Annotated in this window: 49 protein-coding genes, 1 tRNA gene and 5 pseudogenes (2 of these 55 running past the window's edge); 24 read left to right on the top strand and 31 right to left on the bottom strand. The window is 57.6% G+C overall.

Going from position 1 to position 57,671, the window contains the following annotated elements; genetic code table 11:
- A protein-coding gene (locus GOW98_RS10915) for a LysR family transcriptional regulator (protein WP_170331986.1) crosses the window boundary here: on the top strand, positions 1–186 show its 3' end. Its footprint begins 720 nt before the window's first position; only the last 186 of its 906 coding nucleotides appear in the window; its start codon lies beyond the left edge, outside the window; it ends in the stop codon at positions 184–186.
- Positions 187–282: 96 nt separating this feature from the next.
- Positions 283–1,068, top strand: coding sequence for an inositol monophosphatase family protein (locus GOW98_RS10910; protein ID WP_170325875.1), 786 nt, complete (start codon positions 283–285; stop codon positions 1,066–1,068).
- A gap of 55 nt (positions 1,069–1,123) precedes the next feature.
- Here the strand turns inward: GOW98_RS10910 and GOW98_RS10905 are convergent.
- The 4 genes and pseudogenes from GOW98_RS10905 to GOW98_RS10895 all read right to left on the bottom strand — a co-directional run.
- A pseudogene (locus tag GOW98_RS10905) lies at positions 1,124–1,876 on the bottom strand (ornithine cyclodeaminase family protein); the annotation flags it as partial.
- A pseudogene (locus GOW98_RS25735) lies at positions 1,875–2,027 on the bottom strand (DSD1 family PLP-dependent enzyme); the annotation flags it as partial. The pseudogenes GOW98_RS25735 and GOW98_RS10905, both read right to left, overlap by 2 nt.
- Entirely contained in the window at positions 1,991–2,953 is a 963-nt protein-coding gene (locus GOW98_RS10900; RefSeq protein WP_170331984.1) for a pyridoxal-phosphate dependent enzyme, read from the bottom strand. The pseudogene GOW98_RS25735 and the gene GOW98_RS10900, both read right to left, overlap by 37 nt.
- Before the next feature lie 23 nt (positions 2,954–2,976).
- Positions 2,977–3,940: pseudogene (locus GOW98_RS10895) on the bottom strand (pyridoxal-phosphate-dependent aminotransferase family protein).
- A gap of 177 nt (positions 3,941–4,117) precedes the next feature.
- Between GOW98_RS10895 and GOW98_RS26270 the strand changes: the two are divergent.
- The gene (locus GOW98_RS26270) at positions 4,118–4,474 is read left to right on the top strand and encodes a helix-turn-helix domain-containing protein (RefSeq protein ID WP_367646832.1); all 357 of its coding nucleotides are present in this window, start codon (positions 4,118–4,120) and stop codon (positions 4,472–4,474) included.
- A pseudogene (locus tag GOW98_RS26470) lies at positions 4,374–4,951 on the top strand (IclR family transcriptional regulator). The gene GOW98_RS26270 and the pseudogene GOW98_RS26470 overlap by 101 nt, the downstream one beginning before the upstream one ends.
- Positions 4,952–4,954: 3 nt before the next feature.
- Here GOW98_RS26470 and GOW98_RS10885 read toward each other — a convergent pair.
- Together GOW98_RS10885 and putA are read right to left on the bottom strand one after the other, a co-directional pair.
- Positions 4,955–5,698, bottom strand: a complete 744-nt coding sequence (locus tag GOW98_RS10885; RefSeq protein WP_170331852.1) for a rhomboid family intramembrane serine protease — start codon at positions 5,696–5,698, stop codon at positions 4,955–4,957.
- 42 nt (positions 5,699–5,740) lie between these two features.
- On the bottom strand, positions 5,741–9,142 hold the full coding sequence (putA, locus tag GOW98_RS10880; protein WP_170331850.1) for a bifunctional proline dehydrogenase/L-glutamate gamma-semialdehyde dehydrogenase PutA: 3,402 nt from the start codon (positions 9,140–9,142) through the stop codon (positions 5,741–5,743).
- A gap of 108 nt (positions 9,143–9,250) precedes the next feature.
- On the opposite strand from putA, the gene GOW98_RS10875 reads away from it, so the two are divergent.
- Together GOW98_RS10875 and GOW98_RS10870 are read left to right on the top strand one after the other, a co-directional pair.
- Complete coding sequence (locus GOW98_RS10875; RefSeq protein WP_170331849.1) at positions 9,251–9,733, top strand: Lrp/AsnC family transcriptional regulator; 483 nt, start codon at positions 9,251–9,253, stop codon at positions 9,731–9,733.
- 30 nt (positions 9,734–9,763) lie between these two features.
- Complete coding sequence (locus tag GOW98_RS10870; RefSeq protein ID WP_170331847.1) at positions 9,764–10,327, top strand: tetratricopeptide repeat protein; 564 nt, start codon at positions 9,764–9,766, stop codon at positions 10,325–10,327.
- Positions 10,328–10,373: 46 nt separating this feature from the next.
- Here the strand turns inward: GOW98_RS10870 and GOW98_RS10865 are convergent, their stop codons facing one another.
- The 7 genes from GOW98_RS10865 to GOW98_RS10835 all read right to left on the bottom strand — a co-directional run bounded on the left by GOW98_RS10865 (position 10,374) and on the right by GOW98_RS10835 (position 18,491).
- On the bottom strand, positions 10,374–12,263 hold the full coding sequence (locus tag GOW98_RS10865) for a PhoX family protein (protein ID WP_170331844.1): 1,890 nt from the start codon (positions 12,261–12,263) through the stop codon (positions 10,374–10,376).
- Positions 12,264–12,475: 212 nt separating this feature from the next.
- Positions 12,476–13,468: an ABC transporter ATP-binding protein gene (locus GOW98_RS10860; protein WP_170331842.1), complete on the bottom strand. Its 993-nt coding sequence runs from the start codon at positions 13,466–13,468 to the stop codon at positions 12,476–12,478.
- The gene (locus GOW98_RS10855) at positions 13,465–14,499 is read right to left on the bottom strand and encodes a Gfo/Idh/MocA family protein (RefSeq protein WP_170331840.1); all 1,035 of its coding nucleotides are present in this window, start codon (positions 14,497–14,499) and stop codon (positions 13,465–13,467) included. Before GOW98_RS10855 ends, GOW98_RS10860 begins: the two co-directional genes overlap by 4 nt.
- Entirely contained in the window at positions 14,496–15,335 is an 840-nt protein-coding gene (locus GOW98_RS10850) for a carbohydrate ABC transporter permease (protein ID WP_170331838.1), read from the bottom strand. Before GOW98_RS10850 ends, GOW98_RS10855 begins: the two co-directional genes overlap by 4 nt.
- 10 nt (positions 15,336–15,345) lie before the next feature.
- Positions 15,346–16,260 (bottom strand): carbohydrate ABC transporter permease, encoded by a 915-nt coding sequence (locus tag GOW98_RS10845; RefSeq protein WP_170331836.1) that lies wholly within the window; start codon positions 16,258–16,260, stop codon positions 15,346–15,348.
- A gap of 65 nt (positions 16,261–16,325) precedes the next feature.
- Complete coding sequence (locus tag GOW98_RS10840; protein ID WP_170331833.1) at positions 16,326–17,579, bottom strand: ABC transporter substrate-binding protein; 1,254 nt, start codon at positions 17,577–17,579, stop codon at positions 16,326–16,328.
- Positions 17,580–17,606: 27 nt separating this feature from the next.
- Entirely contained in the window at positions 17,607–18,491 is an 885-nt protein-coding gene (locus tag GOW98_RS10835) for an N-acetylmuramic acid 6-phosphate etherase (RefSeq protein ID WP_170331831.1), read from the bottom strand.
- A 170-nt stretch (positions 18,492–18,661) separates the two neighbouring features.
- Between GOW98_RS10835 and GOW98_RS10830 the strand changes: the two genes are divergently transcribed.
- From GOW98_RS10830 to GOW98_RS10795, 8 genes are all read left to right on the top strand, one after another.
- Positions 18,662–19,537 carry a BadF/BadG/BcrA/BcrD ATPase family protein gene (locus GOW98_RS10830; protein ID WP_170331829.1) on the top strand — a complete coding sequence of 292 codons (876 nt, stop codon included), beginning with the start codon at positions 18,662–18,664 and terminating at the stop codon, positions 19,535–19,537.
- On the top strand, positions 19,524–20,273 hold the full coding sequence (locus tag GOW98_RS10825) for a GntR family transcriptional regulator (RefSeq protein WP_170331827.1): 750 nt from the start codon (positions 19,524–19,526) through the stop codon (positions 20,271–20,273). Before GOW98_RS10830 ends, GOW98_RS10825 begins: the two co-directional genes overlap by 14 nt.
- Before the next feature lie 19 nt (positions 20,274–20,292).
- Entirely contained in the window at positions 20,293–21,321 is a 1,029-nt protein-coding gene (locus GOW98_RS10820; protein ID WP_170331826.1) for an SIS domain-containing protein, read from the top strand.
- Positions 21,318–22,448, top strand: a complete 1,131-nt coding sequence (nagA, locus tag GOW98_RS10815; RefSeq protein ID WP_170331824.1) for an N-acetylglucosamine-6-phosphate deacetylase — start codon at positions 21,318–21,320, stop codon at positions 22,446–22,448. Before GOW98_RS10820 ends, nagA begins: the two co-directional genes overlap by 4 nt.
- Positions 22,449–22,738: 290 nt before the next feature.
- The gene (locus tag GOW98_RS10810) at positions 22,739–23,836 is read left to right on the top strand and encodes a tyrosine-type recombinase/integrase (RefSeq protein WP_170331822.1); all 1,098 of its coding nucleotides are present in this window, start codon (positions 22,739–22,741) and stop codon (positions 23,834–23,836) included.
- Positions 23,829–24,557 carry a hypothetical protein gene (locus tag GOW98_RS10805; protein ID WP_170331820.1) on the top strand — a complete coding sequence of 243 codons (729 nt, stop codon included), beginning with the start codon at positions 23,829–23,831 and terminating at the stop codon, positions 24,555–24,557. The genes GOW98_RS10810 and GOW98_RS10805 overlap by 8 nt, the downstream gene beginning before the upstream one ends.
- 84 nt (positions 24,558–24,641) lie before the next feature.
- Complete coding sequence (locus GOW98_RS10800; protein WP_170331818.1) at positions 24,642–24,845, top strand: helix-turn-helix transcriptional regulator; 204 nt, start codon at positions 24,642–24,644, stop codon at positions 24,843–24,845.
- Positions 24,845–25,513, top strand: a complete 669-nt coding sequence (locus GOW98_RS10795) for a helix-turn-helix domain-containing protein (RefSeq protein ID WP_170331817.1) — start codon at positions 24,845–24,847, stop codon at positions 25,511–25,513. The genes GOW98_RS10800 and GOW98_RS10795 overlap by 1 nt, the downstream gene beginning before the upstream one ends.
- Before the next feature lie 204 nt (positions 25,514–25,717).
- Here the strand turns inward: GOW98_RS10795 and glyA are convergent, their stop codons facing one another.
- The gene (gene glyA, locus GOW98_RS10790; RefSeq protein ID WP_170331815.1) at positions 25,718–27,028 is read right to left on the bottom strand and encodes a serine hydroxymethyltransferase; all 1,311 of its coding nucleotides are present in this window, start codon (positions 27,026–27,028) and stop codon (positions 25,718–25,720) included.
- A 100-nt stretch (positions 27,029–27,128) separates the two neighbouring features.
- Between glyA and GOW98_RS10785 the strand changes: the two genes are divergently transcribed.
- The 3 genes from GOW98_RS10785 (at position 27,129) to GOW98_RS10775 (ending at position 31,799) form a co-directional block, all read left to right on the top strand.
- Complete coding sequence (locus GOW98_RS10785; protein WP_170331813.1) at positions 27,129–27,998, top strand: LysR family transcriptional regulator; 870 nt, start codon at positions 27,129–27,131, stop codon at positions 27,996–27,998.
- 250 nt (positions 27,999–28,248) lie between these two features.
- A complete protein-coding gene (locus GOW98_RS10780; protein ID WP_217359513.1) occupies positions 28,249–30,306 on the top strand; it encodes an adenylate/guanylate cyclase domain-containing protein in 2,058 nt (685 codons plus the stop codon).
- 851 nt (positions 30,307–31,157) lie between these two features.
- Complete coding sequence (locus GOW98_RS10775) at positions 31,158–31,799, top strand: DUF1194 domain-containing protein (RefSeq protein WP_170331811.1); 642 nt, start codon at positions 31,158–31,160, stop codon at positions 31,797–31,799.
- A gap of 156 nt (positions 31,800–31,955) precedes the next feature.
- On the opposite strand, the gene GOW98_RS10770 is transcribed toward GOW98_RS10775, so the two are convergent.
- Positions 31,956–32,297 carry a c-type cytochrome gene (locus GOW98_RS10770; protein ID WP_170331809.1) on the bottom strand — a complete coding sequence of 114 codons (342 nt, stop codon included), beginning with the start codon at positions 32,295–32,297 and terminating at the stop codon, positions 31,956–31,958.
- 186 nt (positions 32,298–32,483) lie between these two features.
- On the opposite strand from GOW98_RS10770, the gene GOW98_RS10765 reads away from it, so the two are divergent.
- A complete protein-coding gene (locus tag GOW98_RS10765) occupies positions 32,484–33,380 on the top strand; it encodes an ankyrin repeat domain-containing protein (RefSeq protein ID WP_170331807.1) in 897 nt (298 codons plus the stop codon).
- Between the two features lie 202 nt (positions 33,381–33,582).
- Here the strand turns inward: GOW98_RS10765 and GOW98_RS26260 are convergent, their stop codons facing one another.
- The 3 genes and pseudogenes from GOW98_RS26260 to GOW98_RS10755 form a co-directional block, all read right to left on the bottom strand.
- On the bottom strand, positions 33,583–34,089 hold the full coding sequence (locus GOW98_RS26260) for a zinc-binding dehydrogenase (protein WP_367646833.1): 507 nt from the start codon (positions 34,087–34,089) through the stop codon (positions 33,583–33,585).
- Positions 34,090–34,227: 138 nt separating this feature from the next.
- Positions 34,228–34,536 (bottom strand): annotated as a pseudogene (locus GOW98_RS26255) (alcohol dehydrogenase catalytic domain-containing protein); the annotation flags it as partial.
- A gap of 135 nt (positions 34,537–34,671) precedes the next feature.
- Positions 34,672–35,520 carry a TauD/TfdA dioxygenase family protein gene (locus GOW98_RS10755; protein WP_170331803.1) on the bottom strand — a complete coding sequence of 283 codons (849 nt, stop codon included), beginning with the start codon at positions 35,518–35,520 and terminating at the stop codon, positions 34,672–34,674.
- 144 nt (positions 35,521–35,664) lie between these two features.
- Here GOW98_RS10755 and GOW98_RS10750 point away from each other — a divergent pair, with 144 nt between their 5' ends.
- The 6 genes from GOW98_RS10750 (at position 35,665) to GOW98_RS10725 (ending at position 43,024) form a co-directional block, all read left to right on the top strand.
- Positions 35,665–36,552: a LysR family transcriptional regulator gene (locus tag GOW98_RS10750; RefSeq protein ID WP_170331801.1), complete on the top strand. Its 888-nt coding sequence runs from the start codon at positions 35,665–35,667 to the stop codon at positions 36,550–36,552.
- Positions 36,553–37,199: 647 nt separating this feature from the next.
- The gene (locus GOW98_RS10745) at positions 37,200–37,625 is read left to right on the top strand and encodes a GFA family protein (protein WP_174823076.1); all 426 of its coding nucleotides are present in this window, start codon (positions 37,200–37,202) and stop codon (positions 37,623–37,625) included.
- Positions 37,626–37,880: 255 nt separating this feature from the next.
- Positions 37,881–37,955: transfer RNA gene (locus GOW98_RS10740), tRNA-Gly, on the top strand.
- 264 nt (positions 37,956–38,219) lie between these two features.
- Positions 38,220–40,040: an ABC transporter transmembrane domain-containing protein gene (locus GOW98_RS10735; RefSeq protein ID WP_170331799.1), complete on the top strand. Its 1,821-nt coding sequence runs from the start codon at positions 38,220–38,222 to the stop codon at positions 40,038–40,040.
- Between the two features lie 157 nt (positions 40,041–40,197).
- Positions 40,198–42,087 carry an acyl-CoA synthetase gene (locus GOW98_RS10730; RefSeq protein WP_170331797.1) on the top strand — a complete coding sequence of 630 codons (1,890 nt, stop codon included), beginning with the start codon at positions 40,198–40,200 and terminating at the stop codon, positions 42,085–42,087.
- Positions 42,088–42,100: 13 nt separating this feature from the next.
- Positions 42,101–43,024, top strand: a complete 924-nt coding sequence (locus GOW98_RS10725; RefSeq protein WP_170331795.1) for an alpha/beta hydrolase — start codon at positions 42,101–42,103, stop codon at positions 43,022–43,024.
- Positions 43,025–43,028: 4 nt separating this feature from the next.
- Here the strand turns inward: GOW98_RS10725 and GOW98_RS10720 are convergent, their stop codons facing one another.
- The 13 genes from GOW98_RS10720 to GOW98_RS10660 all read right to left on the bottom strand — a co-directional run.
- A complete protein-coding gene (locus GOW98_RS10720; RefSeq protein ID WP_170331793.1) occupies positions 43,029–43,865 on the bottom strand; it encodes an alkaline phosphatase family protein in 837 nt (278 codons plus the stop codon).
- Positions 43,866–44,007: 142 nt separating this feature from the next.
- Positions 44,008–45,645, bottom strand: coding sequence for an ABC transporter ATP-binding protein (locus GOW98_RS10715; protein ID WP_170331791.1), 1,638 nt, complete (start codon positions 45,643–45,645; stop codon positions 44,008–44,010).
- The gene (locus GOW98_RS10710) at positions 45,642–46,457 is read right to left on the bottom strand and encodes an ABC transporter permease (protein ID WP_170331789.1); all 816 of its coding nucleotides are present in this window, start codon (positions 46,455–46,457) and stop codon (positions 45,642–45,644) included. The genes GOW98_RS10715 and GOW98_RS10710 overlap by 4 nt, the downstream gene beginning before the upstream one ends.
- Entirely contained in the window at positions 46,457–47,413 is a 957-nt protein-coding gene (locus GOW98_RS10705; RefSeq protein ID WP_170331787.1) for an ABC transporter permease, read from the bottom strand. The genes GOW98_RS10710 and GOW98_RS10705 overlap by 1 nt, the downstream gene beginning before the upstream one ends.
- 15 nt (positions 47,414–47,428) lie before the next feature.
- The gene (locus tag GOW98_RS10700) at positions 47,429–49,015 is read right to left on the bottom strand and encodes an ABC transporter substrate-binding protein (RefSeq protein WP_170331785.1); all 1,587 of its coding nucleotides are present in this window, start codon (positions 49,013–49,015) and stop codon (positions 47,429–47,431) included.
- A 121-nt stretch (positions 49,016–49,136) separates the two neighbouring features.
- Complete coding sequence (locus GOW98_RS10695) at positions 49,137–51,128, bottom strand: CocE/NonD family hydrolase (protein WP_170331783.1); 1,992 nt, start codon at positions 51,126–51,128, stop codon at positions 49,137–49,139.
- A 51-nt stretch (positions 51,129–51,179) separates the two neighbouring features.
- Positions 51,180–52,283 (bottom strand): glycerate kinase type-2 family protein, encoded by a 1,104-nt coding sequence (locus tag GOW98_RS10690; protein ID WP_170331781.1) that lies wholly within the window; start codon positions 52,281–52,283, stop codon positions 51,180–51,182.
- Positions 52,283–52,720 (bottom strand): D-aminoacyl-tRNA deacylase, encoded by a 438-nt coding sequence (dtd, locus tag GOW98_RS10685; RefSeq protein ID WP_170331778.1) that lies wholly within the window; start codon positions 52,718–52,720, stop codon positions 52,283–52,285. Before dtd ends, GOW98_RS10690 begins: the two co-directional genes overlap by 1 nt.
- Before the next feature lie 25 nt (positions 52,721–52,745).
- The gene (locus tag GOW98_RS10680; RefSeq protein ID WP_170331776.1) at positions 52,746–53,414 is read right to left on the bottom strand and encodes a nitroreductase; all 669 of its coding nucleotides are present in this window, start codon (positions 53,412–53,414) and stop codon (positions 52,746–52,748) included.
- 91 nt (positions 53,415–53,505) lie between these two features.
- Complete coding sequence (locus tag GOW98_RS10675; protein WP_170331774.1) at positions 53,506–54,597, bottom strand: TFIIB-type zinc finger domain-containing protein; 1,092 nt, start codon at positions 54,595–54,597, stop codon at positions 53,506–53,508.
- Positions 54,598–54,632: 35 nt separating this feature from the next.
- Positions 54,633–55,781 carry an SPFH domain-containing protein gene (locus GOW98_RS10670; RefSeq protein WP_170331772.1) on the bottom strand — a complete coding sequence of 383 codons (1,149 nt, stop codon included), beginning with the start codon at positions 55,779–55,781 and terminating at the stop codon, positions 54,633–54,635.
- A gap of 22 nt (positions 55,782–55,803) precedes the next feature.
- Positions 55,804–56,799, bottom strand: a complete 996-nt coding sequence (locus tag GOW98_RS10665) for a DUF2927 domain-containing protein (protein WP_170331770.1) — start codon at positions 56,797–56,799, stop codon at positions 55,804–55,806.
- Positions 56,774–57,671, bottom strand: the 3' portion of a protein-coding gene (locus GOW98_RS10660; RefSeq protein WP_170331768.1) for a toxic anion resistance protein. The gene runs 293 nt beyond the window's last position; 898 of the gene's 1,191 nt are visible here — the last part of the coding sequence; its start codon lies beyond the right edge, outside the window; the stop codon is at positions 56,774–56,776. Before GOW98_RS10660 ends, GOW98_RS10665 begins: the two co-directional genes overlap by 26 nt.

Raw genomic sequence — 57,671 nt, 5'->3', positions numbered from 1 at the left:
GTGCTGCCAGACTGGGTTGTGCGTGAGGTGAAATACAATTCTGATTATGTCACCCGCCCGTTGACTAAGGACGGGATCACCCGCAGGCTTTACGCTGCCGTCCGTACCGAAGACCTTGAAAAACCATTTGTGCAGGAATTGATCGAACTGGCCGGAACAGAGGCGCGCAAGCTGCAAACGCAATAGGCGCAGAATGCGGGTCCGCTATGCGCATCATTCCTCTTGGCAAGGGCGCAATGCCCCAGTATACGCGCGGTTTGACCGGACAGGAGCCTTTGGACAATGGTTGGCAGTGCAAACCTCAACATCATGATCAAAGCCGCGCGCAAGGCGGGGCGTTCTTTGGTCAAGGATTTTCGTGAAGTCGAGAACCTTCAGGTGTCGATGAAAGGCGCGGGCGACTTTGTCTCCAAGGCCGATATCGCTGCCGAGGAAATCCTGAAAGAGGAGTTGCTGGGCGCGCGTCCGACCTATGGCTGGCTGGCCGAAGAAGGCGGCTCGATCGCCGGCGAGGACCCAACCCGCCGCTGGATCGTAGACCCGCTCGACGGCACCACCAACTTCCTGCACGGCCTGCCGCATTGGGCGATCTCGATCGCGCTGGAGCACAAGGGCAAGATTGTCGCTGGTGTGATTTATGACGCCGCCAAGGACGAGATGTTCTTTGCCGAAAAAGGCGAGGGCGCGTGGATGAACGACACCCGTATCCGCGTCTCAGGCCGTCATCGCATGATCGAGTCGATCTTTTCCACTGGACTGCCCTTTGGTGGTCGTTCCGATCTGCCGGCAACGCTGCAGGATCTGGCCCGCCTGATGCCTGCCTGCGCCGGTGTGCGCCGCTGGGGCGCTGCAGCGCTGGACATGGCTTATGTGGCTGCTGGTCGTTACGAAGGGTTCTGGGAACGTCGTTTGAACGCCTGGGATGTGGCCGCCGGGATCATCATCGTGAAAGAGGCTGGTGGCTTCGTACAGGCCCTGAACCCCGAAGGCAGTGTGCTGGAGGATGGTGAGGTGATCTGTTCGAACGAGCCGATCTTTGACCAATTCGCCAAGGTGATCCGAGGTTAATCACCCGACATATCTGTTGAATAAGCGCGCCCCGTCCGAGGCGCACTTTTTCGTTTTAAAGGGGGGCGCGCTGGGCCAGACCCGCCTCATCCGCTAAACGCATGGCGACCGATGCAACGGCAAGGTCTTTCAGACCAACGCCCGTTCCATCGAAGAGGGTGAGTTCTTCGTCTGATATCCGTCCAGGATGGTCGCCGTTGATCACGGCGCCGATGGGGGTGATCTGTTCTGTGGTCAGCGTACGATCTGCAACTGCATGCTGCGCCTCGCCGAGGGAGATGGACTGCGCGACCTCATCGGTGAAGACTGTCGCTTGCGCCACCGATGCGGCATCGACCTCTTGCTTGCCCTTGGTGTCAGTGCTCATGCAGGCCAGATGAGTGCCGGGTTTGATCCAGTCTTTCATCAGCAGCGGCTCAAAGGCCGAGGTGATGGTGATGATCACGTCCGCCTGCGCGCCCATTTCTTCTTGGCTGACCGCATCAAAATCCAAACTGGTCTCATCGGCGACTTCGCCCAGACCGGGCAGCATCTCGGGGCGGGGGTTCCAGGCGACCACCTTTTCAAAGTCGCGCTGCTCGGCGGCAGCGCGCAGTTGGAAAGTGGATTGATGGCCCGCGCCGACCATGCCCAGAATCTTGGCGTCTTTGCGGGCCAGATGGGCGATAGACACCGTCGAGGACGCAGCCGTGCGTACTGCGGTCAGGTAATTGCCACCGACCAGCGCCGACAGCCGTCCGGTATCAGGATCGAAAAGGAAGACGGTGGACTGGTGATTAGTCAGGCCCTTGTCCATGTTGCTGGGCCAGCCCGTCCACTGCGTCTTTGACCTGCGCCACTGCGACGTCGATTTTGGCCTTGCGATCCTCGTACAGATCCATGTTGTGCATCGCGTCCTGATAGGCCTGAATGCCGGATAACTTCAACCCCGGGTCCCGGGTAGTTTGTCCAGATCCACATTGCCGCCGGTGATGATCACGCCGACGCATTTGCCTTTGAACACCTCGGGGTGCTTCAGGATGGTCGCCAGCGGTACCGCGCTGCTGGGCTCCATCACGATGCGCAGGTGTTTCCAGATGGTCTTCATCGCGGCGATGATTTCGTCTTCGCTGGCGGTGTGGATGTCGTTCACGAAGTTCGACACGAAGTGCCAGGTGTTTTCTTTCAGCGGCACTTTCAGACCGTCGGCGAGGGTAACCGGCGCGTCATCGGCGATGATATGACCGGCCTTGAAGCTGCGAAAGGCATCGTCGGCCTGTTCCGGTTCGGCGGCATAGATTTTCACCTCAGGCGCCAGATTCAACAGAGTCAGGCAAGTGCCCGAGATCATGCCGCCGCCGCCGATGGGGGCGACCACCGCGTCAAGACCATCGGTCTGTTCCAACAGCTCTGCCGAGCAGGTCGCCTGCCCCGCAATCACGCGCGGGTCGTTGTAGGGGTGTACGAACTCACCACCCGTGCCGGCCTGAACCTCGGCAAACACCGCCTCGCGCGAGGTGGTCGAGCGCTCGCCTTCGGTGATAATCCCGCCATAGCGCTGCACTGCATCTTTTTTTGCCTGTGGAGCCGTGCGTGGCATCACCACGTTGCAAGGGATGCCCCGGCGACCGGCGGCATAAGACAGGTTGAGCGCGTGGTTGCCCGAGGAATGTGTGCAAACACCGCGTTCAGCGGCCTTATCATTCGGGCCAAAGACCGCGTTGCAGGCTCCGCGCACCTTGAAGGCTCCGGCCTCCTGAAAGTTCTCGCATTTGAAAAACAGCTGCGCGCTGGTGAGGTCATCCGGATAATCGGACCGCAGCACCGAGGCGCGGTTGATATGCGGTTTGATCCGTTCATTTGCCTCGCGTATGTCGGCAAGGGTCAGGCAATCGGTTGTGATCATGTCGTCCAACGTCACGCTCCTCCTTACACTGGGGATTGTATGGGGGTGGCGTGGCCTACGCGGAAATATTCCTGCGCCGTAGCCACGCCGCCGCCCAGCTCGATCGGATAATCCAGATCGGCCATCGCCATTTCGATCGTGGCGAGGCCAGACAGCACCATCACATCCGTCAGGCTGCCCAGATGGCCGATGCAGAAGGCTTTGCCGTTCATCTCACCCAGCCCGATGCCAAAGCTGACGCCATAGGCGTTGAAGGCGTGGTCCGTCACGGCATTACTGTCAAAGCCCTCGGGCACATAGATCGCGCTCACCGTATCCGAGTAGAGATCCGGCGACTGCGCCACCAACTCCAGCCCCCAGGCAGAGGTGGCTTTGCGCACGCCTTCGGCCAGACGGAAGTGGCGGGCGTAAACGTTGTCCAAGCCTTCCTCGAACAGCATCTTCTGGCTTTCGCCCAGGCCGTAGATCAATTGCAGCGGCGGGGTGTAGGGAAAGCCACCGGAAGCGTTGGCGTCCATCGCCTTGCGCACTGCCGCAATGTCCGAGCGCACGCCGGTGACCGTCTCGTTATGGGTGGTCAGAACGGCCTTGATTTCGCGGGCTTTGTTCTCTTCCGGAGCCTCAGCGAACTTATTCGCCGGCGCACCGCTGTCCCACGGACACTATATGATCCGCACGTTCAAGCCGTGGCGCTGACACAGATCGATCCAGCGATGGCTGAACATCCCAAACGCGCCAGCAGAACCGTATCGCCGGGGCTGAGTGTGTTGGTCACCGCGGCCTCCCATCCACCCGTACCACTGGCCGGGAAAGTGATGACCTGACCCGGTGTTGTTCCAAACACCTTTTTGCTGTCCTCAAGAATCGGCGAGAAAGTCTCAACAAAATCCGGCGCGCGGTGGTCCTGTGTCTAAACCTGCACCGCCAGTCGCAGGCGATTCGGGATATTCGTTGGGCCGGGTATGAAACGGGGTTCTGAGTGGACATCACTAAATTACTCCAAGATGGGATTCAGTGTCGGAGAAACTGCCTGCGGGTGCTATTTTCTTGAAAAATATTTTTGTTTTTTCAAGCTAATTGATAAATACATGAATTTACACAATTTTTCGTTCTTCCTTTTTGGAGATCGAAAAAAGGGATTTCGAAAAAATCGCGGAGAGCAGAATGGGAGAGGTCAAAATGGACACTCAGAAGAAACCGCGCGGTCGGCCGAAATCGCTGTTCAAGGAAAGCTCGGCCGGAACAATGCAATCTCTTGATAGGGCGCTGGGCGTTCTGACCGCTTTGGCGCGGAGGGAACGCGCTGCGCTCAGTGATCTGGCGCGCGAAGTGGATGTGCCGACGGCGACCACGCACCGTATTTTGACAACTCTGCAAAAAGCACGGGTTCGCCACCTTCGATGGCGAGCGACAGGAATGGATGATAGGGATCGAGGCTTATCGGACCGGTGCTTCTTTCCTGCGTCGCAACAGTGTTATCGAGATCGGCCGTCCGATCCTGCGACGTCTGATGCAGGATAGCGGTGAGACCGCCAATCTGGCTGTGCCGGACGGGGCCGAGGTGGTTTTCGTCGGTCAAGTCGAAACGCTGAACCCGATCCGGGCATTCTTTCCGCCGAGCGCACGCACGCCGATGTATGCATCCGGCCCCGGACTGACCGCGATGAACCCGGATGCGGCTGGCAAAGCGCTTGGCTCTGTCGAGTCTGAACGGTTTACGGATCACACGCTGATCCCCGGTCCGGACCTGACGGCGGAATTAGAGAAAACCCGCACTCGGGGTGGTCCTATGACCACGAAGACCGGTACGAGGGCATGTCCTGTATCAGCGCCGCCATTTACAACGACCGGGCTGAACCCTGCGCCGGGATATCCGTCTCTGGCCCGTCAGTCCGTTTCAACGCCGATAGGGCACCGGAACTCGGTGCTCTGGTCAAGAATGCTGCGCAGGAGATTACGCATCTCAGCGGCGGGCAGTTACCCCGTTCAGAAGGCTGACACCTATTTGCGTGGGACGCGTGGAATGCGGGATTGCGACAGTTTGTATTTATGCTCGGGGTGGGGCGGGTGGCCATGGGTGCGGCTCCAGAAGGCTGTCCCGCCGCGTTTCAGCCAAAGCGGTATGCACAGGATCAGGCCAATAACAAACCCGCCCGTATGCGCCCAATAGGCAACGCCGCCTTCGTCCGGGTTGCTTGCAAGGCTGCCCATGAACTGAAGGCCCAGCCAGATGCCCAGCATGATGAAGGCTGGAATTGTGAAGACGCGAAAGTAGACGATCAGGATCAACAAAACGTCCACGCGGGCCTTGGGGAACAGCAGAAGGTAGCCCCCCATCACCCCGGCAATTGCGCCGGATGCGCCAATTGTCGGCACCACCGAGTCCGGAGCGGTGATGACGTGGATCAACCCCGCGCCTACGCCGGCGACAAGATAGAACAGCAGGAAAGGGAGGTGGCCCATCTCGTCTTCGAGGTTGTCGCCGAAAATCCAAAGAAACAGCATGTTTCCCGCCAGATGCATCCAGCCGCCGTGCAGGAACATCGAGGTCACAAGCGTTTCCAGCGCAAACCCGTCGGTGATCCGCGCCGGGATGACGGCGTAGTCGAAATAGAACCGGCTGATCAGCCGGCCGTTGTCCATGATCCCCACATAGCTGATGAAAATCAGGATATTGGCCGCCATCAGCAGATAGACGACATAAGGCGTGCGCCCCGAGGGGTTATGGTCGCGGATCGGAAACATGTGGCGACGCTGGGCTTTTCCCGGCCCAGCGTCAAGGTACGGTTACGCCGCACCTCCCAACAGGGCGGCGTTCCCGCCAGCGGCAGTTGTATCGACGCAGACGTGGCGTTCTCCCAGAACGCGCGCGCGATCTGGATGGCCTGGGATCAAAGGCAGGATTGGGCCATTGCGACGGGCGAGGTGGCGTTCGATTTCACGCGCGGTGTCGTCGTCTCCCCACCAGAGCACACCCGAAATTCCTGCCGCGTTTTCCAACCGGTGCAGGTCAACCATTCCGGTTGCCTGAATGGCTGTGCCGCCCAGAGCTCTTACAGCCTCGGCCTGTGCCTTCACGATCTCTGCCCCCGGTCCCATGCACAGCAGCGGTGCGCGGGGGAACTCACTCAACCGGTTCGATTCGCCGGTCGGGCCGGGCAGGGATTGGGTGCGGGTGGCGGCGGGTTGGCCCTGCGGGTCAGGCAGGTCGCCCATGGTATTGTCCCACTCTGCTTCGCTGGTTTGACGGTCCGGTGCGCAAAAACGCGCCATATAGTTCGGCCCGCCTGCTTTCGGTCCGGTGCCTGAGAGACCTTCGCCTCCAAATGGTTGCGAACCGACGATGGCCCCGATCTGGTTGCGGTTGACGTATATGTTGCCCGCGTGGATGGCCTCGGTGATGTGCTGCACGCGGTCGTCGATGCGTGTGTGCAGGCCAAAGGTCAGCCCGTAGCCGGTTGCGTTGATATCAGCGATGACCTGATCAATCTCGGAGGCTTTGAAGCGAGCCACGTGCAGTACGGGGCCAAAGACCTCGCGTTCCAGCGCCGCAATTCCCGGCAGTTCGATCAGGGTGGGGGCGATGAAGGTGCCCGAGGGTGGTGTGCCCAACTCCTTCAAAACCCGCCCTTCGCTGCGGGCCTGCGCGATGTGATCCGCAATGCCCTGCTGGGCGTCCTGATCAATCACGGGGCCGCAATCTGTGGTCAGCTGCCATGGGTCCCCGACATGCAGCGCCTCCATCGCGCCGGTCAGCATGGTCAGCAGATCGTCGGCGATGTCTTCCTGCACGTAGAGGCAGCGCAGGGCTGAACACCGCTGCCCTGCCGACTGAAACGCACTTTCGATGATGGACTGCACGGCCTGTTCAGGCAGAGCAGTGCTGTCCACGATCATCGCGTTCAACCCGCCGGTTTCCGCGATCAGGGGCGTTCCTGGGCGAAGATTGTCAGCCATGGCCGCGCGGATTTTCAGCGCCGTCGCGGTCGAACCGGTGAACGCCACCCCCGACACGCGCGGGTCCGACGTCAGCGCTGCCCCGACAGATGGCCCGCCCGGCAGCAATTGCAACACGTCGCGGGGGACGCCAGCCTCGTGCAGCAGTTGCACGGCCCGGTGCGCAATCAATGGCGTCTGCGGCGCGGGTTTGGCCAGAACGGCGTTCCCCGTGGCCAGTGCGGCGGAAATCTGGCCGGTGAAAATTGCCAGCGGGAAGTTCCACGGGCTGATGCAGGTAAACGTCCCCGCCGGTTCCGCCTGCGGAATGTTGGCCGCATAGTAGCGCAGGAAATCCACCGCCTCGCGCAGTTCGGCCACCGCGTCGGGGACGGATTTGCCTGCCTCGCGGGCAAGAAGGGCGAACAACTCACCGTAATGCGCTTCGTACAGATCAGCGGCGGCGTTAAGGATGAGCGACCGATCCTCGGTAGGGACCTGCCATGGGCTGGCCGAGGCCAGCGCCAGTTCAACATCCTGCGCGCTGGCCGCGGCGACGGCGCCGGGCCGGTCCTGCGGGTTCGCCGGGTTGGTAACGGGCTGGTCTTTTTCGGGCCGTGCATCCACCGACAGCAGCGGCTGCGCGTACCAGTGATGGACCCGGAACTCGTCCCGGGCTGCGTCGATCCGGTCGAGCGTCGGCGTGTGGTGCAGGTCGAACCCCTTCGAATTCGGGCGTTCCGGTTGAAACAGCTCGGGGCCGGTGGGTAGAGGAGATTTCGGTTCCTGAATGGTAATGAAGGGGTCAGCGGCAACCTCTTCCGGCGGCACGGCTTCATCCACGATCTGGTTCACAAAGGACGAGTTCGCGCCGTTCTCCAGCAGCCGCCGCACGAGATAGGCCAGAAGGTCGCGATGTGCGCCGACCGGAGCGTAGATCCGGCAGCGCGTGTTGCTTTGATCCTTGACGATTTGATGCAGGGTCTCACCCATCCCGTGTAGGCGCTGGAACTCGAACGGTTGATCGCCGGCCATATGCAGGATTGCGCTGACAGTATGGGCGTTATGAGTGGCGAATTGCGGATAGATCCGGTCGGTCATGCCCAGCAGTTTGCGGGCATTGGCGACGTATGAGATATCGGTTGCCGCCTTGCGGGTGAACACGGGGAAGCCATCGACGCCCTCGACCTGAGCGCGCTTGATCTCGGTATCCCAATAGGCGCCTTTCACCAGCCGTACCATCAGCTTGCGGTCATGACGTTCGGCCATGTCATAGAGCGTATCCAGTACGACCCCGGCACGCGGGCCGTAAGCCTGAACCACGATCCCGAAACCATCCCATCCGGCCAGAGCGGGCTCGGCCATCACCTCTTCGATTACCTGCAGGGACAGCGACAGGCGGTCGGCTTCCTCTGCGTCGACGTTCAGGCCCATTCCGGCCGCCTTGGCCAGTAGACACAGGGCGCGCAGGCGAGGGGTAAGCTCCTCCATCACGCGCTGTTCCTGTGCGATTTCATAGCGCGGGTGCAACGCCGAAAGCTTTACCGAAATCCCCGGGTTGGCGCGGATGTCGTCACGGGTGCAGGCATCGGCAATAGCGGCAATGGCGCGGGAATAAGACAGGTGATAGCGCGCGGCATCGGCCTCGGTGCGCGCGGCCTCGCCCAGCATGTCGTAGGAATAGGTGTAGCCTTTGGCCTCCATCCCGCTGGCGCGATCCATGGCGGATTGGATGGTTTCGCCCAGAACGAACTGACGTCCCATCTCTTTCATCGCATGGCCTACGGCGGTGCGGATCACCGGCTCACCCAGCCGTTTGATCGCCCCGCGCAGGGCGCTGACCGGGGATGTCTTGCCTTCGTCCAGAACCTTACCCGTCAGCATCAGCGCCCAGGTCGAGGCATTCACCAGCGACGAGGACGACTGACCCAGATGTTTGCCCCAATCTGACGGTGCAATCTTGTCCTCGATCAACGCATCGATCGTTTCGGCGTCCGGGACTCGCAGAAGTGCTTCGGCCAGACACATCAGCGCGACGCCTTCGTCGGTGGATAGGCCATATTCGGCGAGGAAGACCTCCATCATACCGGGTGAGGTGCTGGATCGGATGTCGCGCACCAACTGTGCCGCCGCCGTGCAGATCGCGGCGCGGTCGGGTTCGCTCAGCTTTGCCTGTGCGATCAGGGTTTGCAGAATATCAGACTGATCGGCATAGGTCTGGCCGTCGATATGGGTGCGCAGGCTGTGTGTCATGTATCCTCCGGGCTTTTGTTAAATATAGGATCGATTTTGCGGGATGATTGCCTTAATTTTGGGTCATGAGAGGCGAATGACCTGAAATTAGATGAGGATTCGACGCAAATGACCCGCCCTGATCTGGACCGGTTTGATCGGTCGATCCTGACGATTCTAGCCGAGGACGGGCGTATCTCGGTTGCTGACCTCGCGCGACGCATAGGGCTGTCGAAATCACCAACTCAAGCACGTGTGAAAAGGCTTGAGGCCGAAGGGATCATCACCGGATACCGTGCCCTGCTGGACCCGATCCGCCTTGGCTTGGACCATGTTGCATTTGTCGAAGTGCGCCTGACCGATACGCGTGAGAAAGCGTTGGCAGAGTTCAACGCAGCGGTGCGCAAGGTGGCCGAGATTGAACAAGCCCATATGATTGCGTCGAATTTCGACTATCTTCTGAAAATCCGCACGGGTTCTATGTCGGAATACCGTGCGGTTCTGGCCGAGAAAATCTCATCCCTGCCGCATGTAGCCAATACCTCTACTTTCGTTGCGATGGAGGCCGTGAAGGAAACGGGCGTGTCCGGAGCTATCGAAGGGATGGGTTGACGAACGACCTGGTGGCGTCACCATTGGCGCATGAGACAGATCGTTTTCGCTTCCGCCTTTCTTCTTGCGTCTACTGCCGTTCAGGCTGCGGACTGCCCGGTTGCACCGGATCACAGTGCCGATGTCAGTGGTGTGATCGCGCAAATCCAGCAGGCCGAAAACGAACAGGCTGCCCGTGCTTTGTCCAACCAACTGTGGGAATACTGGACCGACGCACCGGATGAAAGCGCGCAGGCAGTGTTGGACCGGGGTATGACACGTCGCAACGCCTGGGATCTGCTGGGCGCGATTGAGGATTTCGACAAGCTGATTGCCTACTGCCCGTCTTATGCTGAAGGATACAACCAAAGGGCCTTTGCGCATTATTTGCGACAGGATTTTGCGGCTGCCTTGCCCGATCTGGACAGGGCCATTGAGCTTTCACCAAACCACGTAGCGGCGATCAGCGGGCGTGCGCTTACATTGTTGGGACTGCAAAGAATCGACGAAGCGCGGGAGGCTTTGAGCCAGGCCCTGGAACTGAACCCGTGGCTATCTGAGCGTCATCTGCTGGCGCCGGGTGGACCGTTGGCGCCACAGGGGCAGGATATCTGACGAAAACGCCCCCGAGACCGAAAGGCCGGAGGCGTTTCCCTGTGGTTTAACCAACCAGACCGTTATCGGCGCGCTTGATCGTAATCACCGAGGACCGCGGCGTGCCGCCGTCGGGCCAGTTGCTGCCCGGGTGCTGGATGCCGACGAACATGGTGCGCAGGTCAGTGGACCAGGCCAGACCGGTGACTTCACAACCGTTGGGGCCGGTCATGAAACGCGCGATTTCGCCGGTGATCGGGTCACCAACCAACATCTGGTTGTTACCGTGACCTGCGAAATCTTCCTCATTGTCGTCATTGCCGTCGGTCTGGATCCAGATCAGGCCCGTCGAGTCGATGGCCATGCCGTCGGGCGAGTTGAACAGGTTGCCCTCGTTCACATTCGGCGAACCAGCGCGGTCGTCGGAATGCACGGTCGGGTTGCCTGCCATGACGTACAGATCCCAATCGAACGTGTCGGCGGCGTGGTCATCATTTGCAGGACGCCAACGCACGATTTGGCCGTATTTGTTGGCCTCGCGCGGGTTAGCTGCGTTAACCGATGTATCGTCACCACCGGCATTCGGCTTGACGCCCCGGTTCTTGTTGTTGGTCAGGCAGCAATAGGCCTCGACCGCAACCGGGCTGGAGGCGACCCATTCCGGACGGTCCATGGTGGTGCCGCCTGCGGCCGACGCAGCCATACGGGTGAAGATCAGGATCTCAGCCGCGTCCATTCCGGTTGTTTCCGATGTCAGCGGCAACCACGAACCGGTTGCGTCGTCGTTGAACTTGGCCACATAGAGCGTGCCGTCATTCAGCAGGCTCTCGGTTTCGCCACCGGGCTGGTAGGTGCCGTTCGAGACGAACTTGTAAAGATACTCGCCGCGCTCATCGTCACCCATATAGACAACAACACGGCCATCCGCGGCCAGTGTCACCTCGGCGTTCTCGTGCTTGAAGCGGCCCAGACCGGTGTGTTTGACCGGTGTGCTATCCGGCTTGGTCGGGTCGATTTCAACGATCCAGCCCGCGCGGTGCGGTTCATTTGGGTTTTTCGACGTGTCAAAGCGCGGATCGAACAGTTCATAGCCGTTCCAGCTTTCAGCTTTGATACCGTAGCGCTTCATACCATCTGCGACCTTCTGGTCGTAGCTGGCGTTCTCGTCTGACGACCCGAAGTAGCCGTTAAAGTTCTCTTCGCATGTCAGGTAGGTGCCCCAGGGGGTCTTACCTGCGCCACAGTTGTTCATGGTGCCCAGCGAAGCGGTGCCGGTTGGATCAGCCTCGGTCTTCAGCAGGTCATGCCCGGCTGCAGGACCAACGATCTTCATCGGGGAATTGTGGTGGATGCGGCGGTTGAAAGGGCTGTCTTTGACTACAGACCAGCCGTCGGGGCCTTCGGTGATTTCCATCACGGTAACGCCCTGCAGGTTCTGCAGTTTCAGAACGTCGTCGGCACTGGCGGGTACGCCTTCCTGCGCGGCGGGCAGGTTGATCTTGCGATTCGGATATTCGTGGTTGATCGCAATCAGTTCGTGCCCCTGGAACGAGAAGGTCTCCATTCCGTCGGTGTTTTCACCGAAAATGCGATCCGATTTCTCGACCGCGCCGCCATCGGTCAGGTCGTAACCGTCTGCGTCGGAAAACAGCGGGTCACCCCAGCGCATCAGCATTTTCCATTCGTACCCTTCCGGCACGTGCACGGTGCCGTCGGTCTGCGCAGCAATCGGAGTGAATGCAAAACGCGACGCGGTGACGGCGTGTGCGGCCGTCGAACCCATCAGGCCGGCACCCATGGCAGCAGCGCCCGAGCCAAAGGCCAGTACACCGCCCAGAAAACCGCGACGCGAAATGGCGCTTTCAACAACGCGGTCAAAGTCGTTTTCTTTGGGGCGCGGGAAGTGCAGTTCGTCCCAGTCGTCGGCGGACAGTGTGGTGGGGTCGACGTCTTTCATGGATGGCTCCTGGCTGTCTGAAAAAAGTGGATGAAAGGGATTTAGGGCGTCTTTGTGACAGGTTGTTAACAACGCACTTAAGGATGGTGCCTTATCTGCCGGGAAACAGGATTGGGAAAAGGGCTGTTGCCTTCCCCACTCTGGAAATAGTGCGTTTTCTCTTATTAATTCAGAGGTAATCAATTTGGCGTGATGTAGTTGCTCTGCGACATTTAGCGCAAACGCTGACCAGCGGCGTCAAAGCGATAGGCCTTGTCTGCGGCGTATGCAAAACGCAATTCCTGCCCTTCGGAAATCGCGTGCTGGCCGAACAGCCGTGCCGTTACCGCATGGTCGTGTATTTTGGCGATGACGTTGGTGTCACCGCCCAGTTTTTCCACGTGACTTACGCGCGCCGCCAGTGGACCGTCATCGGACAGGTAAAGGTCTTCGGGGCGGATGCCGATGGTGTTTTGACCGCTGCCCAGTAACCCTTCGGGCAGGAAATTCATCGACGGCGATCCCAGAAATCCAGCAACAAACTGGTTGGCGGGATTGTTATACAGCTCCATCGGGGTGCCGGTCTGTTCCACCCGTCCGTCACGCAGCACGACGATCTTGTCGGCCAGTGTCATCGCCTCGGTCTGGTCATGGGTGACGTAGATCATCGAGGCATCCAGTGCTCGGTGCAGGTTAGCGATCTCGATCCGTGTATTCATCCGCAATGCGGCGTCGAGGTTGGAGAGTGGCTCGTCAAACAAGAACAGCTTGGGTTCGCGCACGATGGCGCGCCCAATTGCAACACGCTGACGTTGCCCACCAGACAGTTCGGACGGGTAGCGGTCCAGATAATCCTCAAGGTTCAGCATCCGGCTGGCATTAGCAACACGTTCTTCGATCACCGCCTTGGGTTGCTTTTCCTGCTTCAGCGCCAGTGTCATGTTCCCACGCACGTTCAGGTGCGGGTAGAGCGCGTAGCTCTGAAATACCATCGCGATCCCGCGCTTGGACGGCGGCACCAAATTGACCTGCTGACCGCCGATGTTGATCTCGCCCGAAGATGCATCCTCAAGCCCTGCAATCACCCGCAACAGGGTGGACTTGCCACAGCCCGAGGGGCCGACGAAGACGACAAATTCGCCTTCCTCGACCTCTAGCGTGATGTCTTTCAGAACATGCACATTGCCGAAGGACTTATTTACATTGGTCAGGGTCAGAGCGGTCATGACGCGGGTTTCTCCAACGAAACGGGTTGGCCTGTGCGGATGCTTTCATCCGCGGCCAGACAAATGGCGAGGGACTGGACGGCGTCATTCATATGACGCGTCAGGTCGATGTTCTCTGCGATGGCGCGCAGCATATAGGCCTGCTCGGCATCGCAGAGCTCCTGATGACCGGGCTCATCAGGCATCTCGATGGTGCGGTCTCCGCTTGGCTTATGGACCAGCAGCCCGCCGACCTTGGTGTGTCCGTCGATATCTGCCGACGCGCCCTTGTTGCCATCGGTGATCGAAACCGAGCCGTTGGGCGATACGATATCTTTCACGAAGAAAGCCGTCTCGGACATCATCGGACCCCATCCGGCCTCGTACCAGCCGACCGAGCCGTCCTCGAAGATCACCTGAAACTGGCCGTAGTTATACATGTCTTCAGCGATCTCATCGGACAGGCGCAGCCCCATGCCGTGTACGCGGACAGGCTGTGCATCGGTGATCTGACACATCACATCCACATAGTGCACACCGCAATCGACGATGGGCGACGTTGTCTGCATCAGCGACTTATGCGTTTCCCATTCCGCGCCCGAGGATTGCTGGTTCAGGTTCAGACGGAACACATACGGCCCGCCCAGATCGCGCGCCTCGGCAATCAGACGCATCCATGAGGGGTGGTGGCGCAAGATGTAACCCACGACCAGTTTGCGGGTCAGCTTGGTAGCAGTTTCCACAACCCTACGCGCATCCGCCACGTTGGTGGCCAGCGGTTTTTCGACGAAGACATGCGCACCAGTCTCCATCGCGGCACAGGCGTAGTCGGCATGGCTGTCGGAATAGGTGGCGATCACGGCCAGATCGGGTTTAGTCTCTGACAGCGCAGTCTCGAAATCTGAAAAAGCCGGGTAACCCGCAAGGTCGGGGTGCTCCACGTGACCGGACCGGTTCACCAGCCCCACGATCTGCGCGTCGGGGTGGTGGTGATGGGCCAATGCGTGGCTCAGCCCCATATTGCCAAGGCCTGCAATCAATACACGGGTCATTTGACAGCTCCTGACGTGATGCCACGGATCAGTTGGCGCGAGAAGATGACGTAGAGTACCAGCACCGGCAGAATCGCCATCGACAGGGCCGAGAGAACCGCGTTCCAGTCGGTGACGAATTGTCCGATGAAAACCTGACTGCCCAGCGTGAGTGTCTTGGTTTCTTCAGCCGGCGCAAGGATCAGCGGGAACCATAGGTCGTTCCAGATCGGGATCATGTTGAACACGGCCACGGTCGCCATCGCAGGTCGGACCAGAGGCAGCACCAACCGGAAGAAGATCGTGTATTCTGACAGCCCGTCGATGCGCCCCGCGTTTTTCAGGTCATCACTGACCTGCCGCATGAATTCTGACAGGATAAACACAGCCAAGGGCAACCCCTGCGCCGTGTAGACCAGGATCAGCGCCCAAAGTGTGTTCACCAGCCCGGTCGCGACCATCATCTCAAGGATTGCCACGGTGCCGATGCGGATCGGGATCATGATCCCCAGCGCCAGATACAGACCCATCAGCAGGTTGCCCTTGAACTGGTACTCCGACAGCGCGTAGGCCGCCATCGCGCCGAACAGCAGGATGAAGAACAGTGATGCCACGGTGACGATCATCGAGTTCTGGAAGTAGAGGAAGAAATCCCCCTGCTTCATCACCGTTTCATAACCAATCATCGAGAAACTGTCGGTGTTCGGCAATGCCAGCGGTTCGCGAAAGATGGCGCGGCGGGATTTGAAGCTGTTGATCAGGATCACGAAGACCGGGAACAGAGCGATCAGCGTATAGAGGATAAGTGCTCCATGCATCGCGGCGGTGTTGAGAGGGTTTTGGCGTGCTTTGTTCATCGCAGGGCCCTCACAATTGATACCGACGCATCCGGGTTTGGATGCCGAACAGGTAGATGCAGACGCCCACGAGGATGATTGCGAACATGGCCCCCGCAATAGCCGATCCCATGTGAGGGTCGCCCAATTGCAGTTGGAAGCCAAAGAAGGTGCGATACATGAAAGTGCCCAGAATATCGGTCGAGAAATCCGGCCCCGCCAAAGCGCCTTGCGCTGCGTAAATCAGGTCGAATGCGTTGAAATTGCCAACAAAAGTCAGGATCGAGATGATCCCGATCGAGGGCAGGATCAGTGGCAGTTTGATCTTCCAGAAGGCCGAGGCGCCGGTGATGCCGTCAATCTCTCCGGCCTCTAGGATTTCCTCCGGGATGGTCAGCAGGGCGGCATAGATCAGCATCATCGGTATGCCGACGAACTGCCAGACCGAGATCAGCGCCAGCGTGGTCAGGGCGTATTCTTCTTTCCCCAGCCACGGCGCAAACAGCGATTTCAACCCGATTGCATCCAGCATCGACGGGGCGATACCCCAGATCGGCGACAGGATAAGCTTCCATGCGAAACCCACAATCACAAAGCTGAGGATCGTTGGAATGAAAATCGCCGAGCGGTACAGCGCTGCGAACCGCAGGCGCGGGTGGCTCAGCAGCGCCGCCAGTGCGATCCCGATGGGATTTTGCACCAGCATGTGGATCAGGAAGAACCAGAAGTTATTGCCCAACGCGTTCCAGAATTGTTCGGACCAGACCGGATCGAAAAACAGCGTTTGAAAGTTCTGCAATCCAACGAACACGCGGGTCTGATCGACTTCGGTAAACAGCGCCAGTCGCAGCGTGTTGAACAGAGGAAAGATCATCACTGCCGTATAAACAAGCACGGCGGGTGCCAGAAACACGACGATATGCCAGCGGAAGCGGGGGCGGTTCATGGGGCAGCTTTCAAAGGGGTGTCGGGTATACCCGGGCGGGCATGTCCGCCCGGGTAGGTGTCAGCTTACTGGTGCGGAGCGTACCAGCTGGACAGGCCTTCCTGTAGCTCGGCACCCAGTTCCTCGGGCGACTTGGCGCCCTTGATGGCGGCGACCGAAGCGCCCCAAGTCTCATTTTCAAGGTTCGGCGTGCCGCGCGACAGGATCTGATAGGTCGAGCGGATGGTCGACTCGCATTCCTCACGCCAGCCGACGATTTCCTTGGCCAGCGGGTCCTGCAGTTCGACCGGAGTGCTGGACAGCGGGAAGAACCCGGGCAGCGCATTTCCGAAAATCTCGGCGAACTCGGGGCTTGCGACCCAGGCCAGGAAGGTCTCAGCCGCCTCTGGGTGTTCGGTCGCGGCGTTCATGCCGATGCCGATATCAGTGTGGTCTGAGATATAGCAGGTATCGCCCGCGTTTCGGACCGGTGGCTTGAAGGCGCCCATCTCGAAATCGGCCTGCGTGTTGAAGCCCGAGATTTCCCACGACCCGGCGGGATAGATCGCGGCACGGCCCAGCGTGAAGATGTTCTGGCTGTCGGGATAGGTCTGCGCCTCATACCCGTCGCCCATGTATTCGGCCCAACGGGCAAGGGTCGCATAAGGGGCTGTCCATGCCTCATCGGTCAGTTTCTGTTCGCCCGAAATCAGCGCTTGACGGCCTTCCTCACCCTTCCAGTAGTTCGGACCGATGTTGTTGTAGCCCATCGTGGCGGCTTCCCATTGGTCGTTAGTACCCATGGCCAGAGGGATATAAGTGCCGTCTTCCCTGATCTTGTCGAGGGCGGCAAAGAACTCATCTTCGGTGGTCGGAGCTTCGATGCCCAGTTCGTTGAACGCGTCCTTGTTGTAGATGAAACCATGGATCACCGAGGCCATAGGAACGCAGAAACTAACCGCGCCGTCATCCGTCTGCCACGCCGATTTCGCCACGTCTGAGAAGTTGCCCATCGCCTCGACGCCCGACAAGTCGGTCAGGTGGCCGGCCTCATACAACGCCAGAGAGGCGTCGAACGGGCGGCAGGTGATCAGGTCGCCGGCCGAGCCTGCGTCGAGTTTCGAGTTCAGAACGGCGTTGTATTCCGCCGGGGCCGAGGGGGTGAACTGAATCTTGATGCCAGGATGCGCGGCTTCGAAGGCAGGGATGATCTGGTCCTGCCACAGGGTCAGGTCGTCGTTGCGCCAGCTTTCGATGGTCAGCGTCACGTCCTCGGCAAAGGCGCTTGTGGCCATCAGGGTCGTGCCCAGTAAGGCGAGCTTCAGGCTTCTGTGTGTCATTGTTCTCTCCCGTTTGGTTTTTCGTTGTCAGTCTTGCGCCAATGCGGCGGTCAGTATTCCATTGCAGGCCTGAAGCCGTGTTTCGGCCTGCTCCAGCGACAGGCCTTGCGCAGCGATCAGGATGGCGGGTTTCACTTCTCCGTTTGCTGCATCCAGCGCCTGCTGTGCGGTGTTGATGTCCACATCCGCGATCCGGGCGACGATCCCGGTTGCCCGCGCCCGCAGCTTGTCATTGTCGGCCCGCAGATTGACCATCATCCCGCTATGCACGTGGCCCAACTCAACCGCCATCAACGAGGACAACATGTTGAGCGCGATCTTCTGCGCAGTCCCCGCGCCCATGCGGGTCGAGCCCGAGATCAGTTCGGGCGGCGTGGCCAGAAGGATCGGAATGTCAGCGCCTTGCAGCAGCGGGCTGCCCGCGTTGTTGGCGATGCCGATTAAGGTCGCGTTGCGCGCACGGGCGATCTCCGTGGCCGCCAAGGTAAAGGGCGTGGACCCACTGGCCGACACCGCGATCACCGTGTCGCGCGCGGTTATTGAGCCCAAGGCCTGTTCGAGGCCCTCGGTCGCGTCTTCGGCTCCTCCCGGCATCTGGACGCCGGTTGGCAAACCTCCGGCCATGTGAATACGCAGTTGGGCAGGCGGGATTGAGAACGTGCCGCCCAACTCTTGCGCGTCGGCTGCCGCCATCAATCCTGACGACCCCGCGGCCACGTAGTGCAGCACCCCGTCCGCGCGGATCGTTCCCGCCATGGCCTCGGCGCCACGAGCGATGTGCTCCAGCGCGTCCCGGACGGCGAAAGCCGCCGCAATCTGCCCCTCGGCCAGTGCGCGCGCCGCACTGACCAGATTGCCTGGGGTCAGCTGTGCAGCGTCAGGGTGTAATTGTTCAGTCGGCGGCAGCGTCAAGAGAATCCCCTCGTGTGTTCGCTATACGATACCTATCTAATACCACTTGTCTATATTTTTCTTTCTCCGTGAGATCTTTTTGGCGATTTCAGCGAAAACAGAGCTTGGTGTTGGTTTTTTTGCGGAATAGGGGCTTTCCCAGGTTCAAAAGGTACTATATTGGTATTGTCATGATCGAGTCTCGAAATAGCGCCGTAGTGGCGGTGGATGGCGGCGGAACACGCTGCCGGGTGGCCTGTGAAGTCGATGGAGTGGCCCGTTGCGCTGAAACCGGGGCCGCCAATGTTTCGACCGATTTTGACGGGGCGCTTGCGCAGGTTCGGGCCGGGCTTGATGCTTTGTCACGACAGATCGGGGTTGATGTCGCTGATCTGCGCGGCTGGCCTGCATTTGTCGGCCTTGCAGGCGTCACAGATGATGTCATTGCCGAGCGATTGCGCGATGCGCTGGGCCTGACCTGCGCGCGAGTCGAAGATGACCGCCCTGCCGCCGTGCGCGGCGCGTTGGGCGCGCAGGATGGTTTGATCGCACATTGCGGCACCGGATCTTTCCTTGCGGCTCAGGTGGATGGCGCGATGCGATTTGCCGGGGGCTGGGGGTCGGTTCTTGGAGATGAGGCCTCGGCCCAATGGGTCGGGCGCCGGGCCTTGTCTGAGACGCTTTGCGCCCATGATGGTACACAAGTTCAGACTGGTTTGACGCAAAAGCTGTTGGCCGATTTGCAGGGTACGGCTGGCATCGTGTCTTTCGCCGGGTATGCGACACCTGCGCAGTTTGGGACGCTTGCCCCTGCAGTCACGGCCGCCGCGCAGGCAGGAGATTCCGTTGCCGTGGAAATCCTGCAGGCAGGGGCAGACTATATCGCCGAAACCGCAAAGAGGCTGGGTTGGCAAGCGGGCAGGGCGATCTGTCTGACCGGCGGGATAGCGGGGCAATATGCGCCGTATCTGCCGAAAGAGATGCAATCTGCCCTTCGCCCTCCGAAAGGAGAGCCCCTGACCGGCGCATTGGCCATGGCCAAGGAGGTGCGTCATGAGCATCACTGACTTTCTGCGCGCCGATCAGTGGTTGAGCCCTGAAAAGGGCCCGCGCTATGTCCAGTTGCGGCGCAGGTTGCAAGAAGGGATCGACAACGGGGTCTTGGCCCCGAACTCATCGCTGCCGTCGGAGCGGGAACTGGTTGAGATCACCGACCTGTCGCGCGTCACCATACGCAAAGCGATTCAGGAACTGGTTCAGGACGGTATAATCGAACAGCGCCAGGGGTCAGGTTCGTTCATTCGCGAACGTGTGCCGCGAGTTGAGCAATCACTGACGCATTTGACGTCCTTCACCGAAGACATGTCCAGCCGGGGAATGCGAACAACTTCAAAATGGTTGGAACGCGGTGTCTTTGCGCCAAATCCTGAAGAGGTCGCCGCACTGAACCTGAAAGACGGCGAACAGATTTCCCGTATCTACCGCCTGCGCGAGGCCGATGGCCGTCCGTTGGCCCTGGAACGAGCCGCGCTGCCGTTGGATGTTTTGCCTAACCCAATCGAAGTCACCACCTCACTTTATGAAGTGTTGGACGGATTGGGCCGACGGCCTGTGCGCGCGGTGCAGAAAATTTCGGCCCTCAACCTCGCGGCCATTGAGGCCGAGTTGCTGGATGTTCCCGAAGGGGCAGCGGGGCTGAATATCGAACGGATTTCATTCCTCAAAAACGGACGGGTCGCGGAACTGACCCGATCCCTTTATCGCGGTGACGCCTATGATTTCGTTGCCGAATTGCGGTTGTAACCGGAAAGGCCGGAAAAGTATGTCTGAACACAGCTCGAAAATGCGTCAGGAGATTCTGGAAATTCCTGATGCCGTGGAGCGTTTGCTAAGTCAGGGCGCCACTAACATTCAGGACGCGGCGGCGCTGTTCAAAAACACCGACCCCCGGTTTCTGATCACAGTGGCTCGGGGGTCGTCCGACCATGCATGCCTGTATCTGAAATACGCTGCCGAGTTGTTACTGAACCTGCCTGTGGCTTCAGTTGGACCATCCGTTAGTTCAATCTATGATGTGGATCTTCGGGCTGAGGGGGCGTTGTGTCTGTCTGTGTCGCAGTCCGGGCAAAGTCCGGATATCGTGGGGATGACACGGTCGTTGAAGTCTTCGGGTGGTGTTACCGTTGCCATCACCAATAGTACTGAGTCTAGACTGGCTGAGGTGACGGATGCGGTGCTACCTCTGCATGCGGGGCCTGAGCTTAGCGTCGCGGCAACCAAGACATTTGTTACTTCGCTGGTGGCCGGTCTGTGGATGCTGGCTGAGACCAAGGCGGATGGAGAACTATCTGCCGCGATCCGATCGTTGCCAGAGTATCTGGCGCAGGCCGCGCGATGTGACTGGTCGGCGGCGGCAGAGGCGATCACGGGGCGGTCGTTGTTCACGTTGGGTCGCGGACCGTCTTTTGCAATGTCCAATGAGGCGGCATTGAAGATCAAGGAAACCTGCCAGATACACGCCGAAAGCTATTCAACAGCCGAGGTACTGCACGGGCCAGTTTCAATCGTGGAAGAAGGGTTTCCAACCATCGTCTTCGCAGCTGGGGACGCGGCCGAACTGTCAACGGCTGAGGCGGCTGACGCTCTGGCAGAAAAGGGATCAACGGTGTTTGCTACCACCAATAGGGTGACCCGGGCGCAGGCCTTGCCTGTTACGCGGACTGATCATTGGCTGTCCGACCCCATTGCAACTATCACTTCTTTTTACAGTATGGTCGAAGCCGTGGCGCGTGCGCGCGGAATCGACCCGGACACACCGCGCCATCTGAGAAAGGTGACAGAGACAGTATGACCTCAGGTTCAGCAACGTTCCGCAACGGGGCCCTGTTTGATGGCGGGCGCTTGCATTTTGGTCAGGCCATTGTTTTTCACAACGGTGCGTTGGCTGAACTCGTGCCGGAAGAGCGCGCGAAAAACGAGGGGCTGGTCATTGACCTGAACGGGGATGTCCTGAGCCCCGGATATGTCGATCTGCAAGTTAACGGCGGCGACGGGGTGATGTTCAACGATGACCCTTCGATTGAGACGATCCGACGAATTGCCGAGGCGCATCGCAGGTTAGGTGTTGCGTCTTTGTTGCCGACCCTGATTACCGACACACCCGACAAAACGCAGGCAGCCATCGAGGCCGCCATACATGCCGTGCGTGCCGGTGTTCCGGGCGTGGCCGGCCTGCATCTGGAGGGGCCGCATCTGTCCGTAGCTCGCAAGGGGGCACATGACGGGGCATTGATCCGCCCGATGGAGGATGCGGACTTGGCGGCTCTGATTGCGGCGGCCAGGGAACTGCCGTGCCTGAAGGTGACGATTGCACCCGAATCCGTGTCCGAGCAGCAGGTTAAGGCGTTGTTCGATGCAGGTGTTTTGGTGTCGTTAGGCCATACCAATGCGGATTTTGCGACCTGCCAGCGCTATGCCGCAGCGGGTGCACGTTGTGTGACGCATCTGTTCAACGCCATGAGCCAGTTGGGTAGTCGCGAACCGGGGCTGGTCGGCGCGGCGCTTGCCAATGGCGGTTTGTCGGCAGGTCTTATAGCCGATGGTATCCATGTGCACCCCGAGGTGATGCGCGCTGCATGGGCCTCCAAAACCGCACCCGGTCAAATCTATCTTGTCAGCGATGCCATGGCAGTTGCGGGCACGGATCAGACTGCATTCGAATTGGAAGGCCGCCGAATCTCGCGGACCAACGGCCGGCTGACGCTTGAGGACGGAACGCTGGCCGGGGCCGATCTGGACCTGACCAAAGCCATCCACAATCTTGTCACGCAGGTGGGCGTGCCGCTGCAGGATGCGCTGGCTGCTGCTACGACTTATCCGGCGTCATTGATTGGCCAAAAGGGTGTGCAGCCCTTGCAATATGCGTCGATGATCCGGATTTCGACTGGCCTCGACTCATGCGAATGGCTACCCGATTAGGCCAGAACGGAACCAACATTTGGCACTGTTTGAACTGTTCGAAGGATTGCAGACAGAAATTCTTTTCCATCGTCGAACGGCGCTTGACGGCGTCAGGCGCATCGCTTAAACCGACCTGCGCTGAGCGGGCTTCGTATACTGGCTATTACCTCAGCCTTCCAAGCAATTGCTATGTGTTTCCCAGACATTCCTGTAATTGCCAAGCTATTCATACTATGTATTTATTTGTTTGATGCTCGTTCCTCGAGTTTCCCTGAGTTTCAATTCGTTTCCGACAAAAAGCTGACAAAATGCCAAAGCTCACAGAGACTTTCGCCCGCAAGGTTCCACAGACAAAAAAGGGCACTGCCAAGCACTGGGATAGCGAGGTCAAAGGGCTCGTTCTATTCGTCGGCAAGCTGTCCAAAACCTGGTACTTCCAGAAAGATGTTGGAGGGCAAACCCGGCGGGTTTTAATCGGGCGGTACCCACTGATTTCTGCGGACGTCGCACGACAAACTGCATTGGGTTTTGCGTTGGATTGGGGCAGGGGAGCAGGCAGGCAGCTGCAGATTGGAGCGCCCACTCTTGAGACAGCTATGGAAACTTATCTGGCGCGTCCAAAGCTTCGTTCTGAGGCCCATCGGTCCGGGTTGCGGCAGCAGTTCGAGCTTCATTTGAAAGATTGGCTACGCCTGCCGCTGGATGAGATCACCAAATCCATGGTGGTTGAGCGCCATAGATCGATGGCCGCGACACCGTCTTCTGCAAATCACACCTTGAAGTACTTTCGGACTGTCTGGAACCACGCGCGGCGGGTACATGATCTGCCGGAAAGTCCAACGATGGCCATAGAGTGGTATGAGGAACAACCAAATGGCTCGATCATTGAGGATTTGAACGCATGGCGCGAGGCCGTTGATGAGCTCTCCAACCCGATCCACCGGGTATTCTACGAATTGCTCTTGTTCACAGGCTTTCGCAAAACCGAGGCACTGACGCTCGAATGGAAGAACGTGCAGGAAGATCACATACATTTGCCGATGACCAAGAACGGGCGCAGTTTTGATCTCCCCATATCGCAAGTGCATCACGAGATACTTGCTCCTTTACGGGGCCTTCATCACCAATGGGTCTTCCCCTCTCCGAAGTCACCGAGTGGCCATTTGAAGGGCCCCCAGCGTATGCAATGGTCTATTCATTCCCATCGCCGGACATTCGCGACGGTCGCCATGGAGGCTGGAATATTGGAAGAGATTGTAGGGCGCCTTCTCAATCACACGCCGCTATCAATCACCGGTCAGCGCTACGTGAAGCCGTCGTTAGACGCGCTCAGACCGGCAATGGATACTGTGTGTAGGGAATTGGCCCGCAGGACAAAGTGGAACGCGGTGGATTGTAATGACTAAGCGAGATTGGATTTTGCCTGTCGATCCCGACTTACCTGAATTGGATATGCCATATCCAGAGGAGTGTGATAGTGGACCTAGCGAATTCAATACTGAGTTAATTCGCCTCCTGAGAAAGCACTTTGATAAGTACGAACGCTTTGATGACGAAGACTATGGGTGGTTGGCCCATTACCTAAATTTCGACCAAGCTCATGAACTGGACGAGTTCTGGTCCTCTAAAGAGGTGCTGGAAGACCTCCCTAGGCTCAGAACACGCTTGAACGAAGCAGGAGAAATCTTAGATCGGCTTCCTACGCCCGTCAGTGATGCGTTTCGCATCGGTGCATTGAATAGGGGTGGTTTGCGAAATCAGACCAAAATGGCTGATGTTCGTAACGTCTGGTTTAACGATGCAATTGAAGAAACACCACATTGGAAGGCGATGATGGCCGAAGTAGAGTTCTTCGCGAGACTTCGCTATTTTATTGAATTGATTAAAGATGCTGAAACTGCTGCTGCTCAGGGCAAGCCGGCCGGGAAGAAGGCAATTGAAGCTTGGCGCCTAGTCTCGGCTTGTGTCGGGCTTTGTGAGCGTCACCCAGACACAATCCGAGTTCCTAAAGCAATGAATGAAGGTGGTCCATTCTATCGATTCCTGTGCGATATGTTCGAGGTGTTTGGTATTGAAGAGCTTCCAACGTCGGCATTTAGCGGCTGGAAAAAACATATGGGTCGTTAGAAGGATTCTTTCTTTCTGACGACCCATGACGAAAGCGCCACCTACGCCTTTTTTGTTCCCAGACATACTCAAAGGAGCAAGGCCATGCAGGCGCATTATCTGACAACTCAAGAAGCTGCTCAATACACCGGAATAAGCCAAAGCTATCTCGCAAAACTGCGCATGGGTATCGGTAGCGTTGCGGGACCGAGGTTTATTCGGATCGGTTTACGATCCATCCGCTACAAGCGCTCTGATCTCGATGCGTGGATGATTTCCCGAAGCGAAGGTGTCGGGGGAGAGGGCTAATGGCTCGAACGGCTCCATTTACGAAACTTCGCTACCATTGGAAAAGACGAGTTCAAAACTCAGCTCATCTGGCACCACGAACTAAGCACTTTGCATTGTTCGTCTGCGATCAGTTTGTATCAAAAGCGAATGGTTGTTTCTGGGCCAGAAATACAACGCTTGCCAGCGCGTTTGGCGTTCATGAGCGCAGCATCCAGCGTTATCTTCGGGAACTCGAAGGGTGCGGTTGGATCACGCGTGTTCGTCGACGCGGCGTTCGTCGCACATTTCAGATCAGCGTGCCGCGTGATGCCGAACGCGACACTGAACATGACATAGAAATACGCAAAAGGGCGACAGACCTGTGCCAGAAAGGCGACAAGGTTGTCGCGCACAATAAGAACATAGGAAAGAACATAGAAATCAAGCTCGGTGCGACAGGTGGTGGTGCGTATCATTGGTTCGACGAAAGTGACGCATCTGCTCTTCGTGAATGGGAAGCGTTCGTAGCTGCCAAGACCGCCTTCAATTTTGAGGCGTTGGCGCAATTGCTGAGAAAGGATGGTTCTATTGCTTTGCCGACACGTTTCCCAAAATCCGAAGAAGCAGATCGGTATGTTCGGTTCTTTGGCGAAGTCGTTATCAGCAAAGGACAGAGCATTGGTACTGCATCGTCGCCAACTCGATGAAGGTCTCCTTGGGGGGGCATCAAAAGCCTTCGAGCTCAAAGCAAGGGACCGGTGGGGGTAGTCAGATTTTTTCGCGTGAAAGTTTTAAGGGGGGGACGACGATTCGTACAATAGGGCGGTAAGCAGGCATTCGCTGCATCGAGGGCCAATGTCCGCTACGCGGACGAAGCGGTCATCAATTCTCCTGCGGCGACTATAACAGTTCTAACCGTGAACGAAGTGCACGCTCGCAAAGTGACGGCGCCAGCCCGCCACTTCGGCGGCGATATCGTCGCCCTTAAGACCGCGCGCAATCAGGGAAGCCAGTCTATCGGCGTGATCAGACGTCATGCCCCATCTCACCAACTCAGGCGTACCGATGCGCAGACCATTCATGTCGCCTTCGATTTCCGGCACCGGCAGGCCAATACCGCAAGCTAGGAACCCAGCTTTGCGCAGGGTCCTGGATGCAGCCTGTCCACCGCCAAACCCTTCTGCCAGAACGGCGAATTGATGAGAGGCAGTAAAGCCCTCGCGCCCGGCAAAGACTGGAACACCTTGCGCATCGAGGCCCTGGGCCATTGCGCGGGACATTGCGATCATCTCGGCAGCGTAGTCCTGTCCATATTCGCGCCAATCAAGCATCGTCACAGCAAGAGCAGCTGACTTTGCGGCGTCGAAGTTTGCCGTCATGCCTGGGAATGCGATGGCATCCAAAGCCTTTGCGATCTCCGCATCGTTTGTGACAATCAGCCCTCCAGCAGGACCGCCGAGGCTTTTGTACGTACTCATTGTCATGAAGTGTGCGCCCTCGACCAAGGGGTTACGCCAAGCTTTTCCCGCGATAATCCCGCATTGGTGCGCGGCGTCGAACATCACTTTGGCACTGACTTCATCTGCAATGGCCCGTACTTCTTGGACCGGGTGCTCAAAAAGGTTGAGACTGCCGCCTATAGTGATCAATTTGGGGCGCTCCCTTCGCACAAGTGCGCGCAATTGGTCGAGATCGACGGTGTAGCCATCGGCATCGGTTGGTGCATCTATTGTACGCAGACCAAACAAACCGGCGCATCCTGCGATGTGATGAGTAACGTGCCCACCGATCGATGCCGGCGGTGCAATGATTGTATCACCGGCTTGGCAGGTGGCCATGAAGCCATATAGGTTTGCAATCGCGCCAGAAGGCACGCGGATTTCTGCGAACTTTGCGTCGAAAACTCCCGCGCAAAGCTCTGCGGAGATGACCTCGATCTCTTCGATGGCTTCAAGTCCCATCTCATATTTTTCGCCCGGATATCCAAGCGACGGGCGCGAGCCAATTCCTGAAGACAGCAATGCTTCAGCTCTCGGGTTCATTACATTGGTTGCAGGATTTAGGTTGAAGCATTCTTGCTCGTGGATTTCCCGGTTTCGGCTGGCTAAATGCTCAACCCGATCCAGCAGCGCCTTGGATGAGGTGCGTGAAGTTTCGGTCGCGATCTTCTGGACCAGTGCTTCGCTGTCGGCCGGTACCCAGCTTCTCATTTCTATGGTCATCGCATTTCCCTCCTTGGCTGCACACAGATTGGACAGATTGGAATGACAAGGCAAACCAGTTTTGCTATTTCTGGGCATAGAAAAACTAAGGCAATAATCTATGGCTGTCGCACCACGTCGCCCCAAAGGGCCCCCCCTCAATGCTCTGCGTGCCTTCGAGGCTGCGGCGAGGCTAGAAAGTTTCGTTTCCGCGGCCGAGGAGTTGGGCGTCACAGCCGGCGCGGTATCACAACATATAAAGGCCTTAGAAGGCTGGGCCGGAACTACCTTGTTTGAAAGAGGTGCTCACGGTGTTTCGTTATCCTCCTCAGGTCGCAAGCTAGCAGAAGAGTTCACACATGCCTTTGATCTTCTTGCGGCGGCGACGCAAAGTTTACGAAACCTAGCACCCAACCCCGAAATCCACATTGCAGCTTTGCCATCTATTGCGCAGCTATGGTTACCAGCGCGATTGGGCAAGCTGCGCGAAAAGCGTCCCGACTTGAATGTCTCGGTGACAGCGATGGAGAGGCCTCCCAGCCTGTCGAGAGAACTATTTGATCTGTCGGTTTTCTTTTCCGTCTCGGCTGAAACACCGGATCAGATCGTGCTTGCGGAAGACGAAATCCTCCCCGTTTGTTCACCAAAGATGGCAGATGGTCTCGATCTGGAGGCCGTACAGTTGCTGCACGATCAGACATGGCAAGAGGACTGGTCCATGTGGTCAGAGGCGGCAGGTGTTTCAGTTGGTGATCCCCTAAGGGGTCCACGATATTCGCTCTACGCCCTTGCCGTTGAAGAAGCGAAGTCGGGCGCGGGGGTGCTTATGGGGCACAGTTGCTTGGTTGAGCAGGCGCTTCGGTCTGGGCAACTCAAGAAAGTTTCATCGGAAAGCATCGGAACTGGTCGCGTGTTGGCCCTCGAGCTTCCACATAGATCGAGACGCCATCCTTCGATCGATGAAGTCATTAGTCTACTTCGAGAAGAATGACGGCAGTCTGACGGATGAGACTTGCCGAGATGGGGAGTGCGCCCGCTTTGGGCTCGAAACAGACGTTCGATGCGGCTGGCGCAAATGGCCGCTTTGGGCCGCAGATACTGTTAAGGTGCCTGCTTCGAAGAAGCTTTTTGCTTGCATCTAACAGATACGTGAGATTTCGGGGCTGGAATTAAGAAAACTTTGCCCTCCTGTCAGTCTCAATCCAATACTAAAGCACTTGACGTTGTTGTCGGAGGTTTAGTTGCGATTTAGCGTGGGCATCGCTGTGTCAATTCTGGTGGCTGTGTCCATCGGGGTGTCGACGTTTATCGTCCATTCCCTGTGGTGGACAACAGCGCGCGACAATAGCCGTATGCTTGCGGCTGAAATCAACGGCCAGATTGCAAATACCGTGCGCATTGAAGTGGGCGTGACCCTCAGGTCGGCCGAAGCCGCCTGGGCTGCAGTTCGCACTATCTTTGTTCAGAACGTTATCGCGACACGACAGGCCGACAAGCGAGAGTTTGTTTTTCTATCACAATTGCAAGCGCAGCCGAATATCTCATGGATATTCTTCGGTTGGCCGGACGGGAATTTTTTTGCTTCACATCGTCTGGGTGACGGCGGGCTCGAGATGATTGAAATCGACGAGGATATTCGGGACCGAATGTTACGGAAAGACCGATACATCTTCATTCCCGGCGACATCCAGTTCGAAGAAAGGACATTTACCGAAACATCCTTTGATCCGCGCAAACATGCCTGGTTTGAAAACTTCATGGAACTCAGCTCCGCCGGGTGGATCGAAGCGCGCGATCTTCCGAATAGTGACAAAACCATTTACGCCTTTGCCGGGCCGATAGATGTCAACCGAACGCGGCAAGGGGTTCTGGCCGTTGCGATCGAAACGGACCGTTTGTCACGCTTTCTTGCCACGCTTGCGCCAGGCGAGTTTGGCGCGGCATTTATTCTAAACGCTAATGGCAAGGTCATTGCAGTACCCGACGCAGAAGCGGATGAGATTACTCCGGCGCGCATGGGTGAGGGCAAGCTTTACGAGGCAGCCATGATCTCAGGTGAGAGGTTATTGGCTGACCCCCAAACGAATACCCCAGGCACTTTGACGAACCGTATCGTCATCGACGGCGTACCATATGCGGTGGCGCTGACACCGCTAGGATTCTACGGCTGGCGCGTTGCAACAGTAATACCTGAAGCTGCCTTTCTTTCCGGCATCGATGAAACGCTGATAAACCTGATTTACGTGCTGGTCGTTGTGGTGATCGTCGCGACGGGCTTGGCGATCTGGCTGATCCGCAGAGTCGTGGCAAACCCGTTGGCGCGCATCGCCGAAGACCTTGGCAAAATTGAGCGTTTTGACGTCGAACGTATAGCACGCAGACCCTCCAACCTGTCAGAACTTGCCAATCTTTCTGCAGCGACCGCCAGCATGGCAGCAGGTCTGGCTGCATTCCGAAAATACGTGCCCACTGATCTTGTGCGTATGCTGGTTGCCGAGGGCATCAAGACACAGCCAGGCGGGGAAATGAAGCAGATTTCCGTTCTGTTTTGTGACGTTAAAGGGTTCACCGGTCTGTCCGAAAAACTCGGCCCTAAAATCGTCCAATTGATGGAACCCTTTTACAGCGCGGCCTCCGAGGCGATCACTCAAAACGGTGGCACGATCGATAAGTTCATTGGCGATGCTGTAATGGCGTTTTGGGGGGCACCGCGCAAAGATACCAACCATGCTGAAAATGCCTGCCGCGCAGCGTTGGATCTTGCCGCTGCTGTGGATGCGTCCAAAATTGAAGATGAAACCGGCAACCCGCTGCGCGTTAGGATCGGGCTAAACAGTGGTGAGGCTATCGTCGGAAACATTGGCTCGGAACAACGTCTGAATTACACCGCGATTGGTGATGTCGTAAACGTAGCCAGCCGATTGGAAGGTGCCAACAAAGACTATGGCACGCTGATCCTGATCGGGCAGGAGACGAGACGCCGGGCAGCAGACTCGATAGTGGTCCGGGAACTGGATACGCTTGCAGTGTTCGGACGTACCGAAGAATTAGTCGTCTATGAATTGATCGCGATGCAGGATGCGTTTGATGGATCCGTTGCTTGGATTGAGTTTTATGAACAGGGGCTTGCATACTATCGGGGTGGGCGGTTCGAAAAAGCTTTTGCAGCATTTGAGGCCGCAGACCATGCGAGGAACGGGGATCCCGCCTCAGTCACAATGATGGCCCGCGCTCAACTCCTATTGGACAGGCCACCAACGGAAAGCTGGCGCGCCGTTACAAGAACCAACAAGTACTAGACTGCATTGGATCGGGCTTGGGCGCTCCAATCTCAGTGTTTTACGCAGATTAAATTCCTACTGACTGTGTGCATGAGTGTCAGTGAATTTGACGGCATTTCGGAATAATTCGACAAATCGCATGTTGTGTAAGTTCGGCACGCCGGGGACATCGCAGTTGCAGTCAATTTCCAGATAGTACGCTGCTGGCCCGGCATCGATGCTATTCGTCGAACAACCGCTTACGGGCTGAACTCTTATAGTTTCGGCCCGCGATGGAACGGAACTTGGAGGCCATGATTTAGAGACTGTTGAACCGCAGGGCTAGGATGAAAACGCCAGATCCTTCGTTAGCGGCAGATTTCGCACTCGCTGACCCGTGGCCGCGAAAATCGCGTTCGCAAGGGCCGCGGCGGCAGGTGGAGTTCCCGGCTCACCGGCCCTGCCGATCTAGTGACCGCTTAGGGCCGTGCCTCATCCGAGCAAGACTGAATTATGATCTGATGCTGCAACTGCTCTAATGTCTGCAAGGAGCCCAAAGCTGACTTTTGACGGAGCGCTGGAGCTGCAGCAAATCTATCATCGGCTTATAAGGAAGGTGTCCAGTCTCCAATTCACGTTCTATATTCCGCCAGAGCTTCAGCGAAACACAGACGCATGCTCAACGCTTGATTTGGCCCGATCTGGTTGCATCGCCTGAGCTGGGTATTGATGACAGCTTGAGCGCGTTGCTGGCAAGAGGACGAATTACCTTCGCCGAAGACAGCCGAGTCTGATACCATTCAATAGCCAATAATACAGCTATGCCCGACCGAGCCTCCGGAGGTATGATTTTGAGATGGCTGCTTTTTCTCCTTCTCGCGCCAGTCGTGATGACCGTTTCAGCCAATGCTGAGACAGATGTAGAACTGGAGCTCGTATTGCTGGCCGATGCATCATCTAGCATCCGAGGAGATGAATTTGACCTCCAGATAGGAGGTTATGCACGGGCCTTTCGCGATCCGCTGGTGGTGCAGGCGATAGAGGACCTTGGTGGGAATGGCATTGCCATCACGTTTGTTCAGTGGAGTGCAACTTTTCAGCAATTCGATATTGTACCATGGCGGAGAGTTCATGACGCGGAAAGTGCAGCAGCATTTGCTGAGGCGATTGAACGCCAAGCGCGTCAGGTCGTCAGCTTTGGAACAGCAATGGGCAGTGCCATCGACTATGGTGGAAACCTTTTTCGTCGTAATGCGTTTCGAAGCAAACGGAAGGTGATCGACATTACGTCGGATGAGCACTCTAACCAGGGTCGGCATCCCCGCAACGTGCGCGACGCTATCGTGGAGCAGGGTATCACAATTAATGGTCTTGCGATCCTTGATGACAGTTTTGAACTGGAAGCCTATTTCAGAGACGCTGTGATTGGTGGGCATGGCAGTTTCGTTGTTTCTGTCGACACTTATGCGGATTTCGCATGGGCCATTCGCCTGAAGCTGATGCATGAAATTAGTGGCGAACCAATTTCGTAAATAAAGTTATTCATAGAAGATGATTTACCGGACGCCCGGGAGCCTTCTTTTTTTGAACTCACGAATGTCCGTTCTGAGCCCCAAAGCGGACAACAGGATACTTCCCATTTCTCAGCCACGTTTGCGGAGTTTATTCAGCCGTTAATTCGACGGGTCTTACTGGTTAGCCACAGCTTCGAGATGCTTCAGGTATGCTGCAAGCTGCAATAGTTCTTCTTCATTAAGTTTGATCGTCCACATCATTGGTGAGGCCATAATCGCAACCCTGATTTCCTCAGCGGATTTTCCTTGAATGCTCCTTTCCGCCATGAAGGACTTGCCTTCTTCCACAGCGGTTCCATCAGCTGCATGGCATCGTCTGCAGCCAACTCTATGGGTTTCAGCTTCGTATATTGCTTTCCCAGCTGCGGTTTGCGGATCAAGTTCCTGACCAATGCCGTTCGAAGGTAAAGTGAACACCATGGCAAAGATTGTTATTCGCATGGGGCAATTGAGCATCAGGCGTCTCCTCCCAATCATGCAATGTTAACATATTTTTGGGTTGAAAGCATCGAGCGGCGGCTTTGTCCCGCAAAGCGCTCGCCATCTCAAATCTGACAAATGACCGCTCAGAGCCCCTAGGTGTCATGAACCATGTGACTCAGAATTATGCTAATATGTCGGGGATCAAGATTTTTTAGCCCAATGGAGAAGCTGATGAAGTTCTTTTGTCTTTGGCTGGTTCTCACCTTTTCACTTGGTACTCAATTCACGCTAGCTGACGCCGGAGAAGTTGCGGATGCAGCACGCTCCGGCGACGTCGACAAACTTGTCGAATTGTTGGACGGTGGGGCGCCTGTTGATGAGGCTGGAGCAGCCCATCCTCTGCATTTTGCTAGTATGTCCGGACAGTTCGAAGCTGCGAGAATATTGATCGAACGTGGAGCTAACGTCGATGCTGATTCCGCTCTGGGGACGCCGCTGAGCGTCGCTGCTGGTCGCAAGCACACTGACATCGTTGAGCTACTTCTGACACATGGTGCGGACCCAACCGCTGTTGGCGGGCGAGATCAACGGACACCACTGCATGCTGCCGCTCACGCAGGTGCAATTGATGTGGTACGCATTCTTCTCGACAACGGTGTTGATCCGGATGCACGCACGAAGTTTGGTGAACCCGCATTGCACCTGGCCGTAAAGCGCAATCATATAGAGGTGTCGGAACTGTTGCGTGCCGCATCAAACTGGACACCGCCGCCTCCACCGAGTGATGCAGACCTGTCCGCCATAGACGCGCAGACTAGGCGCGATGCAGTGGATGTGTGTGATGTCTGTCATTCCCTTGACAGCAATGAATTTCGCAATGGGCCGCCGTTGCCAAACGTCTTTGGAAGGTCGATTGCTGGGGTCGAAGGGTTTAACTATTCCGAGGCCATGAAATCTGTAGGTGGGGTTTGGGATGCGGCCACACTCAACGCCTTCCTGTTCGACCCGAAAATGGCAATTCCCGGAAATACTATGGGGGCGAGCGGTGACGACTTAAAGGTTGCGGATCAGACGACACGATGGGCTATTATCGCTTTTCTAAAGGAGCGTAATTAGTCCGAAAGTAATACGTTGGGAAGGTCCGCTTTGTCCGCATAGTGGTCATTCAGACGGAACGCAGCGCACGGCCGCTCTGAGCCAAATCAGGCGTTCATTGCGTTACCCAGAACAGCCAGATTGCGCGACTATCTGAATTTGCATAGGGGCGCACAATGACGGCGAGAATGACTGTTTAATACCTATCAGGCATTTTTGCTGATCACGGCTGAAACCTTGTTATAACAGCGGTTCCCGGGGAAGTCGGTCCATTCATTGCTCGAAGTTCATCGCTAGCCTCTTCCAATCGGATTTCTCTGGCGACCATTGGCTTGATATCCAATTCGCCACGTTCGATCATTCCTAGAAGTCGGGGGTATTTCCATGAAGGCATACCACGAGTGCCGAAAAACGAGAGTTGTTTGGAATAGACTGCACGCATGTTCACCTGCATCTGGCCGTCGCCCGACGGCATACCAATTTGCACGTGTCGACCGAGGATAGCGAGACACTCTAAGGATGCGTTCGTCGTTGTTTCGATCCCCAGCGCTTCTATGGAAACCTGTGCTCCTCCATCCGTGATATCTCGGATCGCTGCTGCGGCGTCTTCTTTGCTGGCATTTACTGTGGCGTCCGCGCCGTTGAGCGTTGCATGCTCAAGTTTCTCTTCAACCACATCCACTACGACAACTCGGCATCCAAGCATTTTTGCCAATAGAAGAACGGACAAGCCAATCCCTCCTGTTCCGTGGACAGCCACCCATTCACCAGCTGCGACATCTGCACGGTCTGTCAAAGCATGCCAAGCAGTGGTTACACGACAACCGAGCCCTGCCGCCAAGGCAGGGGACAGCGTTTCTGGCAAGTGAACCAAGTTGTGGTCAAAAGGCACTGCAACGTATTCTGCATAGGCACCTGGCGTTCCAAATCCAGGAACGATTTGGTTAGCACAAGTGTTTGATACGCCTGTTTGACAAGCGTTGCAGCTGCCGCACCCCAAGATGAATGGCGCTATGAGTCGGTCACCAACATTGTGCTTCGCTTGAGGCCCTGCCTCTACCACAGTTCCACAGTATTCGTGCCCTAAGGTGGAGCCATTTTGAACTTTGGGGTGTGCACCAGACCATCCATGGTAATCCGAGCGGCATACGCCACAGGCAGCGACCTCCAGGACCACTCCATTGTCTGGGCAGGTTGGATCCGGGACCGTCTCAATCGAAAGGTCTTCACAAAACTCTCTTACGACTGCAGCTCGCACTTTGCGCTCCTAAAGATTTGGTTTCTTTGATCGAGCAATTTGGTTCGGTCGAGACTAAACAGGTCTATCGCCTTTCACGGTCACACGTCGGCCTTTACGCTCTGCGGGCCAATAGTCCCAGATCGCACGATGCATACAGCACCGGTTGTCCCAAAAGGCCATGTCGTTAAGCGACCACCTGAACCGGATTTGATAGTTGATTTGTTCCGCATGCTCGAAAAGCATGTCGAGGATCGCATCGCTTTCCTTATCCGACAAGCCCACAATCTTTGTCGTAAAAGTTCGGTTCACAAATAGCGATTTCCGGCCCGTTTCCGGATGAGTTCTAACAATCGGATGAACTGCTTCGGGACAATCAATATCGCTGTCTTTTTGTCCCCGGTCGCTATAGCGGCCTTTGTAGATATGATCTGAACTATGAAGTGCAGATAACCCGTTGATCATATCTTTTATCGGTTCAGAAAGATCGTCGTAGGCCGCATACATATCACTGAACATAGTGTCCCCGCCACAGGGAGGGGCGATATGGATTTGAAGCATAGTTCCAAGAGGAGGCGTCTCGTCGCAAGAGACGTCAGAGTGCCAGAACTCACCGTTTGCTACCTTGGAATTTTTGGTTGCATGGATTTCGAAAATTTCTGGATATCCTTCCATTGTTGGGGCCGCGGGGTGCGCATGAAGCGGTCCAAAGCGTTTGCCAAATTCAATGTGCTGCGCAGGCGGAATTTCTTTCTGCTCTTTGAAAAACAACACTTGGTAGGTGTGAAAAGCGTCGCAGACCTCCGCAAACTGATCGTCTGGCACAGGCTGGCTCAAATCGACTCCGTAGATCTCGGCCCCAAGGTTTGGAGCGAACGGTTTGGCAACGAGGGAATTATAGGCGTTGGGTTTTGGAGCAACCATAAGCACCTCAGGGTTTGGTTTCGTTAGGCGTGCTATGCGCAAGGTACACATCAACAAAAATGAACAAAAACGAAAATTCTTTGACTAATCGGTGAAAAACTTTCACATATCGATCACGGTTCAGGCGGTAGTGAGGTTATCGGAATGAGCATTCGGTCACTGCGAACACTAATCGCAGTTCATCGACATGGTAGCTTCCGTGCCGCGTCAGAGGCGGAGCATCTAACTCCTTCGGCGGTCAGTCACCAGATGCGGAATCTGGAGGTCACGTTGGGGCTCGTTTTATTTGACCGATCGGCCAAATCACCCAAACTGACCCATACCGGGCTAACGTTCGTCGGAGAGGCCGCTGCGGTGGTGGCCGCTTATGACGGTTTGGCGGAAAGGGCGAGGTCGAACAACGAACTCTCTGGCGAAATAACTTTGGGTGCAGTTCCAACGACCCTGACTGGATTGGTGCCGATTGCGTTAGCGAGGCTAAAATCCGTGCATCCAGATATCCGTGTGAGAATTGTTCCAGGTTTGACCAATCAGCTTTTGCTGCAGTTAGACCGCGGGCAGGTTCAAGCGGCGATCATTTCCCGACCAGACGTTCTGCCAAACACGTTGGAATTCTCTGAAATTGTATCCGAAAAATTGGTCCTACTTGTCTCGGAAAACACCCCAGATTTACCTCCGAAAGAACTGCTTGGTGCGTCACCGTTCATTCGTTTTACGCGTGATGCGGTTGTAGGAAGGCAAATCGAGACTTGGCTGCAAAGAAAGGGCATTGAAGTCAAAGACGCCATGGAACTAGAGGGCCTTGAAGCAATCTCAAGTATGGTGGCCGCTGAACTTGGCGTATCAATCATACCTGACAGCCGCTTAACTGCATATGACCACTTGCGGCTCAAAAGGATCCCCCTTGAACAGAACGGACCTAAGCGCATTGTTGGCCTGGCAAGTATGACGGCGTCGCCTCACACCAAAATGATCGAGGCAGTTACGGCGGCGCTATTGGAAGCAGCGGATAGCCAACGGGTTTACCTGTGAGTTGGCACTACGATAGGTATCCACAAGATGTTTTTGATCATTAGAAATAAGACAACTGGAAGTCAAAATTGGACTTGGTTCTGTGATTGGCATGCGGCGTGGAGAAAAACAGCTTCAAGCCCATAGCGAAAAATCATCCGATGTCGTTGTGCCCTTCTACAGAGTATCTCTGCCACTAGCCAAAGCAAAATTCAGAGATGGTGAGGCAACGTACGGCCGGAAAAACAGTATTGACGCTCTAAATCTGCACTCTAATTCGTTTGCTACCCTTGCAAAAAGCAGACTGCGTTTGTGATCTAACAATTTACCTTTACGGTCACCTGCGGTCCAAGAGTAAGGTACCCACGTTGCTGGTTCGTTGGTAGTGAGTGACGTTGAGCCAGCTTAGTCTGCACGGCTTTAAACGCTGTCTGAGCGGGGCCTTGCGTACGCTAAACTATCCCCAATTCGGCCTCGCGAGGTTTCAGACACCGATTGAGGGGTTCCCGATGGAACATTGGACCGGCCATCCAACCAACGCTGTCGGACGTCTGTTTCAAGCCCGAATTGACCTTGAGCTCTGACGTTTTCTGCTGATGAAACGTCCAAAAGTATCCATCTAAAAAGCACCATATTCTTATGCTTCGGGAGGTTAGGAGAAAAAACGAATGTCGACCCGTGGGTATTGTCTGTGTAAAAAAACAAGTTGGGTCTACCACGGTAATCAAACATGGTCATGCTATTGCCACTGCGATGACTGCCGTCGGAATTGCGCCGCGCCGGTAGTAGCTTGGTTCGGTGTGCCGATAGAAAACTTTGAATGGACCGGTGCTAAACCCCGCACTTATGAAAGCTCCAAAGGTGTTTTCAGGCACTTTTGTGGAACTTGCGGGTCACCAATTGGGTTTGAAGCCGATCACTATCCAGGTGGTATGCACCTCTATGCTGCGTCGCTCGAAAACCCGGAAAATTTCGAACCGACTTTTCACGTTAACAAGCAAAGCAAGTTGCCTTGGCTTCAAATGACTGATCATCTCGACGCCTTTGAAGGCACATTATTACACACCCCTAACGACCCAGACGGATATCAGTAGATTGCGAAGCCACCGGATTTTCAAATGGCAGCTTCCGTCCGCAATGGGGAACTTCGAACAGTTCCGATTGGAACAAGGACACTTTGATTGTTCGGTTGCTTCTATTAGAAAATTGACAGCTTACTTTTCGGCCAAACTCCATTACTTGCCTGCGATTCAGCTGCAGATTTTTTTTCAACAAAGGTCAGTTGCCCGAAAAAAAACAAATCCTCTATTGACCGCAAATTCGGGATGAAATACACCCGCTCGAGCTGAGCGGGCGTCGTATACTGGCTATTACCTCAGCCTTCCAAGCTGATGAAGCGGGTTCGATTCCCGCCGCCCGCTCCAAGAACTTTTCTCCGACATATAACCTGCAAAAAGGCTTCACATAGTATAATAATTCGTTGAAAGAGTTGCGAAAATAGCGAATAAGACACTTGCCTTCCAAGCTGATGAAGCGGGTTCGATTCCCGCCGCCCGCTTCAAGTCAGCCCCAAAATTCTGCGTCAAATGGCCCTGAGATGGGTTCAATTAACGATGCGCAGCTTGACCCGGCCTTTCGCTGCCGCCAAGAAGCGGGCTACGAATGCGAACATAAGTTAAGGGCCAAGCATGGCAAGAAGAGCCTCAGCCAGTCCAGCACAGCAATCCGCGCCAGGTGCTACCGAAGAGCGCGCCGGATCCAAGAAGATTGGCGTTCTGGCGTCACTCTGGCCGTTCATGCGGCCCTACCGGTTGCTGATGATCGGTGCGACGCTGGCACTGGTTCTGACCGCCAGCATGACGCTGACGCTGCCGCTGGCCGTGCGCCGTGTGGTCGATAATTTCCGCATCGAAGATGGCGAACTGCTGGATTGGTACTTTCTGGCCGCGCTGGGCATCGCTGCGGTTTTGGCTTTGGGTACCGGTTTGCGCTATGCGCTGGTGACCCGGCTGGGCGAACGCGTAGTGGCCGATATCCGCAAGGCGGTGTTTGACCGCGTGATTGGCATGAGCCCCGAGTTTTATGAACGTATCATGACCGGCGAGGTCCTGAGCCGGATCACCACCGACACGACTCTGATCCAGTCGGTGCTGGGCTCGTCCGTGTCCATCGCACTTCGCAACATGCTGTTGTTCCTTGGCGGGTTGGTGCTGATGCTGCTGACCTCGGCCAAGCTGACCGGGATGGTGATGCTGCTGATCCCGATCGTGGTCGTGCCGATTCTTTTGCTGGGGCGGCGTCTGCGCGTGATCAGCCGGGAAAACCAGGACTGGATCGCAGCGTCTTCTGGTAACGCGGGCGAGGCGCTGAGCGCGGTGCAAACGGTGCAGGCCTTCACTCACGAACAGGCCAGTCGCAAGCAATTCGATGACATGACCGAGACCTCATATGTCGTCTCGCTGCGCCGCATTCAGACCCGCGCGGTTCTGACAGTCATCGTGATTTTCCTGGTTTTCACCGGCATTGTCGGCGTGCTGTGGATGGGCGCGAATGACGTCCGCAACGGCGTAATGACCGAAGGGGTGCTGATTCAGTTTGTGATCTACTCGATCATCATGGCTGGATCGGTGGCGGCCCTGTCGGAGATTTGGAGCGAGTTGCAGCGCGCTGCCGGCGCAACCGAGCGATTGGTTGAACTTCTGAATACGCAAGACACCGTCAACGATCCGGTCAACCCGGAAGCGCTGCCGTCACCCGTACGAGGTGAGATTCGTTTTGAAGACGTGACCTTCAGCTATCCTTCGCGCCCCGATGTAGTTGCGCTTGAGCATCTCACGTTGCAGGTGAACCCCGGCGAGACAGTGGCCTTTGTCGGCCCTTCGGGCGCGGGTAAGACAACCGTCATCCAGATGATCCAGCGGTTCTATGATCCGGCCTCGGGGCAGGTCATGCTGGACGGTGTAGACCTGCGTGACATTGACCGGGCCGAATTCCGCCGTCACATGGCGTTGGTGCCGCAAGACCCCAACATTTTTGCCACCTCTGCCCGTGAAAACATCCGCTTTGGCCGTTTGGACGCCTCGGATGCCGAGGTTGAGGCCGCCGCCCGTGCCGCTGCAGCGCATGACTTCATCTCCGCTTTGCCCGAAGGCTATGACAGTTTCGTCGGTGAGCGCGGCGTGATGCTGTCGGGTGGACAGAAACAGCGCATCGCCATCGCTCGCGCGATCCTGCGTGATGCGCCGGTTCTTCTGCTGGACGAGGCGACCTCGGCGCTGGATGCAGAAAGCGAACGGGCAGTGCAGGGCGCCGTTGACCAGATGCGCGCAGGCCGCACCACGCTGATCGTGGCGCACCGTCTGGCGACGGTGAAAAAGGCCGACCGGATCGTGGTGATGGAGGCTGGCCGCATCGTGGCGCAGGGCACTCATGACGATCTGGTGGCACAGGATGGCCTCTATGCCCGTCTGGCGCGCCTGCAATTCACCGATGGCATAGCCGCCGAATAAAGTGACGCTGGGGCAAAACTGCTAAGTCCGCAGCGTCATTCTACCTCTTTGGTGTCTTCACAGCTAAGGCCTTTCTTGAACCTGCGCGGTTTTGCTTCCATCTTGGCTGTGGATACAAAACCCGCGCTGGACACGGGAGAGATAAGGGAGGAACCACATGGCCTTTGTGGGTTTGGAAGACAAGGCAAGGATGGAGCAGGAAATGTCGTGGGAGGACCGCGATGTACCGGTCACTTTCCACCAGTTGCTGTCACGCACGGCGGAAAAATTCCCCAACAGCAATGCGATGAGCTTTCAGCTGTTGTCCGGCCCGACCGATAAGGCTGAGACGCTGACCTGGTCCGAGCTGTTGGGCAAGGTCAATCAGGCCGCCAACCTGTTCCGGTCCTTGGGCATCGGTGAAAAGGACGTGGTGGCCTACGTGCTGCCCAACTGTAACGAGACGCTGATCACCCTGATGGGCGGCGCGGTGGCCGGGATCGTCAACCCGATAAACCCGCTGTTGGAACCCGAACAGATCGCCGCGATCCTGCGCGAGACCGGGGCCAAGGTGGTGGTGACGCTGAAGTCCTTCCCCAAAACCGATGTCGCGCAAAAGGTCGAAGAGGCAGTGCGCCACGCACCAAAGGTCAACACCATTCTGGAGATTGACCTCAACCGATACCTGACGCCGCCGAAATCCTGGCTGGTGCCGTTCCTGCGCCCCAAGATGGGCGACAAGGCGCATCTGGCCCATGCGGATTACAAGAACTTCAATCAGGAACTGGCCAAGCAACCCACGACGCTGACCTTCGAGGACAGCAAGGAAGACCGTGTTGCCTGCTATTTCCACACTGGCGGCACCACGGGTATGCCCAAGGTGGCACAGCACAAGTATTCTGGCCTGATCTATAACGGCTGGCTGGGCAACACGCTCCTGTTTTCCGAAGAAGACGTGATCATGTGCCCGCTGCCCATGTTCCACGTCTTTGCCGTGCATGTGATCGTGATGGCAGCCGTGTCGTCGGGTGCGCATGTGGTCTTCCCGACCCCAGCCGGGTATCGCGGCGACGGCGTGTTCGACAATTTCTGGAAGTTGATCGAACGCTGGAAAGTATCCTTCATCATCACCGTGCCCACCGCAATTGCCGCCAAGATGCAGCGCCCGGTGGATGCGGATATCTCAACCGTGAAAACGGCATTCTCGGGCTCGGCCCCGTTGCCGGTTGAACTGTTCCGCCGCTTTGAAGATGCAACTGGCGTGACCATCGTCGAAGGCTATGGCCTGACCGAGGCGACCTGTCTGGTCTCGTGCAACCCGGTGGATGGTGAAAAGAAGATCGGTTCGATCGGGATTCCGTTCCCCTATACGGACGTCAAAATTCTTCAGGACGGGCCGGATGGGCCGGTAGAGTCACCCGCAAATGAGATCGGTGAAATCTGTATCTCGAATCCCGGTGTCTATGCGGGCAACACCTATACAGAGGCCGACAAGAATTTGGACCTCTACCACTTCGACAAATACCTGCGTACCGGCGATCTGGGGCGGTTTGACGAGGATGGTTATCTGTGGATCACCGGCCGCGCCAAGGACCTGATCATTCGCGGTGGTCACAATATTGACCCGGCTGAGATCGAAGAGGCTCTGCTGGGCCACGACGCTGTGGCCTTTGCCGGGGCCATCGGCCAGCCCGACTCTTATTCGGGCGAGGTGCCTTGCGCCTTTGTCGAACTGGTCGACGGGGCCAGCGTGACTGAAAAAGAGCTGATGGAGTATTGTAGCGTGCATGTCCATGAGCGCGCGGCGCAACCCAAGCACATGACGATTTTGGATGAACTGCCGAAAACCGCCGTGGGCAAGGTGTTCAAGCCCGAGCTTCGCAAACAGGCGATCACCCGCATCTATAACGGCGCGCTTGAAAAAGCCGGGGTGGATGCACGCGTCGTCTCGGTGATCGACGATAAGAAGCGCGGGCTTGTCGCGCAGCTTGACGCCAACGGTTCCTCGGACGACGATGTCGGTAAGGTGCTGGGATCGTTCACCCGGCCATGGGAATGGGCTGCCTGACCGCGGAGGAACAATGGATTATGAACGTCTGATTGATGAAGAAACCTGGGCGTTCATAAGACGAACGGCTGAAAGCTATCCTGACGACGCGGTCGATCTGACAATCGAGGATCAGCGTCGCGTCTATAACGAGATGTGTCAGGACTTTCGCCAACCCCGGCCTCCGGGTCTGAATGTGCAGGACAAGTCCGCCGACGGCGTGCCTGTCCGCGTCTACACTGCCGGAGATCCAACGCGAACCGTCGTCTATTTTCATGGCGGCGGTTTTGTTGTCGGTGGGCTGGACAGCCACGATGACGTCTGCGCCGAGATTTGCGCGCAGACCGGGTATCGGGTGGTTGCCGTCGATTACCGCCTATGTCCCGAACATGTGCATCCCGCCCAGTTCGAGGACAGTTGGACCGCCACGAATTGGGCAGCCACCGAGTTCGGTGACCCCATGGTTCTGGCCGGAGACAGCGCCGGGGGGAACCTAGCGGCAGCGGTCTCACATTTTGGTCGCGGGCGGCTTGAGGGCATGCTGGGGCAGGTTCTGATCTATCCGGGCTTGGGCGGTGACACTTCGACCGGGTCTTACATCGAACATGCACAAGCGCCACTTTTGACGCTGGACGAAATCAAGTTCTACGAGAAAGTCCGCTGTGGCGGCACGGTTCCGCAAAACGATCCAAGATTTGCGCCTTTGCACGATACCGATTTCTCGGCCCTGCCGCCGACCGTGGTGGTGACGGCGGACTGCGATCCGCTGCGCGATGACGGGGCGATCTATTGCGAGCAAATCGCGGCGGCCGGGGGGGATGCGCATTGGCTCAATGAGCCCGGCCTCGTGCATGGCTATCTGCGGGCGCGGACCTCGGTCAAGCGCGCCGCAGACAGTTTCGAGCGGATTTCCATCGCCATCGAGGCGTTGGGCCAAGAGATCTGGCCCTACGATTGACTCCTTATTTCAGGAACGGCGCGGCCTTCATCGTTTCGGCAATCGGTGCGCCCACGCGGTTCAGAATCGTGGGGGCTAGCTGTAACTGGTCGATGACCGTGCCCACCTCGGGGCCTTCTGCGTCGCCAAAGTAGTACAATGCGGTTTCCTGTTGCAGCGGGCTGCGTCCGCCATGATGGCCGCGCTCATCCTGACCGTGATCGGCGGTGACGATGACCTCATACCCCAACTGCCGCCAGCGGGGGATGAAGGGGGCCAGCATCTCGTCGGCAACGAAACAGGCATGGTCCATTTCCTCGCAATCGTGGAAGAACCGGTGGCCCATGCTGTCCAGCGTGCAGGTGTGCAGGATGCCGTAATCCAGCCCAAAGCGCAGACACAGGTTGGTCAGAGACGCGAACAGGTCTACATCACACGGCGTCATCTGGTTGGCTTTGCCATACCCCGTCATCGAGTGAAAGCGGCCGTGGTTGATGGTCTTGCTGTCCGGTTCGTCATATTCAACATCGCGGACGTAGTCGAACGGGTGGCGGTTGAAGAACTGCGACCAATAGCTGTGGGTCACGGCCCCGGTCACGCCGCCCGCCTCACGCACTTGGCTGAACACGTCCTTGTGGCTTAGGCGGAAGACATTGCCATTACCGGTGCAGCCGTGTTCCTGCGGTGTGACACCGGTATGGATCGAGGCATAGCAACTGGCCGAGGTCGATGGCAGAACCGCGCGCAGTTCCCACACGCGGGCCTCGCCACTCTCGACCCAGCCTTCGAGATTGCCGAACAACCGGCGAAAATTACGCCATGGGACGCCGTCCAGAATGATGAGGAGGAGTTTGCGGTCCATAGTCTGACCCTTTTCTTAAAGACTTCAGGCGACCCTAGGGGATTCGCCGCGCATGGGCTGCCAATTCGCGCCCCGAATAGCAAAATCCCGACACCTGTTTTTGACAGATGCTGGGATTTTGAAGCTTTTATGAGGGCGGGGATTAGTTCCCCGCGCTCTCCATCTTGCGGTGGGCGACAACCTCTTCCAGCCAGCCCAGATGCATCTCGGGCACCGAGCTGAGCAGAAGGTCGGTATAGTCGTCGAACGGTGGGCTCAACACCTCGCTCTTCGACCCGTACCGTGCCACGCGGCCCTGATACATCACCGCGATGCTGTCGCTGATCGCGCGGACCGTCGCCAGATCGTGGGTGATGAACAGATAGGCCACGTCCTCGATCTGCTGCAGGTCCAGCAGCAATTTGAGGATGCCGTCCGCGACCAGCGGGTCCAGCGCCGAGGTGACTTCATCACAGATGATCATCTTGGGTTTGGCCGCCAGCGAACGAGCGATACAGACACGCTGTTTTTGGCCACCGGACAGTTCCGCCGGATAGCGATCGATGAACTTTTCGCCCAGTTCGATCTCATCCAACAATTCGACGATCCGCTTGCGCTTTTCGGCACCGCGCATGTTGAAGTAGAACTCCAACGGGCGACCGATGATCGTGCCGACGGTCTGACGCGGATTCATCGCCGTGTCAGCCATCTGATAGATCATCTGAAGCTCACGCAAATCTTCCAGCGAACGGCCCTTCAGATCGGGGCTCAGTTTGCGCCCGTTAAAGGTGATCTCACCATCACGCGGGGGCAGCAGGCCGGTGATCACACGGGCCAGCGTCGACTTGCCAGAGCCGGATTCACCCACAACCGCCAGCGTCTGCCCCGGATGAAGCTCGACATTAACGTTGTGGAGCACGTCGAAGTTTAGACCCTTATAGCGTGCGGTGATCCCGTCAACGCTCAGCACCGCTTCGGGTGTGGGCTTTTTCTCTTCGTGCTCAATCGACCGCACCGAGACAAGCGCCTTGGTATAGTCTTCCTGAGGCTTGTTGATGATCTGATCGGTATTGCCGTATTCGACCGTATTGCCCATCCGCAGCACCATGATGTCGTCGCTCACCTGCGCCACAACCGCAAGGTCGTGGGTGATGTAGAGCGCGGCAACCCCGGTCGCTGCGATAGCTTCCTTGATGGCCATCAGAACATCGATCTGAGTGGTCACGTCCAGAGCCGTCGTAGGTTCGTCGAACACCACCAGATCAGGCTCGGGACACAGTGCCAGTGCTGTCATACACCGCTGCAGCTGACCGCCCGAAACCTGGTGCGGGTAGCGATCACCGATATTGTCGGGGTCGGGCAGACCCAGCTTGGCGAACAGCTCACGCGCGCGGCCTTCGGCCTCTTTACGCGAGAACTTCTTTTGTTCAACAGCCGCTTCGACCACCTGATCCATGATCTTCTTGGCCGGGTTGAACGACGCGGCGGCGGACTGAGACACATAGGTGACCTCACCCCCGCGCAGCTTGCGGATATCCCCATGAGACGTCTTGAGGATATCGCGCCCGTTCACCCAGACCTCGCCGCCGGTGATTTTCACACCACCCCGGCCATAGGCCATCGAGGCCAGACCGATGGTGGATTTACCGGCACCGGATTCGCCAATCAGACCCAGCACCTTGCCGCGTTCGAGGTCAAAGCTGACCCCGTGCACGATTTCGATGTCATGGGGCTTTTCGCCCGGCGGATAGACGGTCGCGCCGATCTTGAGGTCGCGGACCTTGAGAAGGATATCACTCATCCCCGGCCTCCTTTCAGCGATGTGGTACGGTTCAGGACCCAGTCAGCCACAAGGTTGACCGAGATGGCCAGCGTCGCGATGGCCACAGCGGGGTAAAGCGCCGCGCCGATGCCATAGACGATGCCGTCCTTGTTTTCCTTCACAATGCCGCCCCAGTCCGCCAGTGGCGGCTGAACGCCCAGACCCAGGAAGGACAGGGTCGAGATGAACAGAACCATGAAGATGAACCGCAGACCGAACTCAGCCACCAGAGGCGACAGAGCGTTGGGCAGAATTTCCCGGAAGATGATCCAGCCCCGACCTTCACCGCGCAGCTTGGCTGCTTCGACATAGTCCATCACGTTGATGTCCACGGCGACAGACCGTGACAGGCGATAGGGGCGCGTGGCGTCCAGCAGGCCCATCACCAGGATCAGGATCGGAACAGTTACCGGAACAATTGCTAGGATAACCAGTGCCAAGATCAGCGTCGGGATCGACATGATCAGGTCAACCGTCCGGCTAAGCACCTGATCAGCCCAGCCGCCCAGAACAGCCGCCAGCAAGCCCAGCGACGTGCCGGTGACAAAGCTGAGGATCGTGGCTGCAGCAGCGATGAAGATCGTCGTGCGTCCGCCATAGATCATGCGGGTCAACAGATCGCGCCCGATATTGTCGGTGCCCAGCAGGTGCTCGGAGCTTGAGGGTTCCCAAACATCACCGACCACTTCGGCCATGCCATAGGGCGCAATCAACGGCGCCGCGAAGGCGATGAAAAAGTACAGCCCGGTGAAAAACAGACCGATCATCGCCGAAATAGGAATATTCTTCATCATTTCGGATGCCTCAGTCTTGGGTTGGCAAGGATCGACACAATATCGGCCACCATGTTCAGCCCGATATAAACGGCAGCAAATACGACACCGCAGGCCAGAACGACCGGCACGTCACGTTTGGTCACCGAGTCCACCAGATATTGCCCCATGCCGGGATAGACGAACACCACCTCGACAACGACGACGCCCACGACCAGGTAGGCGAGGTTCAGCATAACGACGTTGACGATAGGAGAGATCGCGTTGGGGAAGGCATGGCGTGCAATGACCTGAAAGTTCGACAGGCCCTTCAGTTCAGCCGTTTCGATATAAGCCGACTGCATCAGATTCAGGATCGCGGCACGGGTCATTCGCATCATCTGTGCCAGAACGACCAGCGTCAGGACGAAGGCGGGCAGCGCGATCGCATTGAGTTTTTCGCCGAAGGACATCGACTCGTTGATCATTGCGAGTGATGAAAACCAGCCCAGTTTCACTGAGATAAAGTAAATCACCACGTAACCGATCAGGAATTCCGGGATAGAAACTGTTGTAAGGGTGATCGCAGAGATCAGTTTATCCGGCCAGCGATTGCGGTACCGGACCGCCAGCAGGCCCAAAAAAATGGCAAGAGGAACCGACACGATTGCAGCGACACAGGCCAGGAACAGGGTGTTCCCCAGTCGTTTGCCGATGCTCTCAGCGATGTCGAGCTTGTTTGTCAGAGATTGACCCAGATCACCTTGTAAGATGCCTCCCAGCCATTCGAAATAGCGGGTCAGAGCGGGACGGTTGAGGCCCATTTCCTCGCGCAGGTTTGCCAGCGCCTCGGGGGTTGCGGATTGGCCAAGGACAGCTTGCGCCGCGTCCCCGGGAAGGGCTTCGGTGAGGCCGAAAATCAGAGCCGATGCACCGAAGAGAAGCAGGATTCCCAGCGCTAGGCGCTGGGAAACCAGTTTGATGATAGGATGCATAATCAGCAGTTCCTATCAGGCGAACCACATCTTGCGGGACATGTTGCCGTTCATCATCTCTTGGGTCGGATCGCTTTCCCAACCTTCCAGTTGATTGCTGACACCTTCAACAAAGTCGTTGAACATCGGGCAGATCAGGCCGCCTTCGTCGCGGACCATCATGCCCATCTGACTGTAGATGTCCTTGCGCTTGTCGTTGTCCAGTTCGGCACGCGCCTGGAACAGCATCTCGTCGAATGCCGGAACCTTGAAGCGGGTGTCGTTCCAGTCTGCAGTCGACAGATACGCGGTCGAGTACATCTGGTCCTGTACCGGACGGCCGCCCCAGTAGGACGCGCAGAAGGGCTGAACATTCCAAACCTCGGACCAGTAGCCATCGTTGGGCTCGCGCTTGATTTCCAGCGGGATACCAGCCTGAGCAGCGGTCTGCTGGAACAGGGCTGCGGCATCCACTGCACCCGGGAAGGCGCCATCGGCAACACGCAGGATGATCGGCGAACCGTCATGCCCCGAGTTCTTGTAGTGCTCGGCCGCTTTTTCGATGCTGAACTCGCGCTGCGGGATCGAGCCGTCAAACAGCGGGTAGGCCGCATTGACCGGCATGTCGTTGCCCACGGTGCCATAGCCGCGCAAGACCTTGTCTACCAGTTCCTGCCGGTTGATCGCGTGCTTCAGCGCCAGACGCAGTTCGTTGTTGTCGAACGGCGCAGTGTCGCAGTGCATGATGAACACATAGTGACCACGGCCAGCGGTCGAATGCACTGTCAGGTTTGGTGCGCGGCCCAGCAGATCGGCCACCTTCGGCTCGACCCGGTTGATCGCGTGGACCTGACCGGACTGCAGTGCGGCGGTACGGGCGGTTGCGTCGTTGATGACCACCACTTCGACGCTGTCGAAATTGCCGAAATCGGGGTTCCAGTGGTTGGCGAACTTCTTGTACACGTGGCGGACGCCGGGTTCATTGACTTCGACCTGATAGGGGCCGGTACCGATGCCAGCGGCGGGGTCTTCCATTCCGCCATCCGGCTGAATGATCAGGTGATAGTCGGCCATCAGATAGGGCAGGTCAGCGTTCGGCTCGGTCAGAGTGACCTGGAAGTTGTCGCCGTCGGCCTTCATCGATTCGATGCCCTTCATGATGCCCAGGGCACCGGATTTCGAATCTTCGTTCGAGTGGCGTTCCATGGTTTTCAGCACGTCTTCGCTGGTCATGGTCTTGCCGTTGTGGAATTCAACGCCCTGACGCAGCTTGAAGGTCCAGACCTTGGCATCGGCGCTGCCTTCAACGCTTTCGGCCAGACGCGGTTCGATCGTGCCGTCAGGCGCAACTTCGACCAGTTGGTCGCCAAATTGTTTGCCGTTCTGGAACGGAACCGAGCTTGCATAGGTTGCCGGGTCCAGCGAGTTGGTGGACTCGCCACCCTGCAGGCCAAATTTAAGGTCGCCACCCTTTTTCGGGCCAGCCGCGCGCGCGGCGTCTGCAAACATGGTGCTGGCCATGGCCGCAGAAACACCCAATGCCGCAGCTTTCCCCATGAATTCGCGGCGGGTGAGCTTGCCAGCTGTGACCTGCTTGGTCATGTGAGTGATTTGTTCGTTCATTATGGTCTCCCAGTTGAGTGGATTGTTGCCCTTTTTGGGCTTTTTATTGACGCATGAGTCAAAGTAGGCGGAATTCGGTCGGGCGGGCAAGAACAAATGTCTGACACTTGAGCGACCGGCATCACATTTGATCCCGAGGTACGGCATCCTCCAGTTGCTTGGTTGATACCAGTTTTTCGCCCTCAAAGGCATCCATGCGGGCCTTGAGGAAAAAGGAATTCTGATCCGCCCACATCTCGCAGGAAGTTTCGGTGCGCAGATCGATACCGTTCCGGCTAATTTCTTGCGTCCATTTGCAATACCCCCGGGCAGAGAGGGGATCGTCCGGGTGGATCGTCCAGCGTTCATGCGCCGTTCCGCCGTGGGTTAGACCGTGTTCGGTGTTGGTGACCAGACCAAAGTCATCCTCGATAGTCAGGTGGGTTTCGCCTGAGTTCATGTCCGTTTCCACCCGCCGCGAATTGCGCGGAGCGCGCAGCGAGGTCTGATCCAGAGGCGGTGCCGAATCGGGCTGTGGAAACGCATATTCGTTATTGGTAGTCGGGCGTTGCGGTATGGTGATGTTGCCCTGCGTCAGGTGTAATTCGGTGCGTTCGGGCGATGGCCAGATCAGCGGCCAATAGGCGCTGGAGATTGCGACCCGCAGCCTATGCCCCTTGGGTAAGCGATAGGCGATGTGATCCAGATCCACTGAAACGTCATATTCGGTGCCCGGCGTCAGCGGTGTGGGTTCCGCGTGGCTGTCGCGATGCGACAGGTTCAGCACACCATAAGTAATGCGTGTCGAGGCCCCATCCGGGTGCACATGGTTCAGCCGAACGGCAATCTGTGCCTGCGGGCGGTCGGCACTCAGCCGCAGACGGATGCGCGGAGCGCCCACGATGTCCATGTCCTCAGCCAGCGTTGTGCCGTCGAAACAGGCCGACAGCGCGTCGTCCGAGCGCTGATCTCCAGGCATGTCGGGGCCCAGCCAGATGGCGCAGTATTCCCCGCCCTCCATACCGCAGGTCTGCGGTGAACGCACCCGAACGTCTAATGGGCCGTCCGGCCCCAAACCGGCATCTGACAAGCCCAGAATCAGGCCGGACAGATGGGACGTGGCCCCACTGGTCTCGGCAATCCAACGCCCGGGTCGTTCGCTATACCAGCGCTGCGGTCGAACGCCATCCATCAGATAGGCACGGTAGGCCGGGTCTTTATCGACGCCTGTATCGATGCCCTTCAGCCAGTGATCCCACCAGCGCAGAGCTTCCTGCAGAAATCCGATCCGCGGTTCGGGCACCGCAAAATGAGGGTACTTGTGCACCCACGGCCCCACGATCCCTTTGACCGGGGCCGTCAGTTGCTCAACCAGCAAAGGCACGGTGTTCTTGTAGGCATCTCCCCAGCCGCCGATCGCCAGAGTTGCCGCCTGGATGGCGTTGAAATCTTCGCAGACCGAGCCGTGCTGCCAATACGCGTCCCGCCGTTGGTGGCGCAGCCAGACCGATGGCAGAAACGGCTCATGCTCCAGCCGTTCCAGCCACATTTCACGCCAGTTCTCGCGCAGATCGGGATCGGGGGGACGGGACGAGTACGACCACATCGTCGCGCCCCAGCCCAGATTCTCATTCAGCAGACAGCCACCTTTATAGTGGATGTCGTCCGCATAACGGTCGGCGGTGGAACACAGGGTGATGATCGCCTTCAAGGGCTCGGGCTGCAGCGCAGCTACCTGAAGTGCGTTGAACCCGCCCCAGCTGATTCCCATCATCCCAATCTTGCCGGTACACCAGGGTTGCTGAGCCAGCCAGTTGATCGTGGCGACGGCATCGTCCAGCTCTTGCTGGGTGTACTCGTCTTCCATCAGCCCTTCGCTGTCACCATTGCCGCGCATATCGACGCGAATGCAGGCATAGCCACGCTCGGCAAGCCACGGGTGGGTTAGTGCATCACGCACCGTCGTTCCGTCGCGTTTGCGATAGGGTAGAAATTCAAGAATGGCGGGGACTGGGTGTTCCGCTGCATCCACAGGGCGCCAGACGCGCGCAGACAAGCGACAACCGTCCGGCATTTCAATGCCAACGTCAGGAAGGTCTTCGATGGTGCGTAGCGCGTTGGCTGGCGGCGTCATTCCAACACTGTCCGGGGGAATTGCAAAACAAGTTGGGTCAAAATCGTCAGATCAGTCGCGGATTGCGACAAGCAAGTCCATTACGTTGGTGCCTGTGGGGCCTGTTACCAGCAATGCGCCCGCGCGATCCAAATAGCTGCCGCTGTCCGCCTGTTGCAGCGCTTGTTCAGCGCCATCGCCCCAGGTGGTTCCGTCAATGATCGCCCCGGCGGCATCTGTTGGGCCATCCGTTCCATCGGTGCCGCCCACGACTACGGTAAGCCCTTCGATCCCTGCAATCTCGCGGGCCAGTGCCAGCGCCAGTCCTTGATTGCGCCCGCCACGCCCTGGGTTTTCGGGCAGGACAACCGTTGGCTCTCCACCAAAAACCATGGCGCCGCTGGGCATGGAGCGAAGACGCTCACCCAGCGTTTCGGCAACTTTCAGAAAATCATCATGCAGACTTTCTTCGTTGGTGAGCACCATCAAGCCCTCGTCCTGCGCCAAATCCACAGCGGCCGCGCGGGCATGAGCATTCGACGCTACGATCTGCGTAGTTGCCTCGAAATTATAACTCTCCGGCAGTGCGCCGATCCCCGAACCGACAACATTCAGGTCGTCCCCGGGCACATCCGAGATTGCCAGCACGGTCGCCTTTTCCCCTTGGAAATGAGACAGAAGCCCACCGCCTTTAATCCTCGATAGCTTGCGGCGTTCGGCGTTCATGGCCGTGATGTCCAGCCCCTCGGCCAGCAGCTGTTTGTTCAACTGCTCCAGATCGGACAGCGTTTTACCCGGCAGCAAATCCTCGGCCAGAGACGACGCCCCACCGGACACCAGCAACAGCAAGTGCGTGCCTGCCTGCATGGCTTCGACCGCCTTGCGCAGCGCCTCACCGCCCTGAAGACTGCGGCTGTCGGGAACGGGATGGGACGCCTCGATTACCGAAACGTGATCCGGCAGGTCACGGCCGTGGTCGTCTTTGGTGACAACAAGCGTCGGGCGTGGGCCGAAATGTTCCAACGCGGCGCGGGCCATGGCGGCAGCGGGTTTGCCCACGGCCAGAATCTGATCTGGTTCGGGGATATCGTGCAGTACTTTGCTGGTCGCCGCGTGACCGCCCACCGCATCGACACCGGCCTGCCAGATGCGAATTGCCTGTTCTTTTCTGTCCATCAGTTTTCCACCCAAATCGTGACCGGCCCGTCATTGACCAGTTCTACCGCCATATCCGCCCCGAATTCACCGGTTTCGACCGGCACACCGTATGCCTCAAGCCGCTGGGCGAAGACCTCATACAGATGCTTGCCGAAGTCCGGTGCTGCCGCTTGGGAGAATCCCGGTCGGTTGCCGCGCGAGGTGTCCGCAGCCAGCGTGAACTGGCTGATCACCAGCGCCGATCCATCGATATCTTTCACCGACCGGTTCATTTTTCTAGCATCATCCTTGAATATCCGCAGTTTCGAGACTTTGGCGGCCAGCTGATCCGCCTTTTTCTCATCATCGTCCAGCATCGCACAGACCAAAACCATCAACCCCGGCCCGGTCTGGCCGATGGTTTTGCCGGCTACCGATACGCTGGCGCGTGAAACTCGCTGTAATAAGGCGCGCAAATTTACTCTCCGCTTGCTGCGTCCGTTACCCGACCCATTCGACAATCTCACTCAGATCAGCGCGGTCGGTACGAAAGCTGTTGGCTGGGTGATCTTTATCCGCATAGCCAAAGGAAATCGCGCACAAAATCATCCGGTCGTCCGGGATGTCAAAATAGCGGCGCAGGAACGGGCTGTAGGTGGCCACCGCCGCCTGTGGGATCGTGGCGACGCCAAGCGCCTGTGCGGCCAATGAGAACGCTGTGACGAACCCACCGCAATCCAGCGCGCCATAGGCCCCAAGTTCCTTCGGGCTGGTGATGATCGCGCAATGCGGTGCACCGAACAGTGAGAAGTTTTCCATCATCTGCCGGGCTGAGGCCGCGCGATCGCCGCGTTCAACACCTACCGCATCATACAAGGCCCAACCGCAGGCGCGGCGGCGGTCTTTGTATGCACCTGAGTATGATGTCGGAAAGGGCACGTCCGGGGCAGGCGCGCCGGTCATGGCTTCTTTTTGCAGTGCCGCGCGGAACTGGTCGGTTTCATCGCCGCTGGTGACAACCACTTGCCAAGGCTGGGCATTGCACCAACTGGGCACGCGCGCAGCACTGGTCAGGATTTGTTCGATTTGTTCCCTTGGGACCAGGTCGGGAAGGAATGCCCGGCATGAATGTCGCACTGCCAGCAATTGGTTCAGATCGGATAGCGTCACACAGGCCTCCCCGCTCGGCGTTGACGCGGCGCAGAATGGCGTCTGCCGGGGGGAAGTTCAAGCGCTAACAATTGTTGGCTTTTGGGCCATTTTACCCTTGTTGACCCGTCGCCATCAGATACCCGACACCGGCCGCCACAAGCAGGCCCAGAAGAACGGCGATGGTGATCTTGATAGCCGACCAGGGGCGTTCCCCCTGAACGCGGCCGGTTCGACCGTTGATGACAAAGCGATAGGTCTGGCCGCGATATTTGTAGGCAGCCATCCAAACCGGCAGAAGGATATGCTTGAAGGTCACATCCCGCACATCCGTGTCAATCGCGTGTATCCGCTGACGGTCGCCACCAATGTCAAAGCGCACGTCCCGCTCAATAACCCGCGCCATATATCCGCGCGCCTCGGAGTATCCTTCCTGCAATTCGACGGTGTAAGCCTCGGCCCGAAACCCCGCCAGATACTCCGGCTGATAGGGCTCCAGCGCGGGTAAATCCCAAGGCTCAAGCGCGTCGGTGTAGCTTTTGGGCAAAGACCGTGCAGCCAGCACAAGCACATCGTCAAAGAATCGCTTCACACGCCCGGATTTCGGAGACCACCGTACCTTGGGCACCTGCTGTTGCACGCGTTTGCCGTCGCGCATGACGGTTCGGGTTTCATAATAGACGGTGCCACGCTCACCGCGATAGCTGGACTGTGTGTCGGCGTCGAACGTCCAGTAGGGTACATAAATTCCCTGCATCTTACGGCCTTTGCGGGCGTAATCCTTCAACCCATTCGGCGCAAACCACAACCGCCCCAGCCAATCACCCATCGCCTTGTGCGCCGTACGTTCATCCAAAGCAAAAGGCAGTACGCCGCGCGGTTTGATGTGCCGATTGACCCCGGTGTCGGTGACCACCGGCGTTGCACAGAACGGGCATTCAGCAGCATGGGTGGCGGGGTCGAACTCGACCTGAGCCGCGCAGTTGGGGCAGGACAGAACGCGCGTTTCTTCGATCTCGGTGTCCGGTAACCGGTCCGCGACAGCTGCGATAAAATCGAGCTCTTTGAGGCTGGCGCCACCCCACGGGCCAGCGCCGATAGCCTCGGAATGCCCGCAGTGATCGCAGGTCAAACTGCCATCAGCGGGGTTAAACCGGTAATCCGCGCCGCATTGCTCGCAGGGAAATCTGTGTTCTTCGGTCATCGTGCAACCCTGTTACTACGCTGGTGCCCGAAGGATCAGGCTCCGGGCGGTGGTGGCGGCAGGATCGTAAACAGTTGCGCTAGTTCCTGCACGTCTCCGGCCTTTTTCCAACCGTCCTGACCGGCAGTCCAGACATGGGTCTCACGGGTGATCTCTCCGTCGCTAGCCATACGGCCCATCTTGGCTTTTGAGAACGGACCGCTGGTCTGCCCATCGACCGCGATATGCCACACATGCTCAACGGGCGGAGGGGGTGGTGGTGTCGCATGCGTTGTCGGTTGCGGGGCAGCGGGGGCGGAACTGCCCCACGGGCCACTCGGTTGACCCGCTGCCATGTTTGCCATTTGGCTGGCCATCGCCATTCCCATCCCCATACCAAGACCCGCGCCCATACCGCCGCCTTGACCGGGATTGTTGGCGGCGGCGGTCATCGCCTCGGCCGCCGAATACTGGGTGAACTTGCCCAGATCGCCCGCCAACCCCATTGAGGTTCGCTTGTCCAGCGCCGCCTCGACCGCAGGCGGAAGTGAGATGTTTTCGATGTAAAACTCAGGCATTTCCAGCCCATAGCTGTCCAACACTGGGGAAACCTCAGCCGCGATCAGCTTACCCAGATCGGCAGTGTTTGCAGCCATGTCCAGAACCGGAATGCCGGAGCCTGCGATGACGCGACTAAACTCCTGCACGATGATGTTGCGGATCTGAAAGCTGATCTCATCCATGGTGAACTCACCATCGGTGCCCACGATCTCGACCATAAATTTTGCGGGGTCTTTGACTCGGATCGTGTAGGTGCCGAAGGCCCGAATACGGGTCGGGCCGAACTCGGGATCGCGCAGCATGATCGGGTTTTTGGTGCCCCATTTCAGATCATTGAAGCGCGTCGTATTGACGAAATAGATCTCGGACTTGAACGGAGACTGAAAGCCATGATCCCAGTGTTGCAGGGTCGTCATGATCGGCATGTTGTTGGTTTCAAGCATATAAAGACCCGGCGTGAATACATCCGCCAACTGCCCTTCATGCACGAAGACCGCCGCCTGACCTTCGCGCACAGTCAGCTTGGCGCCGTATTTGATCTCATGCCCCTCACGTTCGAACCGCCAGACCATGGTGTCGCGTGTGTCGTCGACCCAGTGAATGACGTCGATAAATTCTCCGGTCAGAAAATCGAAAATACCCATTGGTGTCTCCTTTTCTTTGGGCTCAGAGCTGCTGGCCCATCAATTCGCGCGCAATGATCCGCACCACGGGGCGGGCGTCCTCGGCCTTCACTCCGAGTTCCAGGCGCGGGTCGTAGAGCATTGTCAGTAGTTTTTCGTCATGGCTGGTTAGCAGCGCAAACTCGTCATCATCGTTGAAAATCGACGGGCGCGCGGCGGGGCTGTCATTCGACAGTCCAAGGCCCTGTGCAATCTCTTCATGGATGCAACTGCGGCGCAACAGATCAGGCAGTTCAGTACGGATCAGCGTCACCGCACGTACATATCGGTTGGGCGCCGTACTGGTGGCCGATGCAAACACGAAACAGTCGATATTGGCGCGCGGATTCGCGACCAGATCCAGCGAGGCCTGACCGATATTCGGGATCAACTGCTTGAGCCGCATGACCACATAGCTGCTGTCATCCTTGCCCGCAAAAAACACGTGGAAGTTGGCCTTACGATTGACCACCGAAATCGGGTGATCGGTCAGTTTGGCCAGCCGCGCCGTGTAGGCTTCGACTTGCGCGGCATCCTGTTTGCGCGCTTCGGGCGCGACCGACGGGGCGAATTCAGTCTGCACGCGCACCGGACCAGTCCACCGGCTGAGCTGTCCGTCCGTCTTGCGCGAAGACGCGGTCACCGCGTGGTCGGGATACTCACTGTAAAAGGCAATGGCCTCGAAATTGCGCGCCAGGTCGTCGGCGTCATAAGGCGTATCGGGGCCGCCACCGTCTGTGCGCAGCAGACCACGGGTCAGCAGGTCACGCTCAACCCGCTGATAGAACCGGGCCAGATCCTGACTGGCCGCGGACGGAGGGACGTAGGCGTTGGGCGCAGGCGCGGGTGCCACTGGGCGCGGTTGCGGAACAACCGAAGACGTCAACGTTTCATCGCAGTTGGCCAAAGCCAACAGCGCGACAAAACCAAATAGAGGTTTCAGATATCCCGATACCCGCACGCGCAACCCGCCGTCAGCTCGGAACAGCCGCGCCGGCATTGTCGCCGATGCCGTCCTGACGCGCCTTGGCCGAGGCCAGCGTGTCGCGCAACTCGGCTTCCATCTTCTGCAGTTCCTGCTCGGCGGCGGCGCGTTTGGCCTTTCCTTCGTCCGCGATGGCGAGGCTTTCGTTGATGGTGCCGATCAGGTCAGCGTTGGCCTGTTTGACAGCTTCGATGTCGAACACGCCACGCTCCATTTCCTCGCGGATCATCTTGTTGGAATCGCGCAGGTTGGCGGCGTTCGAGGTCAGCAGTTCGTTGGTCAGATCATTGGCGTCACGCACGGCGGCGGCGGCTTCGGCGCTGCGCTGGATGGTGACGGCCTGCGCCAGTTGGGTTTCCCACAGCGGCACGGTGTTCACCAGCGTCGAGTTGATCTTGGTTACTAGGGATTTGTCGTTTTCCTGCACCAGCCGGATCGAGGGCAGCGACTGCATCGTCACCTGACGGGTCAGTTTCAGGTCGTGCACACGGCGTTCCAGATCATCCCGCGCGGCGCGCATGTCACGCAGTTCCTGCGCTTTCATGACCTGTTCTTCTTCGGGAGCCGCCTGAACCTCGGCCTCTTTTTCCGGAATGTCGTGGCTGTCCAGCTCGGTCAGCTTTTCCTCACCCGCCGCGATGTAAAGCGCCAGTTCGTCATAGAACCCCAGCGTCTTTTCATAAAGCAGGTCGAGCGATTTGATGTCTTTCAACAGCGTGTGTTCATGACCCAGCAGGTCGTCGGTGATACGGTCGATCTGCCCCTGGACCTCTTCGTATTGAGCAGTGAACTTGGCGAATGGCGCGGCACGACCCATCAGTTTCTCCCACCAGCTGCGTTCGCGGCGCACATCCAGTTCGCTGACCGAAAAGCCGCGGATCGTGGTG

The sequence above is a fragment of the Ruegeria arenilitoris genome (assembly GCF_013032445.1).
Taxonomy (GTDB): Bacteria; Pseudomonadota; Alphaproteobacteria; order Rhodobacterales; family Rhodobacteraceae; genus Ruegeria; species Ruegeria arenilitoris_F.
Note: the sequence above shows the minus strand (reverse complement) of the source record. Positions and strands in the feature narration are given on the sequence as shown.

Excerpts from the sequence above, each read along its gene's own strand:
- GOW98_RS10910 (WP_170325875.1), top strand. The coding sequence starts at position 283 with ATGGTTGGCAGTGCAAACCTCAACATCATGATCAAAGCCGCGCGCAAG.
- GOW98_RS10900 (WP_170331984.1), bottom strand. The coding sequence starts at position 2,953 with ATGATCACAACCGATTGCCTGACCCTTGCCGACATACGCGAGGCAAAT.
- GOW98_RS26270 (WP_367646832.1), top strand. The coding sequence starts at position 4,118 with ATGGGAGAGGTCAAAATGGACACTCAGAAGAAACCGCGCGGTCGGCCG.
- GOW98_RS10885 (WP_170331852.1), bottom strand. The coding sequence starts at position 5,698 with ATGTTTCCGATCCGCGACCATAACCCCTCGGGGCGCACGCCTTATGTC.
- putA (WP_170331850.1), bottom strand. The coding sequence starts at position 9,142 with ATGACACACAGCCTGCGCACCCATATCGACGGCCAGACCTATGCCGAT.
- GOW98_RS10875 (WP_170331849.1), top strand. The coding sequence starts at position 9,251 with ATGACCCGCCCTGATCTGGACCGGTTTGATCGGTCGATCCTGACGATT.
- GOW98_RS10870 (WP_170331847.1), top strand. The coding sequence starts at position 9,764 with ATGAGACAGATCGTTTTCGCTTCCGCCTTTCTTCTTGCGTCTACTGCC.
- GOW98_RS10865 (WP_170331844.1), bottom strand. The coding sequence starts at position 12,263 with ATGAAAGACGTCGACCCCACCACACTGTCCGCCGACGACTGGGACGAA.
- GOW98_RS10860 (WP_170331842.1), bottom strand. The coding sequence starts at position 13,468 with ATGACCGCTCTGACCCTGACCAATGTAAATAAGTCCTTCGGCAATGTG.
- GOW98_RS10855 (WP_170331840.1), bottom strand. The coding sequence starts at position 14,499 with ATGACCCGTGTATTGATTGCAGGCCTTGGCAATATGGGGCTGAGCCAC.
- GOW98_RS10850 (WP_170331838.1), bottom strand. The coding sequence starts at position 15,335 with ATGAACAAAGCACGCCAAAACCCTCTCAACACCGCCGCGATGCATGGA.
- GOW98_RS10845 (WP_170331836.1), bottom strand. The coding sequence starts at position 16,260 with ATGAACCGCCCCCGCTTCCGCTGGCATATCGTCGTGTTTCTGGCACCC.
- GOW98_RS10840 (WP_170331833.1), bottom strand. The coding sequence starts at position 17,579 with ATGACACACAGAAGCCTGAAGCTCGCCTTACTGGGCACGACCCTGATG.
- GOW98_RS10830 (WP_170331829.1), top strand. The coding sequence starts at position 18,662 with ATGATCGAGTCTCGAAATAGCGCCGTAGTGGCGGTGGATGGCGGCGGA.
- GOW98_RS10825 (WP_170331827.1), top strand. The coding sequence starts at position 19,524 with ATGAGCATCACTGACTTTCTGCGCGCCGATCAGTGGTTGAGCCCTGAA.
- GOW98_RS10820 (WP_170331826.1), top strand. The coding sequence starts at position 20,293 with ATGTCTGAACACAGCTCGAAAATGCGTCAGGAGATTCTGGAAATTCCT.
- nagA (WP_170331824.1), top strand. The coding sequence starts at position 21,318 with ATGACCTCAGGTTCAGCAACGTTCCGCAACGGGGCCCTGTTTGATGGC.
- GOW98_RS10810 (WP_170331822.1), top strand. The coding sequence starts at position 22,739 with ATGCCAAAGCTCACAGAGACTTTCGCCCGCAAGGTTCCACAGACAAAA.
- GOW98_RS10805 (WP_170331820.1), top strand. The coding sequence starts at position 23,829 with ATGACTAAGCGAGATTGGATTTTGCCTGTCGATCCCGACTTACCTGAA.
- GOW98_RS10800 (WP_170331818.1), top strand. The coding sequence starts at position 24,642 with ATGCAGGCGCATTATCTGACAACTCAAGAAGCTGCTCAATACACCGGA.
- GOW98_RS10795 (WP_170331817.1), top strand. The coding sequence starts at position 24,845 with ATGGCTCGAACGGCTCCATTTACGAAACTTCGCTACCATTGGAAAAGA.
- glyA (WP_170331815.1), bottom strand. The coding sequence starts at position 27,028 with ATGACCATAGAAATGAGAAGCTGGGTACCGGCCGACAGCGAAGCACTG.
- GOW98_RS10785 (WP_170331813.1), top strand. The coding sequence starts at position 27,129 with ATGGCTGTCGCACCACGTCGCCCCAAAGGGCCCCCCCTCAATGCTCTG.
- GOW98_RS10775 (WP_170331811.1), top strand. The coding sequence starts at position 31,158 with ATGACCGTTTCAGCCAATGCTGAGACAGATGTAGAACTGGAGCTCGTA.
- GOW98_RS10770 (WP_170331809.1), bottom strand. The coding sequence starts at position 32,297 with ATGCTCAATTGCCCCATGCGAATAACAATCTTTGCCATGGTGTTCACT.
- GOW98_RS10765 (WP_170331807.1), top strand. The coding sequence starts at position 32,484 with ATGGAGAAGCTGATGAAGTTCTTTTGTCTTTGGCTGGTTCTCACCTTT.
- GOW98_RS10755 (WP_170331803.1), bottom strand. The coding sequence starts at position 35,520 with ATGGTTGCTCCAAAACCCAACGCCTATAATTCCCTCGTTGCCAAACCG.
- GOW98_RS10750 (WP_170331801.1), top strand. The coding sequence starts at position 35,665 with ATGAGCATTCGGTCACTGCGAACACTAATCGCAGTTCATCGACATGGT.
- GOW98_RS10745 (WP_174823076.1), top strand. The coding sequence starts at position 37,200 with ATGTCGACCCGTGGGTATTGTCTGTGTAAAAAAACAAGTTGGGTCTAC.
- GOW98_RS10735 (WP_170331799.1), top strand. The coding sequence starts at position 38,220 with ATGGCAAGAAGAGCCTCAGCCAGTCCAGCACAGCAATCCGCGCCAGGT.
- GOW98_RS10730 (WP_170331797.1), top strand. The coding sequence starts at position 40,198 with ATGGCCTTTGTGGGTTTGGAAGACAAGGCAAGGATGGAGCAGGAAATG.
- GOW98_RS10725 (WP_170331795.1), top strand. The coding sequence starts at position 42,101 with ATGGATTATGAACGTCTGATTGATGAAGAAACCTGGGCGTTCATAAGA.
- GOW98_RS10720 (WP_170331793.1), bottom strand. The coding sequence starts at position 43,865 with ATGGACCGCAAACTCCTCCTCATCATTCTGGACGGCGTCCCATGGCGT.
- GOW98_RS10715 (WP_170331791.1), bottom strand. The coding sequence starts at position 45,645 with ATGAGTGATATCCTTCTCAAGGTCCGCGACCTCAAGATCGGCGCGACC.
- GOW98_RS10710 (WP_170331789.1), bottom strand. The coding sequence starts at position 46,457 with ATGAAGAATATTCCTATTTCGGCGATGATCGGTCTGTTTTTCACCGGG.
- GOW98_RS10705 (WP_170331787.1), bottom strand. The coding sequence starts at position 47,413 with ATGCATCCTATCATCAAACTGGTTTCCCAGCGCCTAGCGCTGGGAATC.
- GOW98_RS10700 (WP_170331785.1), bottom strand. The coding sequence starts at position 49,015 with ATGAACGAACAAATCACTCACATGACCAAGCAGGTCACAGCTGGCAAG.
- GOW98_RS10695 (WP_170331783.1), bottom strand. The coding sequence starts at position 51,128 with ATGACGCCGCCAGCCAACGCGCTACGCACCATCGAAGACCTTCCTGAC.
- GOW98_RS10690 (WP_170331781.1), bottom strand. The coding sequence starts at position 52,283 with ATGGACAGAAAAGAACAGGCAATTCGCATCTGGCAGGCCGGTGTCGAT.
- GOW98_RS10675 (WP_170331774.1), bottom strand. The coding sequence starts at position 54,597 with ATGACCGAAGAACACAGATTTCCCTGCGAGCAATGCGGCGCGGATTAC.
- GOW98_RS10670 (WP_170331772.1), bottom strand. The coding sequence starts at position 55,781 with ATGGGTATTTTCGATTTTCTGACCGGAGAATTTATCGACGTCATTCAC.
- GOW98_RS10665 (WP_170331770.1), bottom strand. The coding sequence starts at position 56,799 with ATGCCGGCGCGGCTGTTCCGAGCTGACGGCGGGTTGCGCGTGCGGGTA.